The following is a 56,799-nucleotide window of genomic DNA, read 5'->3' as shown; positions in this document are numbered from 1 at the left end:
CCGTAATACCTTTTACATTGAGCCAGATTATGGGCGATCGCGCGTGGTGCGCCAAGATGGGGACTCGGAAGACGTGGTGCAAGAGGCGATCGATACTTGCCCGGTAGACTGCATTTATTGGTTGGACTATACCGAAGTGAAGCAGCGAGAAGAAGAGCGAAAATATCAGGTGATTCCGATCGCGGGGTTTCCGGTGGATGGGAGCAGAGTGCGGCGGCGGCGGAAGCGGTGAGTGATAGGTGATTAACGCGCTACGGTTAGGGTGCGATCGCTTTGAGATACCAAAATGATCAACCTAATAACTTGTGCCTACCTCAGACATAGGCTGCACATCTGCCCACGGAATCCATCTTAAAAAACATCGGTTGCCATGCTGCTCCGTAATTTCTGCACCCAACCGCTTGTAAAAGCGAATTCCAGAGGCATTTCGAGCATCAGCATTCCAAGCAAGGTAGGTACATTCATTTTCCTGCGCAATTTGAGCTAACCGAGCCATTAATGCGGCTCCTGCACCTTTACTTCTCATTTCGCTGTCCACGTATAGATCATCCAGCCAAATGCTGGGCTGCCCTACAAATGACGAGTATCGGAATCCATATAGCGCAAAGCCGATCTCATGCGCTGAAAACTCTGCAAACAAAACGAAAGAAAAAGGAATAGCTCCGAAAAGTGTTCTGCGTATTTTGTCTTCAGACACTTGTAGTACACCAGAAAATGCACCGATGTTTCGGTCAAATTCTGATTTTTTTTGGATAAATGAGAAAATCAGAGGCACATCACTAGGCGTGGCAGGTCGAACTTTCATTGATCAATTTGCGATCGCGTCAGCATTTTTCTCGATTAAACTACCAGACCTATGTGTGCAGCGACAATATGCAAAGCTCCGCTTGGAGAGACAGCCCAAACTCTTGTGAAACGAAAGTCTCCGTTTGCAGGACTGGCATTGTAACTACCAGACAATTGCATTCGGACTGAAACGATCGCCATTGCTCCATATATTTGAATCTGCTGCTCAGAAGGTTTTAACTCGTGTATCCTAATCAGTCCAAATTCATGGGCAGCTAGATCATCTTGTTTTTTTAATAATTCTCCAAGATGACTGGTGATGATAATTTCGGGGGCTAGTAATTCATCCAAGACGCTGACATTAGAAGCAAGCATTGCCTGCCTCAGTCGTTCTTCGATGCTTTCAATCTGAGTTTCAAGAATTTCAATCATGCCAAAAATTTTAGTCATGCTTAACGCGATCGCCTTCTCAACTCCTCCAAAACTTTGCTCATCTCAGTTGTGAGGAGATGCCTGCCTTGGGGAAAGCCCTCCTAGCTCTGAAAAAAGAGACCTATAGAAAATAGATTCTACAAGCCCCTTTATAAATATCTTAGCGCTTATTTGGATGCTGCCTTAATGCAGAGATCTACTAGGGCAGCAACTTGATCTACATCTTTCCAGCCTAGGATTTCAGTTACCTTCTTTTCTAAGTTTTTATAAGACCTAAAAAACTCAGCCACTTCCTCTAACCGATGCGGCGCAACGTCTTTGAGCGACTTGACGTGGGCGTAACGGGGATCTTTGTCGGGCACACACAGAATTTTTTCATCGCGATCGCCCCCATCTACCATTTCCAACATGCCAATGGGTCGAGCTGCAATAATGCAACCGGGGAAAGTTGGCTCATCCATCATCACCATGCCGTCTAGCGGATCGCCATCATCCCCTAACGTATTAGGAATGAATCCATAGTCGAGGGGATACTGTACAGATGAGGAGAGCACCCGATCGAGCGTGAAGGCATTTAACTCTTTATCAAATTCATATTTATTTTTGCTCCCCGCCGGAATTTCAATGATCACATTCAAAATTCCGGGCTTGGGCTGAGGGGGAATAAGCGATAAATCCACAGCGTTTCTCCAAATCAACAACTAGGTCACAGCAAAGACTGCTCCCCGGATCATTCTACGGGAAGAAGGGAGCAATAAAAATGGCGGCTTCAGTAAGGAAGCAGAAACTTTTCGTAGCCTTAAGCCGAAGCTTGCCTATTCTTGAGAAATGGGAGAAAGCTGAGCGGGTGCTTGCCAATTTCCTCTGCTGCCTGACGAATAGTGAACGATCGCCAGCAAGGGCACAGCCAAGGTTAATAGCGCAATCAGCGTGCCGATAACGTTTGCTAGCTTTTGGGAATTTTGCTTAGCAGCGATATCAGCGGATGTACTACCAGGTTCCATAAGACAATTTTTGACGAGTTAAGGATATAAAGCAATGTAATTCCAAATTTAGCTTATGCATTACAAGAACTGCAAAGCTTCTACACATTATGTTAACGGCTTTCATTAGGATTAATCATCATTCTGATAAACTCCAGCGGTAGTTCATCGGCATCGGCAACAAAGGTCACTTCGTAAATATGGGTTCCTATCTGCTGTTGGGTCGGGGGCAGTAGTACTTTTAAGGGCTGTACTTGACCTGCAACAGCAGCAACCTCAAATCTTTGCTGTAATTCTGCTAACCACTCCGAGAGGTCGGTTATGACAGGGGTCAGGTCAAAGGAAAGATGATAGTACCCTGTGTAGTGTTCGTCTGCAAAGGCATCGACGGCTGGGCGAGGCTGGGGCACCTGAACTAGCTCAATGCGTCCACCCATACCTTCCATCCAGCAGGCAAGAGTAATGCCTGCGGTAAATCGTTCTTGGATTTGAAATCCGAGTTGCTCGTAGAAAGCGATCGCCCGATGAATATCAGCAGTGCGAATAGAGGCGTGATGCATTTTTAAGCTTTACTCAAATAACCGAAAGTAAGGGTAACGAACAGGTGCGCCGGGTTCTTTTTCCAAATCAAAATTAATAACATCCCAGCAAGGCTCATCAATAGGATCAGGGCTGAAATCTACGGGCAATCCATAGAGACGCGGACGGCTAGCTTCAGGCTGACCTCGCCAGGGGGCACTGCGCTCTAAATAGGTGCTGATTAAATCTTTGTAGCGCTGGGCGATAATGACGCGGGTGGCACGATAGCCCTGGGTATAGAGGCGATCGAGGGCTTCATGAATTTCAAAGCGAATGCCATCTGCATGGGTATGTTGGCGATGCCACTCGTTGTTCCATAGCCGCCAGTGCCGCCCCGACTGAAGATGAACCAGTTCGGCGGTTTTAGGATCTGACTCAAATGCACCATGGCGTTGGCATAGATAGGTATCAGTCAAAGTCAGCGCCTGAATGGTTTGGCGACAGTGAGGACACTGAATTTCGGGCCCAAAAATAGGATATTGAAAAGCTGGATTCATCATGAAACTCTTATCGCCATGCGTGACCAATGTTTCGATCGCCCTGTGGACTTATTATAGCTGGAGGGATTTGCTCTCCACCGGGATCTTCAGGACATTTGTAGTTTTTGTGTGGTTAAAGTTTTATCTCTTTACCTGGTCTTACCGTTGTGAATTAGCCCATGAATCCTTCTGCAAAGTTATCAAGTTTACCGACCTACTGGTCGCCTCCCGATTTGTCCAAAGCTGCCTTCGTTGCTCCTAACGCGATCGTCATAGGACACGTAGAGATTATGGCAGGCGCAAGTATTTGGTATGGGGCAGTGGTTCGGGGCGATGTAGAAAAAATTGTCGTTGGGCAATGCACAAATGTTCAAGATGGGGCAATTTTGCATGGCGATCCCGGTCAGCCCACAGTTTTAGAAGATTATGTGACGATCGGGCATCGAGCCGTAATCCACAGCGCCCAAATTGGACGGGGCAGCCTAGTGGGGATTGGGGCGATAGTATTAGATGGGGTCAAAGTGGGCGCAGGTTGCATAGTGGGCGCAGGGTCGGTAGTGACCAAAGATGTGCCAGAGCGATCGCTTGTAGTTGGGGTGCCAGCGAAGGTATTACGCCAGCTTTCAGAGGATGAGGCAGCAGAGTTAATTGAACACGCTCGTCGATATGAGCAACTGGCAAGGGTTCATGCTGGAACCGGAACAGATATTGGATTTAAGAAAGACTAGAAAATTGTCTCAACTCATCGCAAAATAGAAATTAAAGATGAGAGTTTTTCAAAAATCTTTATTGGGAGGATGGACACTATGGACTGGCGAATTTTGGTGGTGCTTCTGCCTGTTATTTTGGCGGGAAGCTGGGCTTTTTATAACATTGGTAAGGTCGCAATCAAGCAAATTCAAGGCTTTCTGAACAAAGAAGCGTAGAAGTTGTCAGAGGATGTCTGAGAAGTATCAAAGATTCTTACACTTGCCCCCCAACCCCCCATTTTGGGGCGACTTCCGAGCCACTCCTTCTTCAAAGTCCCCCAAAATGGGGGACTTTGGGGGCGGGTTGGATAGCAACCTAGACTTCTCAGACAACCTCTCAGAAGCGATCGTGATGAGGCTATTACAAGAATGGCAAGAGACGACCCACTGAGTCATCTCTTGCTTTTTACTTTGGGCAAAAGATACTAAAAATCTGACAATATCAAGCAGACTGGCTGAATCTCGGTTCATAAATCACGGTGGCAGTACCCAGAATTCGCTGACAGAGAATCCAATTATGACTGTTCTCAATCGATCGCTTTTCAATCAGATCGACGATCGTCCAAACGTGGTGGAGAGATGATCTTGCATATCTATATAAATTGAGCAAACTAACGTGAGCTTCCAGGGCAAGAGTGAGATTGATAGCAATCTACTGATCCAAGGAGAGAAGCAACAGCAAAGAGGTTTTGCTAGAGTTGAGATATTACTGTTACTGGCAGTTGCTTAATACTGGCAATTGTCTGAGTTTAACGACTCACTATACAGAAACCTATTGCGTTTTTTGGAAGGAAGCAAGTTCATTTTGCTATCACATCCTTGGCATCATCTCTCCATAGAAAAGGCATCTCAACTTCTTGAAAGTGACTCTAATCGGGGTTTAACGCTTGATGAGATCCCAAAACGGCAGACTCAATACGGCTACAATCGCCTTGCTAGTCAGTCACGGGAAAGTCGCTGGCGGCGGTTCCTTCAGCAATTTCAACAGCCTGTTCAATATATTCTCCTGGTGGCTGCGACCGTTACAGCCCTGTTCAAAGAACCTGTAGATGCAAGCGTTATTTTTACTGTTGCGATCGGCAATGCTTTAATTGGCTTTATCCAAGAGTCAAAGGCTGAGAATGCAATCGCGGCTCTCGCAGAAGTCGTAACGATGAGCGCAACGGTGTTTCGGGATGAAGAGAAGGTACAAATTTCTTCCAGTGAACTGACCTTGGGAGACTTGGTTGTGCTGACGGCAGGCGATAAAGTTCCCGCAGACTTACGCTTAACCGATGCTTTTGATTTGCAGATTGATGAGTCTGGCATCACTGGCGAGTCGGTTCCAATCATCAAAGTTACAGAGCAGTTGCCTCAAGATATTTCGCTTGCCGATCGCATCAACATGGCGTACACGGGCAGTTTGGTTACGGCGGGGCAAGGGATGGGGCTAGTGACTGCGATCGCAGATCAGACTGAAGCCGGACGGGTAGCGCAACTGATGCAGCAGTCTGGTCACCTCAAAACGCCGCTAACCCGCAAGATTGAGAAGTTTAGCCGTACCTTGCTCTATGCCGTTTTGGTATTAGCAGCGATGGCGTTAGCGATTGGAATTGGACGGGGTGGAGACTTTTTTGAAACGTTCAAAGCAGCCGTAGCACTGGCAGTTAGTGCTGTTCCTGAGGGGTTGCCTGCAATTGTCACCATTACCCTGGCGATCGGGGTGTCCCGGATGGCAAAGCGTCACGTGATCATCCGGGAACTGCCAGCGGTTGAAACGTTGGGTAGCACGACAGTCATCTGTTCTGACAAAACGGGCACCCTGACCAAAAACCAGATGACCGTTCAGGAAATCGCTGCGGGTGGACAACAATACTCGGTAACCGGAGTCGGTTATGAACCTCAGGGGGAGATTTTATATAACCAGCAGCGGGTTAACCTAACTACCAATGCGGCACTACGCGACTGTTTGTTAGCTGGGTTGCTTTGTAACGATTCGCATCTTCAGCTTGGGGATGACCAATGGGAGATTGTAGGCGACCCCACTGAAGGCGCATTGCTGATTGCTGCCGAGAAAGCCGGATTGGATCGAGGGGCTTTGGATACTGAACTGCCGCGCTTGGATGTACTTCCTTTTAGCTCGAAAGCTCAATATATGGCAACGTTGCATCAGCAGGGAACCGATCGCGGTGTTTATGTCAAAGGTTCGATCGAAGCCATTCTGCCGCGCTGTCGAAGTTTGATGAATTCCCAGGCAGAACAAACTGCGCTGGATGTTGCGTTAACTCAGCAGCAAGCGGAGGCAATGGCTCAAAAAGGGTTGCGGGTGCTGGCATTCGCCAAAAAAACGATCGCCCCAGATGCCGAAACTATTGAGCCAGATGAGCTTGAGCAAGATCTAGTCTTTCTGGGCTTGCAGGGCATGATCGACCCACCCCGTCCAGAAGCGATCGCTGCTGTCCGGGACTGTCATACTGCCGGAATTAAAGTCAAGATGATCACGGGAGACCATCCGACGACCGCAACCGCGATCGCTCAGATGATTGGCTTGCAACAATCTCAGACTGCATTTACTGGTCGCGAGCTTGTCCAGATGAATTCCGACGGCTTGGGAAATGCTGTGGAAGCCACCGATGTCTTTGCGCGAGTCGCCCCTGAACAAAAACTGCGTCTAGTTGAAGCGTTGAAAGCGAAAGGCGAAATTGTAGCGATGACAGGTGATGGCGTTAACGATGCTCCTGCCCTAAAACAGGCGGATATTGGTGTGGCAATGGGCATGGGCACGGAAGTCGCCAAAGAAGCGGCGCACATGATTTTAACTGATAATAATTTTGCCTCAATCGGGGCAGCTGTTGAAGAAGGACGTACCGTTTATCGCAATTTACGGCGGGCGATCGGGTTTATCTTACCAATAAGCGGGGGTGAGTCTCTGACCGTTTTACTGGGCGTGTTGCTTGGAACCATACTGCCGATTGTTCCTGTGCAAATTCTGTGGGTCAATTTAGTTAGTGCGATCGCGCTTTCCTTGCCGCTAGCGTTTGAGCCGAAATCCCAGCGTGCTATGCAACAACCGCCTCGCAACCCCAGTGAAGCATTGCTTTCTAAGAGTTTAATCTTCCGAGTTTTAATCATCTCGATTTGGAACTGTATCGTCACCTTCGGCATGTTTGAGTGGGCATTAAAAATGACAAACGATGCTGACATTGCTCGGACGGTTGCTATCAATGCACTGGTTGCCTCCGAGACTTTCTACCTCCTGACCATCAGTAGTTTTGTTCCCTCTGTTATGGCAAACCTCTTTGGTCACCGCCGACCTATCAGCTATGCTCCAGTTATTGGAGCGGGGGCTTTGGGGATACTACAAGTTTTGTTTAGTCAATGGAGTGTGATGAATGGGCTCTTTGACACTCAACCCCTGACTCTTACTCAAGCCCTTCTCAGCATTGCTGCCGGACTGCCTATCATTTTGTGGGCGCTCCTAGTGAAAAGGTTTGACCCGATTGATTAAACGGCACTGTATCCTGGTTCTATCAGCCTTGAGAATGTAATTTGTTTTCTATGCGATCTAATCGGAAGGAACAACCAGCGCGATCGCCCCTTCCCTCAACAATATTTCTACTAAGTCAATAGATTGTCATCTTCCAGAGTACCTTTTCTGCTACCGCCGGGGAATTATGCTTACTGAGAAAACTGAGCTAACAGATTTGTTTTACTGCACTGCTAATCACAATTTGTCAGAGCTTCAACATCTGCCGCTACAATTTTCTCCAAATTGCGCGTAATTTTCTCACTGTCCCAATTCCACCAAGCGACTTCAAGTAATGCTTGGATCACGTCATCATCAAAGCGCTGTCGGATCCGTTTGGCTGGATTGCCGCCAACAATTGTATAGGGCAAAACATTGCTTACAACGACTGACTTTGCTGCAATGATAGCTCCATCTCCCACCTGTACTCCTGGCATTATTACTGCTTCGTAGCCAATCCACACATCGTTGCCGATAACCGTATCGCCTTTGTAGGGCAGTTCTTCAGTTTGAGGAGCTACTTTCTCCCAGCCGTTACTAAAAATCTGAAATGGATAGGTCGAAAATCCATCCAACTTGTGATTGGCACCATTCATGATGAACTTGATGCCTCTTGCCAAAGCACAAAACTTGCCGATGATTAAGCGATCGCCGATGAATGGAAAATGGTATAAAACATTACGCTCAAAATCTTCTGAATCTTCTGGATCGTCGTAGTACGTGTAATCTCCAATAATAATATCGGGATTTGACACGGTGTTTTGAATGAAGCAGACTTGTGGAAATCCCCTCATTGGATGCTTATCCTTCGGATCTGCGCCGTACAAGATCAATCGCTCCAAAGCCGTACAAGATCAATCGCTCCAAATTAGTAGCATATCTTAAGCCATCGCCTATTCAACCACCTCTTTATTGCAACAACAAACTAATAGATTGAAACGCACCAATCACTACTCCCAAAACTCCACCCAAATTAACGATCGCCTGCAATTCGCTTTTAACAATTCCTTGAATCGCCAGTTCCAACTCCTTCGCCGAAGTCGCTTTAACCCGGTTAATAATTACCTGATCGATATTGAGAATAGGAATAGCTTGTGCCACGATCGCCTCTAAATCCCGCTCCAAGTAACGCTCTATGACTAGGGCTAATTCTTGGCTAACTGGAACTAGCGAACTGGTCACTACTTCAGAGGTGCGGAGGCGGTTGAGTAGAACAGAAGCGATGTTTTCCCACTCGATCGACGCGCTCAGCCCTTGGATCATTTCTGTGCCAGAGTTTTGTAGATAATCGCGGATGCTGTCTCGCAGGGTTTTACGAAGCTGCCTTACGGTAGACACGGGTAGATTCTGCATTGAAAGATTTTGCAACCACTCTTGCACCCGTTCTCGAATGCTGAGGGATTTAATTAATTCTTCGATGCGGGCATTGCTGGCTTCTCTTTCGTCTAGACAGTAAGTGCGGAGGCGAGTGAGCGCATTGCGTACGCCAAACAAATTAGCAACAACCCAATAAGTACCACTGGTCTTTTCCCGAAAGCCTTCGTCGATAATTTTAATGTTGCGATCGGTCAAAAAATCGACGATCGCTTGTCTCAAAACATCTGGGGGCAACACTGCTTTAAGAAACCAGGCTGAAAGCTGATTGGCTTGTACTTCTGTCAATTGAAGCTCTAGTAGCACTTGGTCAAAAAGCTGGTTCAACTGTGGTTCTAAAAAGTCTTCGCGCCGTGCCAATACCTTTAACATTCGGGGTAGCGATTGCCCTAACAAATCTCGCAGAATATTAGCGACAATCTTGGCAGTCTTCTGTTGGTTCAGCCCTTGGACTTGCTCCAAAGCAAGCTTTAGTAGCCAAGCGATCGCCATTTCTAATCGCTCTGTTTGCAAAAGTTTACGCGCCAAATTCTGCAATTCTTCTGGCGTTAGCAGCGAACCCATAATAGTATCGGAAATCCGCTTAGCCAACTTTTCCTGATTGCTAGGAATTAAACCTGGCGTAAAAGGTAACTTACGCCCGCCCACGTAAATTGCTTTGTAGGGACGAAACAGCATCTTAATGGCAATATCATTGGTGAAATAGCCAATAATGCCACCCACAATAGGAGGCGATAGAAGTAGCCAAAGGTGTGCAAGATCCAAGGCAGGAAACCGGGGTAAACGGTAAAAAATTCAGAGAAATCAGGTTTGGGCAACCAAAACGCCCATCATTCCTCCAGCGATCGCATAATGCACAGCCTTCTCAAATCCTACTTGTAAAGCAAGATCGACCTGTTCAGAACCCGTAGGAAAGCGATCGAGGCTAGGACTGATGTAAGCATACTCTTCTCGCAGTCCTAAGCGTTGGGCGGTTGGCACGACAAAATGGTCGAGATACCACTGTTGGAAAGCTCGAAGCTGAGAACTTTGGGGACGATTAAAATCTAGAATCGCTGCCTTCGCCCCTGGTTTAAGCACTCGGTGGATTTCTTCGAGGCTGGCAGAAATATCTACTACATTCCGCAAGCCATAGCTCATGGTTGCTGCATCAAAGTGCTGGTCAGCAAACGGAAGATGGAGTGCATCTCCCTCGATCCAGGTAATCGGTAGATGGGGCGCACGGGCTTGGGCGATCGCTAACTGCTGACTAGAAAAGTCAACGCCATAGACTTTGCCAGTGGTGCCTACTTGCCTTGCCAAGAGTTGTGCTACATCACCACTGCCGCAGCAAACATCTAGACAAATGGAGCCAGCGCGCGCCTGGCTCCATTTGACTGCCATTTGCTTCCAAATCCAATGTAATCCCAGGCTCAGCCCATTGTTAAGCTGATCATACTGGGGGGCAATCCGGTCAAAAATGGCTTGAATCTCTTGAGCTTGAGGGGGAGAACTCACGTTTAGCGATTTGAACGACCCCTTAATCCTAGCGCTCTCCGCCATTGCTTAAGGGCAGCGAACGCTATTGAGCGCCATGCCTATCTGTTGAGCGGCTTGATGGAGCATGGTCAACTCAGGCTCTGATAGGGAGCGAGGCGACTTCCATTGCAGAGAAAGCACGGCTAGAACTTTGTTGTGGAAAGTCGTAGGAACAATTAGGTGAGATGATAAGCCTGCCTCAGCGTAAAGCGGATTGACAATGCCTGGGGTATCGCTAATGGCGGATTGAAACTGCTGGGTGGCGATCGCTGCTTGCGTCAAAGGCTCTAGCTCTAGCCAGTTCTTTAACTCTCCGTTAGTGCTATGGCCACCGTGTGCGGTTAAAGACGTTCCCTCTACCAATTGCAAAATGCAGCCATCGGTGCCAAAGCTGGTGCCAAGGGTAGTGGCGATCGGCGCTAAACAAGCTTCCACAGTGGCACCCTGCCGTACCGTTTGCAAAATGCTGTTGAACAATGCCGTGTGCGCTTGCGCTTGCAGTAATTCCTCAGTGCGCTGTTTTAGCAGCTCGTAGGTTTCGGCAGCCCGCTGCACTACAGATTTAAGCTCATTGGGATCCCAGGGCTTGGTAATGTACTTGTAAACTTGCCCAGAATTGATGGCATCGACCAAATCTTCGACATCGGTAAACCCAGTCAAAATAATCCGCATTGTATCGGGAAACTGAGGTACCGTCTTGCTCAGAAACTCCGTTCCCTTCATTTCGGGCATTCGCTGGTCAGAAATAATAACTGCCACTTCCCCTGCTGTCGCCAAAACCTCTAGAGCCGCAATGCCACTATCTGCTTTGAATACATTGAAGTCACGGCGAAAGGTGCGATAGAGCAAGTCCAGGTTGTCGGGTTCGTCATCGACAACGAGCATTTTTGGCTTTTTGGGACGATCTAAGTTCATAAACTGGCGACTAATATAGAGAGTTCGGGGAAGGCGTTGTCCATATCAGATTCTTTTAGTGAATCGAATGGGCTGAGATTCTGTCTTTGTGCTGGCAACAGACTTGGCGCTAGCAACAGAAATCAGGGCATAGAACTACAGTTTCAATTTGAGATGTCAAGTGAGATTGAGCGGAAAAGCAGCTTGAACGCGCAGCGCTCTATAATCTGTTCGATGCTATTTAGCTTCTCCCATAGTCTTGACAAGTTTTTTCTAGTTCTAACGCCCAAACCCATAAATTTATTAGAAAGTTTCTAACTGTTTTAGCCTTCCCCGTTCTCTGGCTGTCGCCTACTGACCGCCATAGTAAAATGCAACTTCTTTTTCTTTAAGGGGCGCAAAGTCTGCATTGATGAGCATTTGGTTGAGTTCGGCTTGAGCTATGTGTTTAGCGCCGATTCTAACAATCCGCGATCGCATCGTATTACTGACACCGCTGCGCTGCCGACCTGCCTCTAGTCCCATGACCTGAGTATAAAGATCAAGCTTGGCGGGGGGAATGGCAGAGCCATCAAAGTCTATGCCCTGAGCGATCGCCACATCAATGGCATCGGCTCCGGTGGTGCTGGATGAGAGATTAGGTTCAGTAGACATCAAATTTCCTTCAGAATTTACAGAAGCATTTTACTGCCTTGCGTGATCCTACTTTCTTCAAAAAGCCAGGAACATCAGCGGTGCTGTTTCTAGCTGGGTCAAGGAGTAGAATTTGTAGCCTAGATAGCATTTACCAATCAGAATGCGATCCACAACACCTATCAGATAAAGAAAACCTTTCAGCTAGCCCGCTATTCCACAACCATTGACTACTCTGTAGGGGATAACGCCAAAGTTTAATTGCTTTACTGGAATTAAATTGACCCTCATAAGCAGAGAGATAAGCCCTATGTCACAAAGTTTTGGTCTAATTGGTCTAGCTGTAATGGGTGAAAACCTCGTACTCAACATTGAGCGCAACGGCTTCCCGTTATCCGTTTTTAACCGCACGTCGGCAAAAACTGACGAGTTTATGGCGCAGCGCGGACAAGGCAAGCAGATTAACCCGACTTATTCCATTGAAGAATTTGTCAAGTCTCTCGATCGCCCTCGCAAAATCATGATCATGGTCAAGGCAGGTGCCCCTGTTGATGCCACCATTGGACAGCTCACGCCTTTTTTGGAAGAAGGTGACATGATTATTGATGGCGGTAACTCGTTGTACACAGACACCGATCGCCGCGTTGCAGCACTTGAATCTTCAGGCTTGCGCTTTATTGGTATGGGCGTTAGCGGCGGCGAAGAAGGCGCACTGAATGGGCCCAGCATGATGCCTGGTGGCACCCAAGCGGCGTACACAGAGATTGAGCCAATTGTTACCAAAATTGCGGCACAAGTGGATGACGGCCCTTGCGTGACCTACATTGGACCCAGCGGTGCCGGACACTACGTCAAAATGGTTCACAATGGCATCGAATACGGCGACATGCAGTTGATTGCCGAAGCTTATGACCTACTTAAAAACACGCTAGGTTTAAACGGCGAACAACTCCACGAAGTTTTCTCTGAATGGAACCTGACCGACGAGCTAAATTCCTTCCTCATTGAAATTACTGCCAATATCTTCACCAAAATGGACGAAGAGACTGGTCAGCCCTTGGTCGAGTCGATTATGGATGCTGCCGGACAAAAAGGCACCGGACGCTGGACGATCATGACGGCACTGGAATTAGGCGTGAGCATTCCGACCATCATTGCAGCAGTGAATGCCAGGATTATGTCTTCTATTAAGCAGGAGCGGGTAGCGGCATCTCAGCAGTTGACAGGCCCGACTGGCAAGTATGACGGCGATTCTAAGGCATTCATTACGATGATTCGAGATGCGCTGTACTGCTCTAAAATCTGTTCCTATGCCCAGGGGATGGCGTTGATGGGCACAGCATCTAAAGAGTTTGGCTATGGGCTGAACCTCAGCGAAATTGCGCGTATTTGGAAGGGGGGCTGCATCATTCGTGCAGGTTTCCTGAACAAAATTAAGGATGCCTACAAAGAAGATCCTAATCTTCCTAACTTGCTGCTAGCTCCAGAATTTAAACAGACGATTTTGGATCGGCAAGGGTCTTGGCGAGAAGTGTTGTCAGTATCGGCAAAGTTGGGCATACCTGTGCCTGCGTTCAGTGCCTCGCTCGACTACTTTGATAGCTATCGACGCGATCGCCTTCCCCAAAACCTCACCCAAGCTCAGCGCGACTACTTTGGTGCTCATACCTTTGAGCGCACCGATAAGCCTGGAACTTTCCACGCAGAATGGTTCTAGTCTTCTGTCGATAGCGCTTCAGACCATGAAAGATCCCTGGTTTTTCCAAAGAGCCGGGGATCTTTTATTGTCTGAAGAATGTCTCGATTGGGCTGGATGTCTCGATTGGACTAGACAATCCGCTATGCTGTCGAATGTTGAATAACGCTATGCTCTGTCCACGATGCATTCACACGATCGAAACAACTGGCAGTCTGTCCAGGCTGCATTTCAAAAAATCTGGGGCTATTCTAGTTTCCGCTATCCCCAAGGCGAAATTGTTCAATGTTTGCTGAACCCGCAAGATGCCTTAGTGGTGATGCCGACAGGCGGCGGGAAGTCGGTTTGTTTTCAACTGCCAGCCCTTTTGTCTGAAGGGTTAACTCTGGTGGTGTCGCCCTTAGTTGCCTTAATGGAAAACCAGGTGCAGGAGTTATGCGATCGCCATCTGCCAGCCGCCTTACTCCACAGTGAAATATCGAAAAACGATCGCTTCCGGACTCTTCAGAATTTAAGTCGTCTCCGCCTGCTGTATCTTTCGCCTGAAACCCTTCTCAGTCCTCCAGTTTGGGAAAAGCTTTGTCAGCCTGGGCTAGTCATCAACGGTCTAATTTTAGATGAAGCTCACTGCCTGGTACAGTGGGGAGAAACTTTTCGTCCAGCCTATCGCCGCCTCGGAGCGGTGCGTCCAGCGCTGCTAAAAACCAAGCCGCCCGGAACTAAGATGGCGATCGCTGCCTTCACCGCTACTGCCGATCCGGCTGCGCAACAAACCATTCAACAAGTTCTTCAGCTTGAAAACCCCCAACGGTTTCGCCAAAGCCCTTACCGCTCAAATCTTCACCTGGTAGTGAAAATTGCTTGGAGTTCGCGCGATCGTCGCCAAAAGTTGTTGAAATTCATTCAGGCAAGATCCCAACAGTCAGGACTCGTCTACGTTCGCACCCGCAAAGATGGTGAAGTGCTTGCTAGCTGGCTGCAAGCCCAAGGCTGCAAAACAGCGGCGTATCATGGCGGCTTGAGTCCTTCTGAACGCCGCCCCATGGAAACTGCATGGCTAGACGGCACCCTTCAGTTTGTGGTTTGTACCTCGGCATTTGGCATGGGCATCAACAAGCCCAACGTTAGATGGGTGGTTCATTTCCATGCGCCAATTCTGCTTTCGGAATATGTGCAGGAGGTGGGCAGAGCCGGGCGGGATGGGCGATCGGCGGAGGCACTGACGCTAGTGAGTGAGCCAACCGGATGGCTTGACCCTGAAGATCAGCAGCGTCAAAAGTTTTTTCTCGGTCAGGGTCGCAAGCAAATCCAGACGGCACAAGGGTTGCTGAAGAAAATTCCGGCTGAAGGCGATGCAACTGCGGTGGCGCGGCAGTTTAAAGATGGTGCAGTAGCGTTGGCGTTGCTGCATGGTGTTGGACAGTTAGAATGGCTGACTCCGTTTCAGTACAAACTGAGTGGCGCGATCGCTAAAATCACTTCTAATCCTCTAAAAGCGGCTCAGTCGATGGATTGGTATCTTAAAGCGCGGGATTGCCGCTGGAAGTTTTTACTAGAAGTATTTGGGTTTGCTCTGGAAGCCAAGGCGTTGGGCAACGGTAAAGGATGTGGACATTGCGATCGGTGTTTGGCTAGGAGATAGGGGGATTTGGAGGTTGGGATAGCTCGGCTATATTTTTGTTCAATCAGAAGAAGGTAAAGGTGATTAGAGAATTAGACATGGTGACGTTAACCCGCGATGTGCAGGAGCCTCAATTGCTCAAAGGGAGCAGAGGGGCTGTGGTTCATTGTTATGGTGATGGGCAGGGCTTTGAAGTGGAATTTGTGCAAGAAACAGGCGAAACGATCGCGGTTCTGACGCTGGAGCGATCGGATATTCAACCCGAACGAGAGATGATTCAAGCGCAGGTTTTAGCAATTCTCAACGTTTTACCTGACGAGTTGTTAGCAGAAGTTCGAGACTTTGCTGAATTTTTGCAGCAGCGGAAAGTGGGTTAATTGAGTTGTCTTAGGCGACTGGATAATTGAAGGAAGGAGATTGCGTGGCGATCGAAGAACATTTGGTGGAGTTGAGGAGAGGCGTTGATAGCTGGAATCGTTGGAGGGAGAGCAATCTGGATATCCTACCTGACCTGAGCGAAGCGAAGCTGGATAAGATTGACTTGAGTGAAATTAATTTGAGTAGAGCTAATCTCACTAGGACTAACTTTGCTGGGGCACATCTATTCAAAGCAGACTTAAGTCAAACTAATTCTTTCAACAGTAATTTTAATAGTGCAACTCTCTTTGGGGCTAACTTGACAGAGGCTGATTTTACTAAAGCAGACTTCGGTCGTGCTGTCCTTGTTCAAGCCAAACTCTTAAAAACCAATCTTTTTGGAGTAAATCTCAGGAGGGCTTATCTCACCCATGCTTACCTCCCCATGAGCTATCTTTCTGATGCTGATCTTAGCTATGCACAACTCTCGCAAGCAGTTCTTGACGGCACAAATCTCAGACGTTCCAATCTACGTGGAGCAAACCTAAAATCGGCAAAGTTGGTTGGTGTCATTCTTAACGACGCAATTCTCAATGAAGCCATTCTTTGGGGGGCGGATCTGAGTGGAGCTTTACTTAGAGGAACCTACCTTGTTGGATCTGACTGTACGAAAGCAAATCTTAGCGGTGCTAATCTTTCCGTTTGCCAAGCGTTATCTACTAATTTCACAGAGGCAGTTTTCTCTGGGAGTTGTCTACAAGATTGGAATATCAATGTGTCCACCCAATTAGACAATGCAATATGTGATTTTATTTTTTGCAAAGCTGAATGGTCTGAACAAAGTCAGAGGTTTCATTTTCACGATCGTCGTCCCCTATATGGAACCTATATTCCTGGTGAGTTTACCACTTTATACCGCAAAGCCCTCGAAACTGTTGATCTCATTTTTGCCGACGGTATTGACTGGAAAGCATTTTTTCAATCATTTCAAGAGTTACGATCGCGGTACGGCGATGAAAACATAGCTATCCAGGCGATCGAGAAGAAAAGCGGTGGAGCCTTTGTCATTCGCTTAGAGGTCGCACCTCAATTGGATAAGGCAGCGATCGAGAGTCAGGCGAAAGAGTTGTATGAGAAAGATCTTAAATTACTAGGAGAACGAGTCGCAGAGTACAAAGACGAAGTGAGATTTTTACGTCAAAGCAATACAAATTTAGAACGGATTGTAGAAACAATGGCAGACAAAGAAACTTCAAAAGTTACTCAACATTTCAATGCTCCCGTTACTGCTGTTGCTGGCAATGTTGAGGGCAACCAAGTTATCTATTCTCTAGAACAACGCCAAACTCTCGTAGAAGCCGCCGCTGAGATTCAAAAACTTCTAGACCAACTTTCCAAAACCTATCCAACCAATACCACAACAGGCAAAATGCAGTTGGCTGCTGAAGCGATCGCCCAAATCGAAAACAATCCTACTTTAATGCAGCGTGTTCTAAGCGCCATCCAAGCAGGTGGTACGGCTGCATTAGAGCAGTTTCTTAACCATCCAGCGGCAAGTTTCGTGATGGGGGCAATGGAAGATTGGAAACAAACAAAAGAGAATTAGTTTCCGCTGAAAGTTTTTACTAGAAGCTTTCACGGGGGCAAACACCACAAAAAATTACGGTACTGCAATCATGGCTTCGATCCAAAACCAAATCGTTCTCATCACTGGAGCCAGCAGCGGCATTGGAGCAGCCTGCGCCCAAGCATTTGCCCACGCAGGTGCCAAGCTGATTTTGGCAGCACGACGGCTCGATCGCTTAGAAAAACTGGCTGAGGATCTGGCAAAATCGGGCTGTCAAACCTACCTGCTGCAACTGGACGTGCGCGATCGCGCTCAAGTTGAATCAATCCTTGCTGCTCTCCCTGCTGCCTGGTCGGCGGTCGATATTTTGGTGAACAACGCAGGCTTGAGCCGAGGCTTAGACAAGCTTCACGAAGGCAGTGTGCAAGATTGGGAAGAAATGATTGATACGAACGTTAAAGGGTTGCTGTACATGACGCGATCGCTGGTTCCGGGTATGGTTAGCCGATCTCAAGGACACGTCATTAACATTGGCTCAATCGCCGGACACCAGACTTATCCTAATGGGAATGTTTACTGCGCTACAAAAGCTGCTGTTCGCGTCTTGTCCGAAGGTCTGAAGATGGATCTACTCGGTACGTCCGTGCGTGTTACTTCCGTCGATCCGGGCATGGTCGAAACTGAGTTTAGCCAGGTAAGATTTCAAGGCGACAGCGATCGCGCTAAACAGGTTTATCAGGGCGTTACGCCGCTAACGCCTGAGGATATCGCTGAAATTGTGGTGTTTTGTGCAACTCGTCCAGCCCATGTCAACTTAAGTGAGGTAGTGGTGCTAGCCACAGCGCAGGGAAGTGCAACGCTAGTCCATCGCCAGAATTAGCCTGAAAATCCTTAGACTTTTCTGGGTAAATCTTCCCAGACTCAGGTTATTCTGATTTATTGAGTTAGCCAAGACCCCAGACTCAAGACCTCAGACTCAAGACCCAAGGACTATCGTGATTGATCTTAAACAACTTCGGGAAAATCCAGAATCGTTCCAAGCTTGCCTGAAGCTGCGCGGTGAGTTTGACCTCTCTCCTGTGCTGAAGCTAGATCAACAACAGCGAGAACTAGAGGTCAAGCGATCGCAGCTTCAAGCTCGGAGTAATGAAGTGGGCAAGCTGGTGGGGCAAAAAATCCAGTCTGGCACCAGTCCCCAAGATCCACAAATTCAGTCTCTCCGCGATGAAGGCAACCAGGTTAAGGCGCAATTGGGCGAGTTAGAGCCCCAAGAGCGTGAGCTAAAGGCTCAGATTGAGGAGATTTTGCTAACTATTCCCAACTTGCCGAGCGAGACTACACCTGTTGGTAGAAACGAAGATGAAAACGTTGAGGTGAGCCGATGGGGCAACGAGTATTTGCCGACGAATCCCAACATTTTGCCCCATTGGGAAATTGGCGAAAAGTTAGGAATTTTGAACTTTGAGCGCTCTACAAAAGTTGCTCAAAGTCGCTTTGTATCCCTCATTGGAGCCGGAGCAGCGCTGGAGCGGGCGTTGATTCAGTTCATGCTAGACACTCAAATTGCAGCGGGCTATGTTGAAATATTGCCGCCAATTTTGGTAAATACGCAGTCGTTAACGGCATCAGGGCAGCTGCCTAAGTTTGCAGAAGAAAGCTTTAAGTGCGATCGCGATGACCTTTGGCTGACTCCTACTGCCGAAGTGCCCATTACCAATTTCTATCGCGATGAAATTATTGCCGCCGAAGATTTGCCCATTTATCACTGTGCCTACACCCCTTGTTTTCGCCGCGAAGCTGGGAGCTATGGGCGCGATACCCGTGGGTTAATTCGGTTGCACCAGTTTAACAAGGTCGAGCTATTCAAGTTTGTGCAGCCTGAGACTTCGTTTCAGGAGCTAGAAACCCTGAGAGCCGATGCCGAGGCAATTCTACAAGCCCTGAAGCTGCCTTACCGAGTTCTGGCTCTTTGCACAGGCGACTTAGGCTTTTCTTCTACTAAAACCTATGACCTGGAGGTCTGGTTGCCTTCTGCGGGCAAGTACCGTGAAATTTCGAGTTGCTCTAACTGCACCGATTTTCAGGGACGGCGGGGCAATATTCGCTTTAAGGAAGCTGGGAAGAAGGGCACGCAGTTTGTTCATACGCTCAACGGTTCAGGGCTGGCGGTGGGACGAACCATGGCGGCAATTTTGGAGAACTACCAGCAGCCAGATGGAACTGTGCAGGTTCCTGAAGTGCTGCAACCGTATCTCAGGCGCGAAGTTTTATAGGATGGGCATTGCTGTCTTAACTTGAGTTGTCTCTACGATCGCTCAATGGGCAACGTGACGCAAAATGCCGATCCTTCACCTAACTTACTTCTCACCGAGATTGATCCGCCACAGCGAACCAGCAACTGCTGCACGATCGCCAACCCTAATCCTACCCCGTTACCATCGTCTCCTCCTTGGCGGATGCGGTAGAAGCGATCGAAAACCTTCGGGACTTCTGTTGCCACAATGCCAATGCCTGTATCGCGGAACTCTAGTTGAATGGTGTCGCCCTGCTGTTTGGCTCTCACCCAAACTTGTCCTCCACTAGCCGTGAACTTAATGCTGTTGTGCAATAGGTTAATTGCAATTTGCTTGAGTCCTTGGCTAAAGCAAGAGATTGGCGGTAGATCTTCAGGGATCGTGTATGCCAGCATGATGCCCTTCTCTTGCGCAAGGGGTTGATAGGTGCTGACAACGCCAGGGATAATTTCGCTGAGGCGAAGAGACTCCATAGGCGCAGAGTCAGGAGAGCTTTCAATTTGTACCAGGTCTAAAACCCCGGCAATGAGAGAACCTTGGCGATCGCACTCTCTGCTCAACATTTCCATATACCGTTGTCGCTGTTGGGGCTTAAGGGTCGGCGAGTTCAATAAGGAAAGGGCAGTTTTCATCGTGGTCAGCGGCGTTCGTAACTCTTGACCTAAGTTTTTAATGAACTCATCTTTCTGTTGCAGCGTTTTAAGCAAGTCTTCGTTCGCTTGACGTAATACTAATGCTGAGTCTGCCTGTCTCCGTTGCGCTGCCCCGCTCCGCCAAATTTCTTCCTGTCGCTGCACTTGTTTAGCCAGCAGGTTGCTCACCATTTTGGGGTTGAGTGTGGGTTTAACGCCTCGGGCAAGAAGCTGCTCCCAACCGACTAAAAGGTCTTTGATTTCGGCATCAGATCGGCTTGCAGGTTGCCCATACCGAATGGCTTGATTAATGCCCTCGATCGCCATTTGCACAATTGCCGGGTCGAAGGAAAGCATTCCAAACAGAGGATGCTTTTGCTCTAGAGAGTCGTCTGTGCCTAGCTTCGGGTCAGGTAGATCCATCCCATTACCTTCTGCACGCGGACGAAGTGAACGGGGGCGATGCGCTAATATTGAACCGCAGAATTCGTTAGAGACAACTGTGATGAAATATTCGCGTTTAAGCTGACTTTCGGCTGCCAGAGGAAGATTGTAGACTTGAGAGGTTTCCTCTAAAATAGCAACTGGAGTGCCCGTGTTTAAGTCAAGAGTGTCTAAGCCATTCCAATCGGCAGATAGGCGGCTTGCAGCGGGTGGGACGTGGGTGTTGGTTTTGACTCGCTCTTGGTAGGTATGCAAGCTGTAGACCGTATGGGGAGCGATCGCTGATTGGCAAAATCGCTCTATTTCTGACTGCCAAACTTCTCCTTTAGGCAATTTCAGCCAAATTGTAGCTGCAATGTTGTGCTCCAGCAACAGATCTAAAACAATTCCCACTAAAGATTTAAAAGTTGTGGGGCTAATTTGTAAAGTCTGGGGAGTGGGTTCGAGGCTAGTTGCAAGTTCATAAAGAGCTACATCAGGCGAACGTGATGGATTCATTAGATTCAGATAAAGGGGATGAAGGGAACGGAGAGGTCATAACATGTACCCTGATAACGATATCGAATCTGTCTGAAGAGAGGTACAAAGTTTACAGATAAACGTACTTTTCATACCCGACTCACGAAGAAGTGTGAAGTCTGAAGCTGTCAAAACACGTTCGATTGTGCCCACAGTTTTCAACGATCTGTGCACCGTCGCTCAGAAAAGTTTCAGCAAATTCTTTGGGTTTCTCTGCTTATGTCTAGTCTTTTGTGGCTCTCTCAAGTCCAACAACAACGAGCGATCGCCGTCATTCGGGTGGCTCAGTACGACCTGGGCCTTCACCTAGCAAAAGCGGCGGCTGAGGGTGGCATGGAACTGATTGAGATTACGTGGAATAGCGATCGCCCAGCCCAACTGATTCAACATCTTCGTGCTCATCTGCCCCATTGTATGATTGGAGCGGGTACGCTGTTGACTCGGATAGACATGGAGAAGGCGATCGCGGCAGGAGCACAGTTTCTTTTTACGCCCCACGCCAATGTAGATTTAATTCGGGCTGCTGTCGATTTGCAAGTGCCGATTGTTCCAGGAGCGCTATCGCCAACTGAAATTGTCACGGCATGGCAAGCAGGTGCAACCTGTATCAAGATTTTTCCAATTCAGTCAGTGGGCGGTGCAGATTATATTCGCCACATCTGTGCACCATTGGCAAATATTCCCATGATTCCGACAGGCGGAGTGACGCTAGAAAATGCCAGGACATTTTTAGAGGCTGGGGCGATCGCTGTAGGGGTGTCGGGTCAATTGTTTCCTCAAGAAGCGATCGCACGGGGCGACTGGCAAGCCGTAACGCAACGGGCAAAGCGGCTCGTAGCGTTAGTCAGGGGCGAGGGTTAATAACGAGAGAACTCGTTCCAACCTGTTTGATCAATGGGGGCGTGAAGGGGAACGGTAATGTCTGATGAGATTGAGGGAGACACCTCCGAGGCAGGACGGCGATAACCTGGTGTTCTCGCAGCGGCGTAAACGGCTTGACGGCTGCTACGACTAACGCTTCCTTCTTGGGCTTGTTTAAGCGCTTGCTCAATTGCAGCAGGCAGATTATCCCAATTGATTGAGGGATTTCCGAGGAGCGATCGCACTTCCTCTAGTGTTTCGTGAAGGGCTTCAAAATTTTGGGGTGGGAGCGGCTCGGCGGTGCGGAGAGGATCATTTAAAACGGTGGCTAAAGCGCGATGGACAACGTCTTTGACCTGAGGGGCATATTGGGTTTTTCCCACCTGACGCTGGTATCGCAGCCCTTTCTTGCTGGTGGCATACAGAGACGGCAAATGATTCATGGCAAGCGCTAAGAGTTCAGCGGTGTTGACCTGACGCAAAGCCTGAGGCGCCCGAGCCTGGAGTGCTGTCAATTGTAGTTCAACCTCCTCTTTAACCAGCAACTCCATCACGTTGACGTAATTGCCTATTTTCCGACCATTTTGGTTAGCCATAATGATTTTCCTTATTGTTCTCTGACTGGCATTGGTATTGCACAGACCAGGCACCCTGAGGTGAAGAATTTAGCCTGTAGCAAAAAATACACACTAGAGTGTCTGTTGTTACCCGTATTCTATGTGAAATCACGGCTCTAATCTAGAGTACCAAGTTTATCTTTATACCAAGTTTATTTTTTCTGATTTATTTAAAGTAATGGGTGAATGGCTGTTGGATAGTGGTCAGGGCTAATTTCAACAACCCAATCGGCTTGAGTGTTATGCAGAAAGGGTGTAATGAAAAGTTCGGGGTGAAGCGATCGCCAAAAATATTCTACAAACTCGTCTACTTCGGTTGCTGACATCCCCGATCGACCTGTCCCTATCATTCCTTGTTCCGCTTGTCGTCGCCACTGTTGACTGAGGCGATAGTCATTAGGGATAAGCACAATTAGCCGATCAAGGAGATTCCACAGCGGCAAATAGTTTGCCAGACGAGTGTTCATGTCACGTGCAAATGCCCGATCGCTTTCCGTCTCAATAGGTGAGGGTGCATGATCAAATAGAGCCGGGTCAATGGGTCTAACTCCGACAAACCAGCCTTCAAACAAAATGATATCTACATTAGCGACGGTTTCAGAAGTGGTGCGATCGCCCTTGCCATTCCAAGCTGATTTGTCAAAGCGGGGAAGTTGAGCCGAATGCGTTTGTTTAAGCTGCTGAAGTACTTCTAGTCCCAGTTCTACATCATGCGTTCCGGGTGGGCCTCGCCAGCGTATGCGGGGATCGATCTGTTCTAGTTGGCGGCGATCGGCGTAGGTTTTGTATAGGTCATCAAGTGAGAGCCGACAGACCCGTAAGCCCAAGTGAGTGAGAACCTGGGTCAAAATGGCGGCTAAGGTCGTCTTGCCTGTGCCTTGTCCGCCCAAAATTCCTTGAATCAGTACGCCCTCTACCTGCTCATGCCAAGTGATCAATTGCTTGGCTAGGGGGAGCCAAAAATTTTGTAGTAATTTTGGCGGACAAGATTCCCAGCCCAACTGATCTCGGCAAAACGGCTCAAGGACGGCAGGAAGCGATGTTTCTAACTCCTTCCAGTTGGGTTGGGGCATCACTCAACTTCCTAAGGTAAATGCCTGAACAAATAAACCGTAGAGTAGCCCCAACTTTAGCCCGTTCAATGCCTCGATCAGTAGAGAACGCTGGTATGTTCTAGGCTGATTGATTAGCTGACTAGCTGACTGGTTAACTGGCTGGCTGGCTGGGCTGACTGGCTGACTGGCTCTTGGCGATCGAGGACTGTTGGCATAAGTCATCCAACTAATCACTTCTGCTATTGCTACCACGATCGCAGCCCCAAGAATGTCAGGTTCTGCCCGTTGTCCGGCGATCGTCGAGACAGCAGACGCTAAAAAATTACCAAACAACAAACTAATAATTAGCATCGAAATTCGTCGCCACGGATTGCGCAACCATTGGGTAAGTCGCTGCAACGAACCTTCTACTAACGTATTGAGGCGTGTGTTCTGCATCGCCAAGCCCTCTATTAAAATGGTGATTCCGCAGCCTAACTCAAATAATAATCTTTACCTGTCTCATCCTAAAGGCTCAGATCTCTACACTAGATGCTGATCTCTGCACTAGATTTAGAGAAGAGCAGACTTAGGTAGGCGGGATAGATATGACAAAAGACGTAAAACAAAAGCTGCATCCCGCATTGATTGCTGTTTTGGCAGCACTAGGCATTCTTTTACTAGTGCGCTTTCTGCCTGTCAGTATCAGCTTTGAGCCGACTTCGGTGGATAAAACTTCTCCTGGTGAAGTGGTGCCGTTGCCGCCGCCAACTGCCACACCAACTGCTCCCCCCTTGGCGATTGCCTCTGACCCTATCACGGAAGGCGCGATCGGCAGTCTTAGGGTCAGTAATCAAACGAAGCATCCTATCCGAGTTGCGCTCTTAGCTAAGTCAGCACCAGGCGAATCAACTCCTTACGCCCAGCCTGCCCACTGGGATTTTTCGCCCGAAGAGGGAAGAGAAAAGGGGCTGGTGCTTTCTCTTCCAGAGAAGGAACTACAGCTATATCTGGGAGATATTTTGGTGGCATTTGCTCAGGATGGCTCTCAGCGGTACTGGGGCCCCTACGTTGTGGGTCAGACGAAGGCTCCAGGCTGGAACGCAAAGGTTGCAGAGTGGCAATTAGTGCTACGCCCATAAGGGTTTGTGCCGAGGTTAGCTGTGCCAAAGTTGCCTGTACCAGGCAGGATTGCCTGTAAAGTAGGGTCTAGAGAACTCTCTGTCTTGTTTACCCATGTCATTGAATCACGATCGCCTCTCTCAGCCCTCTTTTCATTGGGAAGACCAACCTATAATTGCCTGGATGCTAGCCACTTTCTGGGTCGCCACAATTTGCTTTATAGCGTTTTGGTGGCAGTTAGATGGGACTGGATTGGTAGATGAAACTGAGCCGCTGTTTGCTGAAGCTTCTCGGCAAATGGTGGTGACGGGTGATTGGGTCACGCCTTATTTCAATGGGATCACGCGATTTGATAAGCCGCCCTTGGTGTACTGGCTGATGGCGATCGCCTTCAAAGTTGGTGGGGTCAATACCTGGACAGTCCGGTTTCCTTCAGCCTTGGCGGCAACGGGTTTGACAGGTTTAGGATTCTACACGCTCAAGCAATTTGGTTCGCTTAGTTTAGCTCACAAGAGTTTGGCTCACGAGAAAGGAGATTTATCGCGATCGTCCTGGTTCACCGCTTGGCTCGGCGCAGCGCTTATTGCTCTCAACGTGCAGACCATTGCCTGGGCGAGAACTGGCGTTTCTGACATGCTACTCAGCGGTTGCATAGGCGCTGCGCTGTTTTCCTTCTTCATTGGCTACGCGCTGTTGGGGCAGGCTAAAGCCCAAGCCCGTTGGTATTTAGCTTTTTACATTTTGATGGCTTTGGCAGTCCTGACCAAAGGCCCAGTTGGGCTAGTATTGCCGGGGTTGATTATTGGCTTTTTTTTGCTGTATATGGGCAATGGAAGAGCAGTGTTGCAGGAGATGCAGTTGCTCCGAGGCATTCTCGTGTTTTTGGCGCTAACGGTGCCTTGGTATGTGTTGGTCATTCAGGCAAACGGTGAGGCATACATCAACGCGTTCTTTGGCTATCACAATCTGGAGCGCTTTTCCCGGGTCGTCAATAATCACAGTGCGCCTTGGTGGTTTTTCTTTGCAGTAGTGCCCATGAGCTTTGCGCCATGGTCGGCTTATTTGCCCGTGGCGATCGCCCGTTTACAGTTCTGGCGCATTAACCATTGGCGCAAACAGCCTCGTTCTCAACATCTGGGTATTTTTGCCCTAATCTGGTTCATCGTTATTTTCGGCTTTTTTACGATCGCGGCTACCAAGCTTCCCAGCTACACCATCCCGCTCCTTCCTGCTGCTGCTGTTTTAGTCGCGCTGTTCTGGCGAGACTCTATGTATAGTTTCAAATACCGTCTCCAAAGCAGCCGGGGCATTTTGTTCAGTCATATTGGCAGCATCCTATTTGCCTTGCTGTTGGCGGCGGCTTCTTTGCTAAGTCCGCGATGGCTTAAAAGCGATAAAGACTTGCCTCAGTTGCAGGCGGCAGTGCAGCAGTTGGGCATTCCTACTTTGGCAGCCAGCCTCTGGCTAGGATTGGCGATCGCTAGTCTCATCCTACTCTTACGCCGCCAGGGTCGCTGGATTTGGAGGGTTCAACTAGTCAGCTTCTTTGCCCTTTTACTAATCATTCTGTTGCCCAGCGTTGCTTTAGTCGATGCCCAACGCCAACTTCCCCTACGCACCATTGCTAATACTATTCTTCAAGTTCGCCAACCGGGGGAACGATTGATGATGGTGGGCTACAGCAAGCCCAGCCTTGTGTTCTATACCCGAAGTCCCTTCACCTTTATTACCGAACACGACAAAGTGCTCCCCGCTATTCAAAAACTCAAGCGCAACCGTAAACGTCGTTCCGTTCTGCTCGTTGTTCGTGCTCGAAAACTTAGAGATACCCAACTTAGTCCCAACCAATACCAGTTTCTCTCTCAATCTGGTGTCTTTCAACTCATCCGCATTCCACTTCAATAGCCTCTAGAACCACCCCAACAGGTCGCTTCTCATCTCTGCTACAATAGCCAAGCCGAACCTCGCCAACCCCATTATGAAAGCTCGTCGAATCGCCCGTGAACTGGCTCTCCTCAGCATCAGTCAGCTTCCAACCAAGCCAGAACGCATTGCGACGCAGCAACTTCAAGATGTCGTTGTGGCAGCAATCCGTACCCTCACAGCGGAAGCCCAGGAAACTTTAGAAACCGCTGTTGCGGAGCTAGAGCGGGGGAGCGATCGCCTCTTGTCTAGTCAAACCAGAGCGGTTGATTTGCAAAGTTCTCGGGCAATGGTGCAAGATGCAATGGACTTGGCTCAAGCTGCCATTAACCGCATTGGTCATGCTGTAGAAATCCCTGAGTTTGTCCAGCTTTCTAACCAGCAAGATGTGCGAGATTATGTCCTTGAAATTTTGACCCAAGTGCAAAAAAGCCGGACTGAAATCGACCAGCTTTTGGAAACTTCTATGGTCGATTGGCAGGTGCATCGGTTGGTGCGCATCGACCAAGATATTTTGCGAATTGCGATCGCCGAAATGTGGTTTCTCGGCATTCCTGAGCAAGTGGCAATCAACGAAGCGGTAGAATTGGCAAAGCGTTACAGCGGCGAAGACGGGCATCGCTTCATCAATGGAGTCCTGCGACGCGTCAGCCAAGCCATTGCGTCTCGCGTTTAAGTACCCATCTCAATAAAAATACTCAGTTAAGTAAGTTTTATGACTCCTTTCAATTGGTTCAATCGCCAATTTAATCAGCCCCAACCTGGACAATCGGCAGAATCTCCAAGTCAGGCAGAGGTAAATTCTGAAGCTGCCACTGAGGAAACGGGTGAGGAAGCTAAGGAAACCGCGATTGACCAAGATGCTCTGAGTTGGGCAAAAGCTGCCTATGCTAACATTCAAAAACAGAAAGCAGTTGAAGAACCTGCTGAACCTACGCTTCCTCTAGAAGGCGCTGTACGACAGGTTGAGTCCGTTGCAGAAGAAACTTCTGTTGTAGAAGCAGGCGTGAAAGTAATCGTAGAGAATATCACAGCAGAGACGGCTGAGGCGATCGCAGAACCCGCAGAACCGACAGAACCCATAGAATCGATCGACGAAACCACTGCTCCCGAAGTCGCCCCCTTACCCTTTTGGGCACAAGCTGAAGCCGAACGGCTCGAACGCTTAGAACGCCTCAAAGCCGAATCGATCGCTGAACCCGAGCCAGTTGTGCCTGCTGTTATAGCTGCCTCATTAGACACTTCTTCCACTATTCCTGATTTTGTTCTGGATGAAGCTTTTCTGTGGTCTGCCGAAGTCTTAGCATCTCAAGGTCGTCGCCCTGACCAAGTTTCTATTGAAGAAATCACTTGGTTGAAGCAACTTCGCCAAGGGCTAGATAAGACTCGTCGCAATCTCGTTAATCAACTTAAGTCGATCGTAGGGCAGGGTCCTCTCAATCAAGATGCTGTCATGGAGATTGAATCTCTTTTGCTGCAAGCAGATGTGGGCGTTGAAGCGACTGATTTTATTGTGGAATCGTTGCAAAATAGGCTCCGCGAAGAAGTTTTGCCTCCAGCCGAAGCGATCGCCTATCTCAAGCAACTCCTCCGCGAAATGTTGGACAAGCCTTTGGGTAATGCCCATGCCCTCACTTTTGTACCTGAAAAAGACACCTTGAACATTTGGCTAATTACTGGAGTGAACGGCGCAGGCAAAACCACTACTATTGGCAAAATTGTTCACATTGCCCAGAAATCGGGTTATCGCTGTTTAATTGCTGCTGCTGATACTTTCCGGGCTGCTGCTGTGCAGCAAGTTCAGGTCTGGGGCGATCGCAGCAACGTAGAAGTAATTGCCAATCCTGGTAAGAATACTGACCCAGCAGCCGTAGTGTTCGATGCGATCGCCGCTGCCCAATCTCGTGGCACCGAGCTTTTAATTGTCGATACCGCAGGTAGGCTTCAGAACAAGAAAAACTTGATGGACGAACTCAGCAAGATTCGTCGCATCATCGACAAAAAAGCTCCGGGTGCCCATGTCGAATCCCTTCTCGTCCTAGATTCCACCCTGGGGCAAAATGGGCTACGCCAAGCTGAGGTCTTTTCTGAAGCTGCTCAACTCAGCGGTGTTGTTCTAACTAAACTAGATGGAACTGCCAAAGGTGGCATTGCTTTGGCTGTAGTCCAGCAACTCAATCTGCCAATCCGCTTCATTGGCGCGGGCGAGGGCATCGAAGACCTCCGTCCTTTTTCTAGCTACGAATTTGTTGAGGCGTTGCTCAACGGATAGATTGAGCGATCGAACTACATTCGTTGCTTGCAGCAAGTAATTTGCTGCAACAAATCAATTCATGTCACGCCCCTTTTTTAGTATGGAAAAAGGGGCTTTTTATGGCAACTCAGTAGTTCAATCTTTGTTTATTAAATTTAATACATTAAATAAAAAATCAGTACTGATACTGATTAGAGAATACTGAGATTCGATTAACTTGTAAGTTACAAGGGCTATACGTAGCTCAAGAAATAATAGACTCTATTGAAATGCTAATAACTTAATTAACCCTTAGTTCATTTTTCTATTCTTAAAAAATCATTCTTTATGATTTCATTCATCTCTCAAGAACAACTCTAAAGACACCTTTTCAAAAATTAAAAATACTTATAGAGATTTCTAGAAGACTAATTTTAGATTTCTAAAATTCCTATGAGTTTAGATATTAATCCTATTTATAAAAACCTAAAAGCCTTACTGGAAAAGGAGTTTGGTAATTATACAGTGGTTTTTATTTATGATAAACCCCCAAATAAAAGTTAATACATTGAAAAGAATGAACTACTAGGCGTTAAAGATGCTTATTTTCTTCAACTAATCAATGTACAAAACTTCACTGTCAAATCTTTAAAAGAAAGCGCGATCGCCCTTTCTTTTAAGCCTAATTCTATTCATAAGTTACTCGCCAAACTGTCTTAGTCGAGCCAAAATTCATGCGAATTCTAATTTACTCCTACAATTACTATCCTGAACCTATTGGTATCGCTCCACTCATGACGGAGCTAGCTGAAGGACTCGTAGCAAGAGGGCACGAGGTAAGAGTTGTTACAGGAATGCCCAATTATCCTCAGCGTCAAGTTTATCCCGAATATAAGGGCAAGCTTTACTGCACCGAAGAACGCAATGGCGTTATCATCCAGCGGAGTTGTGTCTGGACGCGCCCTCAACCCGGATTGCTTAACCGCATGTTACTAGATGGTAGCTTTGTGATCAGCAGCCTCACTCAAGCGCTCCGAGGCTGGCGACCCAACGCGATTTTGCTGACGGTTCCTCCCCTGCCTGTGTCAGTGCCTGCTGCCTTGCTAGGCTGGTTGTACTCCTGCCCCGTCGTGCTAAACCTGCAAGACATCTTGCCCGATGCAGCCGTTCATGTCGGTCTGTTAACCAATAAGCAAGCTATTCGAGTCTTTGAGGTATTAGAAAAGTTCGCCTATCACACGGCACACACTATTAGCGTGATTACTGATGGCTTTACCGACAACCTCACGGCTAAAGGCGTTCCTGCTAAAAAAATTCGCTGCATCCCAAACTGGGTTGATGTGAAATTTATTCGCCCTTTGCCCAAAATCGATAATGCTTTTAGAAGAGCCCATGACCTTGAAGACAAGTTTGTCGTTATGTACTCTGGCAACATTGCCCTGACCCAAGGACTGAAAACCGTTATTCGAGCCGCGGCTCACTTGAGCCATGTTCCCGAAATTGTTTTTGTAATTGTGGGCGAACCTCAAGCGTTGGCAGTTCTCAAAGAAACCTGCATTGAGTACCAGCTAGAAAATGTGCGGTTGCTACCTTTTCAGCCGAGGGAGCAGTTACCAGAAATGTTGGCAGCAGCAGATGTAGGGTTAGTCATGCAAAAGAACAACGTGATATCGTTTAACATGCCCTCTAAAATTCAAGTGCTGCTTGCCAGTGGTCGCCCCATCATTGCTTCGGTGCCATCTAATGGAACTGCTGCAAGGGCAATTCTTCAGAGCGGCGGCGGTATGGTTGTGGAACCTGAGCAGCCAGATAAGCTGGCAGAAGCAATCTTACATCTTCAAGAAAACCCGGCTGAGGCTGAGGCATTAGGACTACAAGGACGGCGGTATGCGGTTTTGAACTATTCCTTTGAACAAGCACTGAGTCGCTATGAAGAGTTGTTTTACCAAATTACGGCAACTCGGCGCACCTCTTTGCCAGAGCTAACAACTGAAGATGTTTTGCTGGAAGCAGTGCCCATTGAATTGGAAAAGACTCAGGTTTAGTGGGTTGAGAATTTATGAGCTTAAGGGGTTGGATGATATTGTTCTCCAGCCCCTTAAGTTTTTATAGACTTAATTACTTCAGAGCCCAAGCCAAAAATCGCTCGGTGTAATAAAGTGCTACCTGACTACTTACGCCTTGAAAAATGGCATCAAAGGCATGTTCTGCCCAAGGAATTTCTAAAAAAATTGCTTGATTTCCAGTTTTCTCTAATCTATCGTATAGCTTTCGCCCAAATTTAGATTGTACTACATGGTCTCTGTGCCCATAGATTAAGAGAGAAGACGGCACCATGTTGTTGACATAATTCCAGGGAGAGGCTTGCTGATATAACTCAGGTAGGTCTGCGGGTGTGCCGCCTAAAAAGTCTCTGAGTAAGCCCCGACTGCCAATGGGATCGGGATTGGGCGGGTCTTGGTAACCTGTCGTTAGGTTAACGGGACCGTAGTAGTTGACGACTGCACGAATGGGAGGAGCATCGGGTTCGTAAGCCGCGAGCATGGCTAAATGTGCTCCTGCCGATCGCCCCATCAATGCCATCCGATTAACATCCACTTCTAGTTCATCGGCGTGTTCTCGGATGTAGGCGATCGCTGTTCTCACATCTTCTAACTGTGCCGGGAATCGATGCTGGGGTGCCCGCCGATAGTCGATTGACACTACGCTATAGCCCTGAGCCGCCATATATTGACTAAACTGAGCGTTATCATTTGGGCTGCCATTCTGCCAACCGCCCCCATGAATCACGACGATCGCCGGGTATTTTCCGACTTGCGTTGGGCGATAAAGGTTGAGGCTAAGCGGTATGCCATCAGACTGGGTGAACTGAATGGTTTGGACGCGGCGCGTAGGGGGGATGGGAATGCCCCGAAAAACATCAAGCAAGACGAAGGGCTGTGATCGTAGGCGAGTTAATGGAGAATCTTTTATGCCTATTTGCTCCAAGGCACCATTGGCTTGCTGCACCATAGAGGGAAGTTGAACTAGGGGTAAAGCGCTGAAGGCGAGTCCGGCAGTGGCGCAGACTAAGGCAATGGATTTGAGCGGGGAGGTGCTGTAGGTGGCTAGCAATAGGAGGAGGGCGATCGCGTTAATAACAATTAGGACTGGACTGATCTCTGGCGCACCGACTGCCAAGCGCAGCAGAAAAAAGTTGGGCGGCGGCAAAATAATCCAGGCACTGAGGAACAGTCCAATTCCTGCCAATACTATCGCTAACCCAATCCTCATTCGCGTTCCTCAAGCTTTCCTCAACCATTGGAGCATAGGAAGTAAACTATTAGCTAATAGATAGGAATTGTGCGATTAGACAGGAGCAAAACATGACCGTTATTGCTGTAGTGGATTATGACATGGGCAACTTGCACTCGGCTTGCAAAGGGCTGGAGAGGGCGGGTGCACTGCCTCAAGTCACCGATTCTGTGAGGGTAATGGAACAGGCAGATGCTGTAGTACTACCTGGAGTCGGTTCGTTTGATCCTGCCATTCAGCATTTGCGATCGCGCGATTTGATTCACCCGATTCAAGACATCATTGCTAGTGGTAAGCCGTTCTTGGGTATTTGCCTGGGGCTACAGATTCTATTGGATGGCAGCGAAGAAGGATATGAACCTGGTTTAGGCGTTATCCCTGGCATGGTGCGGCTTTTTCGCCCAGAACCTCGACTGACTATTCCCCACATGGGTTGGAACCAACTTCAACTGACTCAGCCCGATTTGGCGCTTTGGCAACAGCTTCCGGCTGAGCCTTGGATGTATTTTGTTCACTCGTTTTACGCCGATCCGCTTGACCCAGCGATGAATGCGGCGACCATTACCCACGGTAGCCAAACGGTGACAGCGGCGATCGCCCGTCAAAACTTAATGGCGACCCAATTCCACCCCGAAAAATCGTCAGCCGCTGGATTACAAGTCCTCTCAAATTTCGTAGCTTTCGTCAACAGCAAACATCCTGAAAGCAAACAGCTTGTGGGTGCAGGTTAAGTGAAATGGCGCTGCGAATTCATGGCAACCGCCTTCTCAAAACCCTCCCAGGTTCTGCCACTCGCCCGACTCCAGGTCGGGTACGGGAAGCCTTGTTCAATATTTGGCAAGGCAAAATTGCGGGCTGTCGCTGGCTTGATCTTTGTACGGGTAGCGGCGCGATGGGAGCAGAGGCGCTATGTCGTGGGGCGGCGCTAGTCATTGGCATTGAGCAATCGAGTCAGGCTTGTGAAATCATTCAGCAGAACTGGCGGCAGGTGGCGAAACCTCATCAAACGTTTCAGGTGATTCGGGGAGACGTGGTAAAGCGGTTGGTAGAATTATCAGATCAAGCGCCTTTTGACCGCATTTATTTTGATCCGCCCTATGCCAGTGATTTGTATGAGCCTGTGTTAGAGGCGATCGCCCACCACCAACTCCTTGCCCCACAAGGTGAAATGGCGGTGGAACATTCACCTGGGAAGATTTTGCCGGAGGCAATCCATTCCCTTAGTCTCAATCGACAGAAAACCTATGGCAATACGGCGATCGCATTTTATTTAAGATAGAACTAGCCCAGAACTCTTCAGGTTTAAGCCATGACGACTTCTTTACTACAACCCCAGCCAACCGAAATTTTTTACCCCTGTTCAGATGGTGAACCCGTGGCAGAATCATACGTCCATCTCTATGCCTTGATGGTCACCTTAGAGGTGCTACGGCAATACTTGCTCGCTCAGCAAGCGACGGTCTTAGGAAATCAATTTCTATACTATGCTCAAGGCTTCCCTCGATTGCGCGTTGCACCGGATGTCATGGTAATTTTTAATGTCGCTCCAGGCGGACGAGATAACTATAAAACTTGGGAGGAAGGGGAGGTTCCGGCTGTTGTGTTTGAGATGACTTCTAAAAGCACGAAGAATCAAGATCTGGGTGCAAAGAAGACGCTCTATGAAGGGCTGGGGGTTCAAGAATATTGGTTGTTTGATCCGCGAGGAGAATGGATTGAAGAACAGTTGCGAGGATATCGGCTGCTTAATGAAGAATATCAATTAATTACTGATAGTCGCAGCGAACCGTTGCGACTGCGGTTACAAGTGGAAGGACAACTCATTGGGTTTTATCGGGAAGACACTGGCGAAAAACTGTTGATTCCTCAAGAGTTGGCAGATGCACTGGGTCAGGAAAAAGCGGCAAGGCGGCAAGCAGAAGATGCGAGGCAGCAGGCAGAAGATGCGAGGCAGCAGACAGAAGTGGAGAATGAAAGGCTTAAGGCGCAGCTAAGAGCATTAGGTGCTGATCCAGAGTCCGCCCCTTAGCAATACATTGATAAAGGGTCAGAAGTCTCTGGAAGACCCATAAGTCAGTCATGATAAGGAGATGACGGCTTTATTGATGGAGATTGAGCGGATGGCATTAGCAGGTTCACGGTTGGCGATCGCCTGGGATTCATTAGCAGCAGCATTAGAAGGGATTGAAGTGATTCGAGATTTAGATCAAATCACCAAACTTTCCCAGGATTACTACACGTTTAGTCCTATTCTGACCCCGCAACTTACTGGTAAAGTGGGTGATATAGTCGTACGTCCTGCCCATGAAGCAGAAGTTCTAAGAGTTGCGGAAGTGTGCGTCAAGTTTAAGTCACCTCTGACCGTGCGTGGCGCAGGAACTGGAAACTATGGGCAATGTGTGCCTTTGCAGGGCGGCGTAATTCTAGACTTGAGCAAAATGCAGACAGTGAAGTGGGTCAAGCCTGGATTAGCGTGTGTTGAACCCGGCGTTAAACTAGCCGCGCTAGATAAGCAAACGCGGGAGACAGGCTGGGAAATTCGCATGGCTCCCTCGACCTATCGCACGGCAACGATCGGTGGATTTATTAGTGGTGGCAGTGGTGGCATTGGCTCGATCACTTATGGGCAACTGCGCGATCGCGGCAATCTTCATGCAGTTCGCGTTGTAACCATGGAAGACAAACCCCGCGTCCTTGAGCTACGCGGCGACGAAGTGCAAAAAGTGAATCATGCCTACGGCACTAATGGCATTATCACCGAATTAGAAATCCCTCTCAGCCCGGCATATCCTTGGACAGAGTTAATCGTTACATTTTCTGACTTTATGACGGCAGCACGCTTTGGGCAAGCGTTAGCGGATTCTGATGGCATTATAAAAAAGCTGATTTGCATTTGCGCCGATCCTATCCCTACCTACTTTGCAGCTTTCCGTAACTACATCTCTACAGACAGCCATTGTGCATTATTAATGATTGCTGAATCCTGCCTAGAGCCGTTTGGCGAATTGGTGAAAGAGTTTGGAGGGCGCATTTGTTATGAAAAAAGAGCAGAGGATGCAGGGAAGGGCGTGGCGATCGCTGAATATACTTGGAACCACACCACCCTCCACGCACGCAGCGTTGATCCGTCCCTCACCTATCTCCAAACTCTGTTCCCACCCGACAAAGATCTAAAGCTTCTAGGGCAACTGTATCAACACTTTGGGGATGAAGTGATGATGCATTTAGAATTTATTCGGGTAGGTGGTGTTGCCCTGCCTGCGGCATTGCAAATCGTACGGTATAGCACTGCCGAACGACTTCAAGAAATTATCAAATACCATGAAGACCAGGGCGCATTTATAGCCAATCCCCACACCTACATTTTGGAAGATGGCGGTATGAAAACCATTAACCCTGTGCAACTCGCGTTTAAGAAGCAGGTTGACCCGTACGGGTTGTTGAATCTAGGAAAGATGCGGGCGTGGGAGGAGCAAGTGTAGGATCATCAAGCCTTTTAGAATACCACCATTCTTGAACGGTCTTGGGAAGTTTGACCGAGTAAAAAGTCAGGATAAAAGTTCGGTTAGATTGTTCTTGCCCAATGACTTCAACGCAATAAGATGGGCTTTTAATAGTAGAAATATCAGGGGTAAAGCGTTTGCCAATGCGTCGCCAGCTTGGTTCCTTGCCGCGCCATTGCAGCCGACAGCATGGCCAAGGCAATTCTTCACGATCAAATAAGCGGCAGCAAGAGCCAACAACCCGGTAACAGAAGTGTCCACCCGGACTATAAAATACCTGTCCATGTTGAAGTGGATGCTGCGTTGGGTTCAACCGGACTCTCGCTCCTCATTGGGTAACGCCTAATAGCATATCATTGGAGCTAGAAACCGAAGCGTCAGAATTTTGTTGGCTTTAACGGGAACTAGAGCATTATACTTATTCCCAGCTTCAGACAGTAGAAACCCACTAGAGTTATGCTCGGAAGTATCAGAATTTTCTCTCCTTAAATAAACTTACACGCACATCACAATTTGGGCATAAGCAAGTCAAGCAGTACCCTAACAGGTATTATTTATTTCAAAATTTTGCACTGAATTTTAACTCATCGTGAATGCAAAAAAGAACTTGTGTGAACGATCGCTTCTCATTGTCAGAACCACTGCCTCAATAGAAAATTAACGTTCGAGAACACGATCGCCTTACTCTTGCGATCGTCCATCCTGACGACCTAGCTCATACACGCCACAACTCATGCAAGCCAAAATTCCTATACTAATTGACCAGCCCTCACCCAAACTGATCTCAACACCCCAATTACACAATCCGCCCACTAGTAAGAACGGCACAATGCTCAACAATGAAGCGTAAAAAGAATTTTGTGACTCGCGCGCAGACTTTGTTCGCTCGAATTCTTCAGCCGAAGTGTAGAGATGCTCGGCAAAGTTCATCCAGCGATTTAATTGTTCCATCACCCAATCGCTCACAGGGGAAAACCCTAAATAAATTGCTAAAGCCCAAAGACTCACTCCGGCTAAGGCTGTGGGGTTGATTGCCAAGCTAAAGGGTAGGATTGCAGTAAGCATGTATGAGGTAAAGAAGGATTAAGTTTATTGATTGTAAGGGTTCTGAGAAAAAATTGTAGGGTGCAGAAACCACTGCTAAATCTACCTTGTATTTCCAGGCAAACTTGTATTTCCAGGCAAATAGGTTGCCCAAGCCTTCACAACTTCTGGCGTACCATACCAGAGCTTCTGTGGACGGGGAGAGTGCCAAACATTTTCTAACGTAATATTTTCTGCCCCTGCTAAATGCGCCGACTCAACGGGCGTAATGCCATCGCCCCAACAATTGCCCTGACCGCAGGTGAGCTCGTAGCTGCTGTAGGTAAACCAGCTTTGCCAGGTGCGATCGCCATAGCTCGCTTTTCCAGCCACACAGACATAGCGCACACTGTCATAAAATGCGCCTGGATAATTATTTTTGACAAAATCAAGGTTGCGTTTCGTCCAGCGCTCTTGGCTGACGTGGGGCGTTCCTAGGGTGATCAGCGTATTGACAAACGCCCAAGCTTTCCAAAGACAAACTTGTCCAGCATTGGCAGCATGAACGTCGTAAGGAAGTTCTCCTAAATAAATTCGAGCTACCCACCCTCCGGCAGAATGACCGACCAAGTTAACGCGATCGCTCCCTGATTCTGCCATCACTTGCTGCACGGTTTGATCCAGCTTTTGCAAAATGGGTAACATCGATCGCCCGCCCACCGTAGGCAACCAGTCACGTCGCTGCAACGGCACAATAACCGCAGGAATACCCATACTTTGCAAGCTGGATGCCATTTCTTGATAAGGCTTAGCCCCTGCTAAATAACCCGGCAAAATGATTGTAGGAGTTATCATGAGTTTAACCCGTAGCAAGCCAATTTAAGATGGCAGCATTAACGATTTCTGGACGCTCATCGTGAGGACAGTGCCCTGTGTCAGGAATGGCGACAAACTGAACTTGTTCAGGAGATTTTTCAGCAAGTGTTTGATAAAGCTTAGAACCTGCGATCGGAGTCCAAGGGTCGGCTTCACCCCAAATTACTAACAAAGGCTGAGTGACTTGAGGCAAAAGTTCTTCAGGACGGGGCCCAGGAGGGGCAGTCAGAATAGAGGCAAAAACCTTTTGGGCGCCCGGATCACAGGAAGGTTGGTAGAGAATTTCTACTAGTTCATCGGTGATGGCAGTGCGATCGAAATAGACCTGCCCTAGAGTTTTCTTGAGTCGAGATTTTTGACGAATGCGATCGAACAAAAAGCCACCAATAAGTTCTGAACTCACCAATTTGGTGAAAGCGCCCATCACCAATCTCAGGGGCGCTTTCAGTTCCTCAGGACGATGGTTCAAGCCGCCCGCCGCGTTCAAAAGTACGCCACCTGCCGCCATTTCAGGATGATGGGTCAACATCATTAAACTCAGCAGTGCCCCAATCGAGTTACCCACGAACACAGCAGGTTCCTGAACTTTTGCCGTCCAAAAGTCGGTAAGCATTTCTTCCCAGAGTTCAACCGAGTAGCGAATCAGCGCCTTATCCGATCGCCCGAACCCCAGGAGATCGATCGCAAAAACCCTATAGCCTGCTTCAGCAAGCACAGGAATATTTTTTCGCCAGTGCCCCATTGAGGCTCCAAAGCCATGAATCAGAATTAAAGGTCGTCCTTCACCCAAAACGGTGTAGCGAATCTGATGATCTTGCCAAATCCAGGTCTGAACATCGAAGGGAGTAGAAAACTCAACAGGAGAAACTGATGTTTGGGTAACCACGCTATCAATATTACATTTCTTAACGATATTCCCACTATAACGCGAACTGAGTTTGCCTATCACCAGAGAATTTTTAAAAGAACTGAAAAATTTGAGTGCTAATCAATTCAGCACCGCGTCATCTAACGCTTGGATTACCTGTTTATAGAGAGCTTCTGCTTCTGTGGGTGAATTGCCAATGCTGGTCACGCCAACCTTGCCAAATTCTGAAAGACAGCCTGCCAGGTGAAAAATGCTACCCGTCTCCGTAGTGCTATTGAAGTGGAGATGCTGCTGGGCAATAATATCGATTAAGTCATGGGGAAGAAGCCCTTTGTACGCGTCGTTTTGTAAATTATCGGTCGCCACATAATACTTAGGTTTGCCATGCTGGTTGCAAAACAAGCCCGTTTCATTATCATATTGCCCTTGAGTTACTAGCTTGAGCGTCATAAATGGATGAGTTGTGCCGCCCTTGCGAATGTTGATCTCGATCGCCTGTAACTCCCATTGTGTGTGAGATGAATAACGCTGAGATGAATCTTGAGGATGATGCACTGCCACAAAATCTACACTGAATCGCTCTAGCACGCCCTTTGCTGCCAAAACTTTGCCAACTTTAGTGCCGTACTCTTGCAGAGCTAGGCGATAGGTCGCATCGGCAGGAAAGCTGCATCCTAAAAATATTTGTCCGTCGGGGCCGCCGAGTATTTGATCGTGGGTCGATAAGATTTCAACCTCGCCATTGGGATTAATGCAGCCTTGAACGCTGGGCGATCGCTTCTCGTCTCCTTCGATGAAAGCTTCAGCGATCGCGCCTAGTTCTGGAATGCGGCTGCTAAAGTTTGTCCAGGTTTCGGTGTCGCATTGGAAGCTAAGAGACTGGAAGCGATCGCCAATTACCGCCACTCGTTCAGCCGTCGAAGCCTGCCCAGGGGCAATTTTTGACAGCGATCGCAAATCCAACAGCGCATTGCCCTCTCCCGAAAAGCCCTCATTGAGCTTAATGACAATTCGCTTGAGAGTAGGCTGTCGCTCCCATAAATCGACCGTGACTTGCGCTAGTTCCTCCACCGTCCACACGAGGGCACTGCCATCAGGATGAGGAATTGTTGCTTCGGCAAAGGCTTCGCGGCTGCCGCTTTTAGTTCCCCAATACAGCAAATTGGGGTCGAGCGCCAACAGCGGAATATTGAGTTGTAGCGCCAACTCTTGTTCTAATGGCGTGGAATTGTAGCAGGTGAGATAGGCTTTATCATGCCGAATCAGTTGCCGTAATTGCGCGAGTAGACGAGGGCGTTCTAGAATTTTCTGGGTTAGTGGCTTCAGCGCGGCATCGTGGGTAGACAGCAAGAGGAGGCGATCGCGGGCATGGGGGAAAGGCACGCCAGGTAACAATTGCAGGTAATAATCAACGACATTAGGATGAATCGGTTGCGAGGTAATATAAATGACGCGGGTACGCGGATTGCGAAGACGAATAATAGAAAACAACAGCCTTTCTTCGTAATAATGAACGCCTTTTACTTTCAGGAGTTCGCGTTGATCTAAGCTGAGAGAAGGAATGACTAACACATCATTTTCTTCCGTATCAAATTCATCAACCGACAGCCAGCGATCGCGTAATTGCATCTGCAACTGCTGAATTTTTGTAACTTTTTCTAACGATTCATTTGAAGAAAAAGTAAGACCTTGCATAGCTTCAATCCTGCTCAGAGTCAATGATAGAGGGGCTGCTGAACTAATAGGGTGTATCCCTAATCCCTATGTTAGAACCTATGACTAGTCTTGTTCTCTAAAAGAGTTCTAGTGTTCTTCCATTCTTTCATGGCTGTGTTACATTGGTAAGCCTGAAGAGATTTTCGGACGCGATTCGTTTTCATTGACTTGTAGGCGTTCTCCCGAATTTATAACCTTCGCTACACGCCCTACACCATTATTGGAGACGCGCAATATGTCTATTTATGTTGGAAACCTCGCTTATGGGGTCACTCAGGACGAACTATCGAAAGTTTTTGCAGAGCATGGAACGGTCAAAAGCTTGTCTTTGCCCACCGATCGGGAAACGGGTAAAGTCCGAGGCTTTGCCTTTGTAGAAATGGAAGCTGAAACCGAGGAAACAGCAGCCATTGAAGCCCTAGATGGCGCTGAGTGGATGGGTCGTGATATGCGAGTCAGCAAAGCCAGACCCCGTGAAGACAATAAGCGTTCTTTCTCTGGCGATCGCGGAGGTGACAACCGGGATGGCTTCAGTCGTTCGGGTGGTGGGAATCGCTGGTAACTGTCAAGCCTAATTCTGGCTTAAAGTTTCTGGAAAGCAGGCATTACGCCTGCTTTTTTTGGGTTAATTTTCTGGAACTATTAAAGGTGGACGCAGTGTGACATAGGCGATCGCTCCCAGTAACGGCACGAGCGCAACCGCCCAAAAAATTCGTCGATCTTTTAAGCCTCTTCGGGTCATGTCGTCTCCTAGCAAAACGGGAAACAGCAAGCACACTAAACAAAAATCCAAGCTTGTCACATTAACGAATCGGCTGGTTTGCCACTGTTGCACAAAATCATTCCAATCCCCGTTCATTAGTCCGTAAAATAACAGAGTGAGAGTCGCGATCGCGACTATTCCTCCTGTCCATCGCGAATCCATGATCTTCAACCACGCATTCTTCTGCCCTACAAACGTATCATTCGGTTCGCGTAGTGCCAGGTAAGGAATTAGGGCAAAAGCCCCCACCACAAATGAACCGACTGAGAAAGGCCAAGCTGGAACCTTTTGCACTCTGCCGTCAATGTAGATTAAACAGCTATACAGTAACGGTATAACACCCAGAAGATTGAATACAGAAATCACTAGAGGGTTGATACCTTGGAATTTGCCTGTAGAAAGATTTTGAATCACTGTCCAGGTTTCAGGACTTTCAGGAGGGGCTAGGAAAAAGGCGTAAATGATAAATCCCAGCCAAAGTGCCCAGAGCGCAATTTTTTTCTGCATGATATGAATCTTTCCTTAACTTTTCAACATCAAAATTGTTTTAACTTCTTGCATCAGTTCTTCTTGCTCTTGCTGCAATGCCTCTAGACGATTTAATGTTTCTAGCAATCGTTGTTCACGTTGTTCCAGAGCCGTCGGTTCCTCAGCCAATACTCTTTTGGGAATGGCTTTGAACAAACCTCTGAAGAGCCATTGCAACAGTTTTAGGGGCGCTTGCAGAATGAGCAACCAGGCTTGTTGAACCAGTCGGGCGATCGCTCCTAATAAGCCCCAACTCAGCAGCAGAGCAATGAACAAGAGCGCGATCGCCCATAGGGGATGGCTCATCGCCCAGGCAATGACTGGGTGCGTTGCTAGCCATGCCTGAACGGATTTAAACACTGGTTCCAGTAAAGTTTGAGAGATACTATCCATGTCAACTCTCTAAGGCTTGATAATATGATGCAAGATTTAGAACAGGCTAATTTAAAACAGAACAGCTTAAAACAATACGGTTTAGTGTTAGTGACCGCATCTTCCCAAAGCGAGGGAGAAGCGATCGCCCAGGCTCTCCTTCAGTTTAAGCTGGCTGCGTGTGTTAGTTTAATGCCCATTCACTCGCTCTATACCTGGAACGGCAAAGTCCATAACGAAGCCGAATGGCAACTGATGATCAAAACCGATCTACGCAACTTTTCACAGCTTGAAGCCAAAGTGCGAGAACTCCACTCCTACGAAGTTCCTGAGATTATTGCATTACCTATTGATCTCGGGTCATCGCCCTATCTAAGCTGGATTTCTGAGCAGATGATCCAGGGTTAAGACCAGTTTGTTAATAGTTAAGTTACTAAGTAAGTTACTGCTCCCCTGCCTCAATCTGGCGGACAACAGTTAATGCTGAATAGCTGACCCCAGCGGTTCCTTCGCCGGGGTGGGTAGAGTCGCCCACTAGCCAAAGATTCTGAATGGGTGTGCGATTGGCAAAACCGAAGGGCCCAAATGTTCCGACTCGCTGCCCAATGCCGCCGACTACGCCGCGATCGCGCCCTGTATATTGCGCAAAGGTTCTGGGCGTGGCGGCTTCAGTGTAGACCACTGTATCGGAGGTGAGGTCAAAAAACTGCGATAAACGGGCGATTGCCGTTTCGGTGTACTGCTGCTTTAACCCTTCGTAATCCTGGCACTGTGCCCAGGCAGTTGGATCAGTAAACGAAGAAGCAATCACCGTAGCACACCCTTCTGGAGCGCGCCCATCTCCTGCATGGCTTACAGAAACAAAGAGAGAGTTATTTTCAGCAATGGGACCCTCATAGTCATACAAAAATTGCAGATGGGGCGGGCAGTTTGGAGGAATCGCGGCTTGCTTAACACCCAGGTACACGACAAAGGCACCCGAAGCAGAGGGCAGTTTTTCGACTCGGTGCTGATATCCGGGGGAAACTTGGTCGCCCAGAAGCTGCACCAGGTTTTGAACGGTGACGTTTGCCACCACATGATCAGCGGGTTCTGTCCAAACTTCGCCCGTTTTTTGGTCGCGAATCTCGACGCTGCGAGCGGTTGCCGATGCCCGCAAGGGGTCGCCGTTAATTTTCTGCACAGAATGGCGCATTAACAGCTTACCGCCATCCCGCTCTAGGGAAGTCACGAGGCGATCGCTCAATGCCTGCATGCTGCCCTGCAAGTGATATAGCCCCAAGGGCGCTTGCGAAACGCCCAGAGCAGTTGCTGCATACAGTAAAGCGGTCTCGTCAGAATTTACTTGAGAGTAAAGCTTTAGCTGCAAATCCAGAAAAGTTTTGAGGCGGCGATCGTTCCCTAAGCGATACAAGCGCAACATTTGCCCCACCGTGGAAAAAGTATAGGGCAACGTCATCAGCGTATCGGGGCGAACGGCTTGCACCAGTTGCAGAAAATCCCAGACATTACGCGGCGGTAAAATTGGATCGCGGGATTGAAACGCCCAGCTATAGCGAAATAGATCGGACAATAACTGCCAGAAGGGTTCACTGCCCGGAAACTGACGTTGGCGCTCGGCTTTCCAGCGATCGGGGTCACGCCAAACGCTAATGGGTTCAGTTTCACCCGGCAGATACACGGCGCAAGCCGGATCACAGAAGGTAGCGGCAGGCGACTCAATGTCTAGTTCTGAAAAAATTCGGTGGTGAATACCGCCGGGTTCCAGTCCAGCTACTTGGGTCGCGCCCACATCAAATGTAAAGCCGCGCCGCTGAAATGTAGAAGCGCAGCCACCTGGAACGATCGCTTGGTCTAGCACCAATACCTGATAGCCCCGATGTGCTAGAAGCGCCGCTGCCGTCAATCCCCCAATTCCGGCTCCCACAACGACCACTCGACGCTTTGCGTTTGTGCGAAGACTTTCCATGAGATTTTGTTTGTATTTCTTAATACCTTTATTTTAGCGAGGTTTTAGAGAGCCAAGCCTTAAGACAAAGCTCTAAGGTTCTTTGGGGCGAAAAATATGTGCGTGGTCAGGATTATAAAGACGCGATCGCCCCCCATCGTTCTTAAATCTGTTTCCTTTAAACCCGCTGCCATCCACATTTCCCGCCAGTTCCAACGCCGGACTGATCACATATAGGGTTGTCCTCACCAAGTTTTCTCGCTCTGTAATTGCTGTCATTTCGCTCAGCGGCACCACCCAAAGCTTTTCATCTTGCCAGCCTAAACGAAAGCAAACTGCCACCGGGCAATCGCTGGGATAGTGCTGCATCAGCTTATTTTGCGCGGCTTGGACATGGCGGGCACTAAGGTAAAGGCAAAGGGTCGCTTGATGGGCTGCGAGGGCACTAAGGTCTTCTGTTTCAGGAACACGGGTATGTCCGCTGATGCGTGTCAGAATAATAGTCTGCACCAGCTCGGGAACCGTCAACTCTACCTTAAGACGAGCAGCCGCAAGTTGAAAGGCACTAATGCCAGGAATCACTTCAAAAGGAATTTCGGCAGCCGCGAGTGCCTGCATTTGCTCGGAGGCAGCACTATAGAGACTAGGATCGCCTGAATGAAGCCGCACGACCGAAAGACGCGATCGCACTCGGTCAATCATTAAAGGCAAAATTTCCTCTAAAGTCTTATTGGCAGTCCGAATGACTTCTGCATCCGGCTGCACCCACTGCAAAATTTGGCGGGGCACAAGGGAGTCGGCAAACAGAATTACGTCGGCATTTTGCAAAAGCGTTTGAGCCTTTACGGTCAATAAATCGGGGTCACCGGGCCCTGCACCCACAATGTACACTTTTGGCTCTAAACGAATAGTACTCATGGGGTAATGTCAGAGAATAAACTTGAGCAATGGCAACTTTTTTGGTTACCCTAAAACTTATCCACCTTCGATAAGCCCTTAAAAAAAGATGCCCTCTTTTAAAGAATGTGTAAACTACCAATGTGAATACCGGACATTCTGTTTACTGTGAGTAAAAGTAGCTGGTAGATGCACCCTGATTCAAGCCCCAGAGGATTTCCTCTGGGGTCTTTCTTTGGATAGAGCAAAAGTTTTTAGAAGAATCCTTATAACTTCTGCGTTCGCGTAAAGACTGTATGAACTCTGTAAACAATCACCGGACATCTCCTACCTACTGCGTAAAGGTGACTGGTAGATGCACCCTGATTCAAATCCTGGAGGTTTCCTCTGGGATTTTTTTTGCCTGTTAAACTTTAGTTCTGCCTGAAGAGGAGTTTCCTAAAGATGCATCTGGTGAAATCACATCGGGGAGCGATCGTCGCATTTTGTACAGCCAAAACAATCCTCCACTCCCCAAAACAATGCCTAACAAGCTAACAAATTGAGCAATCCGCAAAGATCCTAGCATTAAACTATCCATCCGCAGTCCTTCAATCCAAAACCGTCCCAAGCTATACGCTAACAAGTAGGTAAGAATTAAGGTGCCATTCTTGAGCTTACTGTGGGGCTTCAACCCCCGAAAAAACAGCGTTAGCAAAATAGCAAATACACCCAAGTTCCACAGCGATTCGTAAAGAAACGTAGGGTGGAAGTACTCAAACTGAGCATAATCATTGGGTCGTTGGGCTGGAGGAATGTACAACTTCCAAGGCAAATCGGTCGGACGACCAAATGCCTCAGAGTTGAAAAAATTACCCCATCGCCCGATCGCCTGACCCAAAATTACAGACGGTGCAACTAAATCGGCTAGCACCCAAAACGAAATTTTGTTCAGCTTGGCAAAAATTAAGCTGGCAAGCGCACCACCAATCAGCGCTCCATGAATGGCAATGCCTCCATGCCAAATTGCCAAGATCTCTGCCGGACGAGAAGCATAACTTTCCCACTCAAACGCAACATAGTAAAGCCGCGCACAGGGAATAGCAGCAACGACCAACCAAATTGCCAAGTCACTGATCAAATCTGGGTTTACGCCGCGCCGTTTTGCCAAATAGGTCGATAAACTAACCCCAATTAAAACCGCAGAGGCGATCAGCAACCCATACCAGCGAATCGGCAAAGAACCAATCATGGGCCCTGGAGAAGCGAGTTGAGCCATCTCCGATTGAGTCATCAGGCTTGCAATATCGAGTAACATGGCTGCCCTTGGATAAAGTGGGGTAGAACACAGCCGTTCTCCTCACAATCTACAGATATTGATTGTATCCGCAACGCTGTCGTCTCAGCAGTAAACCGGTGCAATGCCTCGCTCAGGAAAACTACATCTGTAAGCTTTTTCGATCGCAAAGATGTTTTCTAAAGTGGTAGCGTGTAATTCATACTCTCTTTTAATTTTCGTTTGTAATTTTCTGTTTGTAATTATAAAAGTGTCCCAGCAAACCCCTCCCACTCCTAGCACCGAGACACTCACGCGCATTCAAATTTTGATTGCGATGGGAGTGACTGCCGTTGTGTTGCTCATTGTTTCTCGCCTATGGCTACTTTTTGACCCAACTGAAATGCTGCCGATGAGGTGGGCGGGAGGACGATCGCTCCTTATAGGCATTGCTCTGGGGCTAGGAATTACGGCAGCTAGCGCGATCGCCTATCGGGTTTGGGCTGCCTATCGCCAAAGTGCAGACTTTTACCTGGCAATGGTGCTCAAACCGCTCAACTGGATAGACTTGATTTGGCTAGGCTTACTCCCTGGCATGAGCGAAGAGCTACTGTTTCGAGGGGTGATGCTGCCTGCAATTGGCTTGACCTGGTTCGGCGTTCTCATTTCCAGCGCTTGCTTTGGTGTGATGCACTTTAGCGGTAGTCAACACCTTCCCTACGTCATTTGGGCAACGATCATGGGTGGAGTTTTGGGCTACAGTGCGGTGGCTACCGGAAGTTTACTAGTTCCCATTGCCGCTCATGTCACAACAAATTTAGTCTCCGCCTGTCTGTGGAAACTCGATAGAAGCCGTTGAAGAAAAATTATTTTGTGCTTGTTGGCAGAGGTAAGAGGCGCTGTTGCCAAAGTTCATCGATCGTCACAAATTGATACCCTTGTTGTAGAAGAAGCGGAATGACCTGAGCCGCGATCGCCGCCACATCATCGCCGCCACAACAGCCATCGTGCAGCACAATCAATGAGCCATTTTGCACCTGACTTAAGATTCGTCTAGCCGCCACCTCTATTCCTGGACGCACCCAGTCTTCAGGAACGACACTCCACATCACAGGGCGATAGTTCCACCGCTCTAGATCAACAAGAGTCTGTGGCAGAAACAATCCATTAGGCGGACGCACATCTCGGATACGCTGTTGAACCTCAATAAAATCGAGTTGGCAAGATTGGGCGATCGCCTGTTGGGTTTCAACTAAACTTTGTTGTAACGCCACTGATGAAAGCTGCGGAAAAGAGCGATGATCATAGCCATGGAGTCCAATCCAGTGACCCTGCTGCCAAACGGCTCTCGCAATTTCTGGAAAGCGTTGTACACAAACCCCCAACCAGAAAAAGTTAGCTTGTATCTGGTAGTGCTCAAGGACTTTCAGAAGCCGCAGAGTATGAGCAGGGTGCGGCCCATCATCAATAGTGAGGGCGATCGCTTTGATGTCCGATCGCCCTGACCATAGGCAACCTGGGAACACAGGTTTAAGAACCTTATATAACAGAGGATAAACAGGAGCTAGCTGCACGTTGCAATGAATCGGGTTTCCGAAATCGATTTTGTGGCTTCATCAATTTTCTGAACTATAGCTCTTTCGCGCCAGTGCCGACTGAAGCAAAGACACCAACACATCGCCATGCAAGGGCTTTACCAAAAAGCCATCAAAGCCTGGGTTATCTTCTTGCCGCTGCCAGCTAGGCGCATGGGAATCAGTTAACGCCAAAATGGTGCCGTCGCAAGCATCGGCAATGTGACGAAATTGATGAATCAATTCTTCAGACCAAGCACTTTGACTGCCCGACAAAATGATGAGGTATGGTGGAACCTGACTAGCCCTAGCAACTGCTTGAGCAGGAGAATCTGTGACTACCATTGAGCAACTCAACCGATGGAACAATGACTCCAAGGGCTGTAAGTCCTTAGAGTTTTGCTCTAAGACCAAAACATAGTTCTGAGAATTGTGAGGCGATTTCATACAAGGCTCATACGGCTACCTGTTAATGTAGCTTGCCAATTCAGCGTCACTTTTTGAAAATATCTCTTGGAAGCCTTGCACCTGAACTGATTTAACATAATTCTTTGATTTTGAAGCTTCCATTTTTCTTAGCATTAGCTTCTAGTTCAAGTGTTAGAGGGGACACAGCGATTTTGTAAAGATAGTAGTAACGAATGAACGGGTTCTAGTCAAAAATTCCAGTTCAAACGCTGGTCATACTCTGCTCAAGGTCATAGGGTGAGACGAGGAGTACCGTTCCTACAATTCATTCAGGTTCACTAACCTGAATTTTCAACCCAGGTAATGTTTGAAACCAGGAGTCAGTACAGCCCAATTTTCTAGAGCCCAATACCTCAGCAGATAAAAATATCAGCAGATAAAAATTGAGGCTGTAATAGTGAATATTATAGGTACAAGTACGAGTATCGGAAAGCACCTAAAAAATAGACGTACAAGCGCTCTAAACTTTATAAGCTCTTGAAGAATCTACGACTTGTCTTCATAGCAAGTCTTTAAACTGAGGATTTTTCTGGAGTTGCTTGAGGATTTGCTTGATGTCTTGAGTGCGATCTTTTTTGACAACGAGAGTCACTTTCCCATCTCGCACAATCACGGTATCGTCCATGCCGATCGTGACGATTAATTCATCGTCGCCTGTAGCGTAAAGCAAGGCTCCCGAGGTATCTAGCCCGACATGGTTCGCTAGCTCAACGTTAGGCTGCTCTGCCTTGAGTAGGCGATCGAGGGCGTTCCAATCGCCGAGGTCATCCCAGGCAAAGGTTACAGGTAGGACATACGCCTTTTCAGTTTTTTCCATTAGGGCGTAGTCAATGCTCTTTTTAGGCAAGCTAGGGTAAACCGAAGGGCCCTGCTGTTGCAGCGGCTCTAAAATCTCAGGAGCATGGGTTTGCAGTTCCGCCAACATGACTCCGGCAGAAAAAATGAACATGCCGCCATTCCAGCTAAAGCGCCCAGTAGCCAGAAAAGATTCGGCAGTGGGCAGGTCGGGTTTTTCGGTAAATCGCTGAACTTTGTAGGCGGGATAGTTGCCGAAAAATCCTGCCTTCTCGCCCTGTTCAATGTAGCCATAGCCCGTGGACGGATAGGCGGGAGTAATGCCGAGAGTGGCGATCGCCCCCAGACTTTTTGCCAATTCTTCTGCCGCCCGCAGTGTATGACAGAATACTTCTTGATCGCCAATCCAATGATCTGCTGGGAAAAAGCCAATCATGGCATCTTGACCGTGACGCTTAGCAATCTCTAAGGTTGCCCAAGCCACGGCGGGTGCCGTGTCTCGCCCTTCAACTTCGACCAGCAAATTCTCTAGAGGCAAGTCGGGCAATTGCTGCTGCACGCCCTCTGCCAAGTGTGCCGCCGTAATCACCCACAATCCTTGCCAGCCGCCAGCCAGGTCTAAAAGGCGATCGGCGGTCGCTTGAAGCAGACTTCTGCCGCTGCCATCCAAACTTAAAAATTGCTTAGGACGCTGTTTGCGGCTGAGGGGCCAAAACCGTTCGCCTTTACCACCAGCTAAAATTACAGGAATCATGAGGCTTTGTTTTGAGATATCGCTAAGGTTTTCAGGACTAGAGCACCCAATCAGGATAGGAAAATTAGTGTTGGGCTTTCCGGAATAGGCTTTAGAGAAGTTGGTTCTCTAGAGATATGGCTAATGTTCCCAGGCAAAAGATATTTGCCTACGGTTGCCTTTGATCTAGCACCCAACATGAGCCAAGCTAGCAGGTTTCGCTTTTATCTAACAGGGTGAGGGTGGGCTGCGTCATAATACCATTTGTGCTTAAATTGACCTGTTTAGGGTAGCGCTTGTACGGAGTGAACAGTTTGAAGGTGTGAGCAAACAGTATGATTTTTGAGAGTTACCCCAAAAGACAATAGTTGCTTTTGGTTGCTTCTGATATAAACATCAGTGTATTTAGTTTGAGCGATGCAAAGAGGGCTAAATGGAGTGGGACAGTTGAAATCTAAGTTAGAGCGACAGCAACCCCAACATCAATCAGTGGAGGAGCAGGACTCGGCGGTCAAGGTACCCCTAGAGGCTTCATCGAAAAAGGTAGGTTCCTCCCCCTCTCCGTTTCATCCTGCAAAATGGCTGGGGCGGGGGGTAGCAGTGGGGCTGACGGCTGCTGTTTCAATTGCAGTAGGCATGACGGCGGCGCTAATGATGCCTTTGCCCCCGGCGATCGTTCCTCAAGACAAAGGTCAAGCTTTTTCTATTGGCGATGTCCTCAGTAAAGGGCTCAACTACCCCATTACTCGCCCTGTCAACATCCTCGTCATGGGTATTGATCTTCCCCTAGATCTACCGCCAGGGACAAGCCCCCATGTATTTTCGGGGCGCAGTGATACGATGCTACTGGTTCATCTTGACCCCGGTGACCAGTCGATTAATGTCCTTTCTGTCCCACGCGATACGCAAGTTACATTGCCTCAAGAGGGTTTGCTTAAGGTTAATCAAGCAAACGTGATTGGGGGTGCCAAAACTGCTGCCCAGGTCATCAGCCAAAACCTGAACGGCATCACCATCGATCGCTATGTGCGGATCAGCACAGGTGCCTTTCGAGAAATGGTCGATTTAATGGGCGGTGTGGATGTGTTTGTGCCCATTGACATGAAATATGTAGACGAGACTCAGAAGCTCAATATTGACCTTAAAGCGGGTCGGCAAAACCTAGATGGCGCAAAAGCAGAACAATTTGCCCGGTTTCGGAATGACCAACATGGCGACATTGGGAGAGTCCAGCGACAACAGCAAATGATTCGAGCCTTACGAGAAAAGCTAATGAATCCAACTATGCTGACTCGTCTCCCTCAGGCCATTGAAATTTTTCAACGTTACATTGATACCAATCTTTCCTCAGAAGAACTGTTAGCGTTGGCTAGCTTTACCTTGAGCCTTAAGCAAGATAACTTTCGGATGGTGATGCTTCCGGGGCGGTTTAGTGGACCCGAAGAGTTTCAAGCAAGTTATTGGATCATGGATACCGATGCAATGGATCAGGTCATGCATGAATATTTTGACCTGAGTTCTGTGGCAGTCCTCAGCCATCAAAACAGCAGCACCGACTTGCGAATTGCTATCCAGAATGCCTCTAATGACCCAGAATTAGGCAGCCAGATGGCGACCTATTTGCAAAGTATGGGCTTCAGTAATGTCTATATCGTAGAAGATTGGACTGACCAGCAAGCCGAGACCCAAATTATTGTGCAGCGAGGCGATTTGCAGAGCGCCTCAGCGCTAGAATCAATGATAGGAACGGGGAAAGTAATTTCTGCTTCTACAGGTGATCTGGAATCTGATTTAACCATTCGAGTGGGGACAGATTGGAAACCACAGCCTGGTACGTAAACTAAGGGCTAAGCGAGGATCGATCGATGAGAGGGCAAACACAAGGGCAAACTGAATCTCTCGCCGATTCACTGAGTAGATCTTTAGGAAACGGCTTAGGGAGAGTTTGGGTAAGGCTGTTCATGACGATCGCTCTAGCCTGCCTATGGTTAATGTTGATGATTAAACCCGCGATCGCCATCATCGACACGGTTAATTACAACAGCGCCAATCTCACCGACCAAGATTTTTCTAATCAAGACCTCAAGGGCAAAGCCTTTGTCTCTGCCGAAATGCGCGGCATCAATTTCCAGAACTCTGACCTCACCAATGCTTTGATGACCAAGGCAGTAATGCTCAACGGCAACCTGCGCGGAGCCAACCTCACGGGCGCATTGGTAGACCGAGTGTTTTGGGTGGGGGCAGATCTACGAGACGCAATTTTGCAGGAGGCAACGCTGTCCCGCACGAGCTTTAAAGATGTGGCGATCGCTGGAGCCGACTTTACCGATGCTCTGCTCGATCGCTATGAAATTGTTGAGCTTTGCAAACGCGCTGAGGGCGTAAATCCTATCACTGGCGTAGAAACCCGTGAAAGCTTAGGCTGTCGTTAGCTTTATTCATTCCCTCATCCAAGCCATCGACAAATGGGTTCCCAGGCTAGAAAATCTTCGAGTAAGGACTGATAACCTGTGCTGTTGGGATGGAGCCCATCGGCATGTAAGCGCGATCGCCACCAGTCTTCGCTCCGAGTGAGCCACATCTCAAAAATATCTAAGTAAGGGATTTGCCGCCCCACACAAACCGTGCGAATCACCTCTTTATAGCGATATTGGTCGGCGTGGTTGTAATACAGACAATTGGAGAAAGGCATGTGCGCCTCATCCACTGGAGTCATGCCGACAAAATAGACCGGACAAAGCTCTGCGGCTTGGTCGAGTAAATCAACAACATCTTCCTGAAAAGTCTCAAACTCAGTAAAGTTTTTGCCGTTCCATCGCCCTAACCGAGCCGAGTCATTCAGCCCCACAGACAAGATGATGTCATCCGGGACACGATGGCGTAGCTCACCTCGGTGACTAAACTCAGCTTGCAGCCGTTGAGACACTTGCCGAACCCGATCGCCCCTCACGCCCAAGTTGTACAGCGCGTGATCCTCACCCTGCGGCGACATCCACCGCCGCCGTAATCGCTCAATCCAACCGCCACCATCAGGATCGCCAAAGCCATAAATCAAACTGTCTCCCAGCGCGACTAACCTAAGAGTGCGTGCCGGAACTGAGGTTGATAAAAATTGAGAAGAAGGGCGATTGGCGCTAGTCAGAATTTGCATGTTAAGGCAGTGGCTTAAGCGGTAATACAGAAAATAATGTCACAAAAACCCTATTGCCCCAGAGGTTGCCCACGCAACAGCAATAGATTAACGGACTCTATCACCCCAGTGTAAACTTTTCAATTCTTCGCATTAGGTCTAGAAACTTGACGAAGCAGTGGTAGAAACCGCAGCCTTTCCTTTAAATTCACTGCTTAAATCGCTTTTCCTGATAAAGGCTGATAATCCTTACTGTAACTTCCTCAATGTCCATATCATCTGTTTGAATCTCGATCGCATCTACCGCTTTCCGCAAGGGCGCAAAGTCGCGTGAACTATCGTGATGATCCCGCTGAGCGATCGCCCGCTCTAGCTCTGCCAGCGAGATTTCCTGTCCCTGTAAAATTAAATCCTGCTGTCGTCTTCGTGCCCGCTCTGCGACAGAAGCCGTTAGGAAAATCTTTAGCTCGGCATCTGGAAAAACGTGGGTGCCAATGTCGCGCCCATCCATCACAATGCCACCTTTGCGTCCGTAAGCCTGCTGCCGTCGCACCAACTCTTGCCGCACAAATAGCTGAGCCGCGATCGCTGAAACCTGTGAGGTTACCTCCAAGCTACGAATTGCCTGCGTCACATCCTGCCCATTGATCCGTACGCTCACCGCCGCCGGATCACCACTAATTTCAATCTCGCAGCGGCTTACTAGTTCTGCGATCGCGGCTTCATCATCAATGGCAATGCCCGATTGTAGCGTCAACCATGTCACCGCCCGATACATTGCTCCCGTGTCTAAATACAGCAAACCCAAAGCTTGCGCCACTCGCCGTACCACCGTAGACTTACCTGCTCCAGCCGGCCCATCGATCGCCAAAATGGGTTGGCGAGTTTGCAGCAACACATTATCAATTAACCGAGTTTTGCCCAGGTGGGCAGCGATCGCTAGTAACCCCGATTCTTCAACTTGCTCTAGGGGCGCTAAGGTTTCGGGATTAACCAATTCAATATATTCGGGTTTCATGTCTGGAAATTGCTCTAACTCGGTTTTTACGATGCCAATGATCTGGGATTGGAGGACTGTGCCATTGCGGACAGCTTGTGCTGCCGTTTGTAGGCTCCGATACAGGATAGCAGCTTGCGATCGCTGTTCCACAGTCAGGTATTGATTTCGAGAACTTAGCGCTAACCCACTGGATTCTCGCACAATCGGACAGCCTATCATTTCTACGGCAAAGTTTAAATCGGCAATCACTCTGCGCAAAATGGCAAACTGCTGTGCGTCTTTCAACCCAAAGTAAGCCCGATCGGGCTGAATAATGTTCAGGAACTTGGTAACTACGGTAGCGACTCCTTGAAAGTGGGTTGGACGCGATCGACCACACAATCCCGCCATCATTGCCGCTGGAGGAATAACCTGAACGATCGCCTCTTTGCCCAGGGGATAAACTTCTGCTGAATCAGGCGCAAAAATAGCATCTACCCCAGCAGCCTCGCATAACGCACCGTCTGCTTCTAAATCACGGGGATACTGCTGAAAATCTTCATTAGGGGCAAATTGCAAGGGGTTGACAAAGATCGAGACGATCAGGCGATCGTTCTCGTTCCTAGCGCGATGAATCAGGCTCAAATGCCCTGCGTGGAGCGCTCCCATTGTAGGAACCAGACCCGTAGACTCTTTGCCTCTAGAGCGGTTTGTTTCTAGATAACAGCGCAGTCCGGCAATAGTGGTAAATAAACGCACCCGGTTTCCCCATCGGTTGTTCAAGGTTCCGTTTGTAGTGTACAAATTCCTCACAAAATCCGCTCCCACGAAGGAAAGTTAGTGGGTGGGATAAACTTTAGACACTACTGTTCAATCAAAACAGGAAAGAATGTATGGTCGCTACCCCAATTAATCCCTCGCCCATTCAGTCATCCTCAATTCAGTCATTAGAAGACTGGATGCAACAGGCTCCTAATGGGACTGAATGGGTCAATGAGGAACTAGTTGAGAAGAAGAATATGACGTTAAAGCATAGTAAGGTACAGGCTAGAATTGTCCGGTTATGGGGAAGTTTTAAGGATAATCAAAGGCTAGATGGGGAAGTTTATACAGAAGTTCCTTGTCGTACACTTAGGCAAGGGCGATCGCCAGATGTTGCTTACCTAACGCCTGAGTTGGTTGCGCAGTATGGCGATGCCAAGGCGCTGCCCCAGAGCTTTCCGCTCAGTGCTGAGATTGTTTCTCCAACTGACCTTGCCGAAGATGTCATTGCTAAAGCCCAGGAGTATCTCCAGTCTGGTGGAGACGAAGTATGGCTAGTGTTTCCTGATAGCCGCTGGGTGATTGTGGCGACCCTGGAGGCGCGGCTGATTTTTGTGTCTGGTGAGGTTGCAAGGACGCAGAAGGTGCTACTGGGATTCGAGATAGCAGTGGATGAGCTTTTAGCCTGATGTGTCCTCCTCTGACTCTTGGTTCCAAGCTCCAGATGATTCCGCCGCCTGAGGCAGCTTCCGCTCAAACTCTTCGTAGGGCGACCTTATCAACTCTAACTGCTGTGGCTGCCGCGATCGCTGAGGCTCTCTCCTTCGTCTCGAAACTCCTTCCTCTGTCGTTTCTTCTGCCACCACCTCATACAGCACTGCTCGTTTGTGCGCCTGACCTTTTCGCAACACTCGCCCTAAGCGCTGAATATACTCGCGGGCAGAACCCGTCCCTGAAAGCAAAATCGCTACGCTCGCTTCGGGCACGTCTACACCTTCGTTCAAAACGTGGGAAGCCGCCAAAGTCTTGTACTTGCCCTCTCGAAAGTTTTGCAGAATTTCGTGGCGTTCTTTGACGGGAGTTTGGTGGGTAATGGCAGGAATGAGGAAAGCTTGGGAAATGCGGTAAACCGTGGCGTTGTCGTTAGTGAAAATTAAGGTTTGTTCAGGATGGTGCTGGGCTAAGAGTTCGGCAAGAATGCGAAGCTTACCTTCAGTTCCCAGGGCGATCGCCCGTGCCTCTTGATGCGCTAGCATTGCCCGTCTGCCTGCCTGAGATTGGGCACTAGCTTGAACAAATCGCTGCCAGCCCTCTATGGAACCCAACCACAGGTTCGATCGCTTCAAAAAATTATCTCGAATCTCCATTAATTCGTCGTACCGTTCGCGCTCGTGTTCTGAGAGAGCCACTTTAAGTTGAATAATTTCATGACTGGCGAGGGCATCTCCAGCTAAATCTTTGGCGGTGCGATGGTAAACCACAGAGCCAAGCAGAAAATCTAAATCGACGTGTCTGCCGTCTGTCCGGTCAGGAGTAGCGGTTAATCCTAGCCGATAGGGGGCGATCGCAAACTCGGCAATCACTCGATTAAAGTCGCTGGGCAAATGGTGACACTCATCGCAAATCAGCAGCTTATAGCGATTGCCTAAAGATTCAGCATGGATAGCGGCACTGTCATAAGTGGCAACCAGAATGGGAGTGCGATCGCGGGAGCCACCACCCAGTAGACCGATCTCGGCACCGGGAAATGCTGCTAATAAATTGGCGTACCATTGGTGCATCAAATCTAGAGTTGGAACTGTAATTAACGTGCTGCAAGGCATGGCTTGCATTGCCATTTGCGCCAAGTATGTTTTTCCCGATGCAGTCGGTAGCACCACAACGCCCCGATGCCCTGCCCCAATCCAGTTTTCTAAGGCTTCTTGCTGGTGAAGATAAGGCTGTCGTTCTAAATGAGAGGTCAGTTCGACAGTTCCAAAGTTTTTGGCTTGATCGTCATAGGCAATTTCTTCTCGGCGAAGCGTAGTTACCAAGCCGCGATATTGAATAGCTGGAATTCGGAAACGCTCAATGCGATCGTCCCAAGTAGCATAGTCCACCCAAGCTTTACCTTTGGGCGGAGGATGCAGAATGAGGGTGCCGCGATCGAATTTTAAGGTTGGGGTACGACCCATAGTGGCTTGCTAACTCTCACGCCAAGTTTTGACTTTGTTAAATCTATTATTATCTGTCACAGACTTTAGGAGCGCTAGCCTCATGTGAAGACCTGATTGGGTTGCGATCGTTCTGAAAGCGCGATCGTCCTCTGGCTTAACTCGTCGGTAGTGCGCTAAATTGTAGTGCGCTAAATTGTTGTGGGAAAAGTTGCTAAGTCCTGCCAGGTCCAAGGGCGAGTTGCTAAATCTGCCCGTTGCGCAGCAGTGGTTTTGAATCGACTGTGCTGCCAAATCCAATTGAAATAAC

60 protein-coding genes (1 of these 60 only partly in view) are annotated in these 56,799 nt (G+C 48.4%); 27 read left to right on the top strand and 33 right to left on the bottom strand.

The window, feature by feature from the left end:
* Positions 1-232, top strand: the 3' portion of a protein-coding gene (locus KME11_21910; protein ID MBW4517870.1) for a ferredoxin. Its footprint begins 164 nt before the window's first position; the window shows 232 of its 396 coding nt (coding positions 165-396); its start codon lies beyond the left edge, outside the window; the stop codon is at positions 230-232.
* Positions 233-295: 63 nt separating this feature from the next.
* Here the strand turns inward: KME11_21910 and KME11_21905 are convergent, their stop codons facing one another.
* From KME11_21905 to KME11_21880, 6 genes are all read right to left on the bottom strand, one after another.
* Positions 296-805: a GNAT family N-acetyltransferase gene (locus KME11_21905; GenBank protein ID MBW4517869.1), complete on the bottom strand. Its 510-nt coding sequence runs from the start codon at positions 803-805 to the stop codon at positions 296-298.
* Positions 806-840: 35 nt separating this feature from the next.
* Complete coding sequence (locus tag KME11_21900; protein MBW4517868.1) at positions 841-1,218, bottom strand: nuclear transport factor 2 family protein; 378 nt, start codon at positions 1,216-1,218, stop codon at positions 841-843.
* 167 nt (positions 1,219-1,385) lie between these two features.
* Positions 1,386-1,898 carry an inorganic diphosphatase gene (locus tag KME11_21895; GenBank protein MBW4517867.1) on the bottom strand — a complete coding sequence of 171 codons (513 nt, stop codon included), beginning with the start codon at positions 1,896-1,898 and terminating at the stop codon, positions 1,386-1,388.
* A 135-nt stretch (positions 1,899-2,033) separates the two neighbouring features.
* Positions 2,034-2,222 (bottom strand): hypothetical protein, encoded by a 189-nt coding sequence (locus KME11_21890; GenBank protein ID MBW4517866.1) that lies wholly within the window; start codon positions 2,220-2,222, stop codon positions 2,034-2,036.
* 92 nt (positions 2,223-2,314) lie between these two features.
* Positions 2,315-2,761 carry a VOC family protein gene (locus KME11_21885; protein MBW4517865.1) on the bottom strand — a complete coding sequence of 149 codons (447 nt, stop codon included), beginning with the start codon at positions 2,759-2,761 and terminating at the stop codon, positions 2,315-2,317.
* Between the two features lie 9 nt (positions 2,762-2,770).
* Positions 2,771-3,280: a TIGR02652 family protein gene (locus KME11_21880; GenBank protein MBW4517864.1), complete on the bottom strand. Its 510-nt coding sequence runs from the start codon at positions 3,278-3,280 to the stop codon at positions 2,771-2,773.
* Between the two features lie 158 nt (positions 3,281-3,438).
* Between KME11_21880 and KME11_21875 the strand changes: the two genes are divergently transcribed.
* The 4 genes from KME11_21875 (at position 3,439) to KME11_21860 (ending at position 7,495) form a co-directional block, all read left to right on the top strand.
* Entirely contained in the window at positions 3,439-3,987 is a 549-nt protein-coding gene (locus KME11_21875; GenBank protein MBW4517863.1) for a gamma carbonic anhydrase family protein, read from the top strand.
* A gap of 78 nt (positions 3,988-4,065) precedes the next feature.
* Positions 4,066-4,185 carry a photosystem II protein Y gene (locus tag KME11_21870; protein ID MBW4517862.1) on the top strand — a complete coding sequence of 40 codons (120 nt, stop codon included), beginning with the start codon at positions 4,066-4,068 and terminating at the stop codon, positions 4,183-4,185.
* Between the two features lie 43 nt (positions 4,186-4,228).
* On the top strand, positions 4,229-4,399 hold the full coding sequence (locus KME11_21865; GenBank protein ID MBW4517861.1) for a hypothetical protein: 171 nt from the start codon (positions 4,229-4,231) through the stop codon (positions 4,397-4,399).
* A gap of 411 nt (positions 4,400-4,810) precedes the next feature.
* Positions 4,811-7,495 carry an HAD-IC family P-type ATPase gene (locus KME11_21860; protein MBW4517860.1) on the top strand — a complete coding sequence of 895 codons (2,685 nt, stop codon included), beginning with the start codon at positions 4,811-4,813 and terminating at the stop codon, positions 7,493-7,495.
* A 212-nt stretch (positions 7,496-7,707) separates the two neighbouring features.
* On the opposite strand, the gene KME11_21855 is transcribed toward KME11_21860, so the two are convergent.
* From KME11_21855 to KME11_21835, 5 genes are all read right to left on the bottom strand, one after another.
* Positions 7,708-8,340, bottom strand: coding sequence for a Vat family streptogramin A O-acetyltransferase (locus KME11_21855; GenBank protein ID MBW4517859.1), 633 nt, complete (start codon positions 8,338-8,340; stop codon positions 7,708-7,710).
* A gap of 82 nt (positions 8,341-8,422) precedes the next feature.
* Entirely contained in the window at positions 8,423-9,652 is a 1,230-nt protein-coding gene (locus KME11_21850; protein MBW4517858.1) for a DUF445 family protein, read from the bottom strand.
* Positions 9,653-9,691: 39 nt separating this feature from the next.
* Positions 9,692-10,429, bottom strand: a complete 738-nt coding sequence (gene ubiE / locus KME11_21845) for a bifunctional demethylmenaquinone methyltransferase/2-methoxy-6-polyprenyl-1,4-benzoquinol methylase UbiE (protein MBW4517857.1) — start codon at positions 10,427-10,429, stop codon at positions 9,692-9,694.
* A gap of 3 nt (positions 10,430-10,432) precedes the next feature.
* Complete coding sequence (locus KME11_21840) at positions 10,433-11,320, bottom strand: response regulator (protein MBW4517856.1); 888 nt, start codon at positions 11,318-11,320, stop codon at positions 10,433-10,435.
* Between the two features lie 330 nt (positions 11,321-11,650).
* Positions 11,651-11,953 (bottom strand): DUF4090 family protein, encoded by a 303-nt coding sequence (locus tag KME11_21835; protein ID MBW4517855.1) that lies wholly within the window; start codon positions 11,951-11,953, stop codon positions 11,651-11,653.
* Positions 11,954-12,242: 289 nt separating this feature from the next.
* Here KME11_21835 and gnd point away from each other — a divergent pair, with 289 nt between their 5' ends.
* From gnd to serS, 6 genes are all read left to right on the top strand, one after another.
* A complete protein-coding gene (gene gnd, locus KME11_21830) occupies positions 12,243-13,649 on the top strand; it encodes a decarboxylating NADP(+)-dependent phosphogluconate dehydrogenase (protein MBW4517854.1) in 1,407 nt (468 codons plus the stop codon).
* Between the two features lie 163 nt (positions 13,650-13,812).
* Positions 13,813-15,270 carry a RecQ family ATP-dependent DNA helicase gene (locus KME11_21825; protein ID MBW4517853.1) on the top strand — a complete coding sequence of 486 codons (1,458 nt, stop codon included), beginning with the start codon at positions 13,813-13,815 and terminating at the stop codon, positions 15,268-15,270.
* A 59-nt stretch (positions 15,271-15,329) separates the two neighbouring features.
* Positions 15,330-15,626 (top strand): DUF4926 domain-containing protein, encoded by a 297-nt coding sequence (locus tag KME11_21820; protein MBW4517852.1) that lies wholly within the window; start codon positions 15,330-15,332, stop codon positions 15,624-15,626.
* A gap of 26 nt (positions 15,627-15,652) precedes the next feature.
* On the top strand, positions 15,653-17,212 hold the full coding sequence (locus tag KME11_21815) for a pentapeptide repeat-containing protein (protein MBW4517851.1): 1,560 nt from the start codon (positions 15,653-15,655) through the stop codon (positions 17,210-17,212).
* Positions 17,213-17,282: 70 nt separating this feature from the next.
* Positions 17,283-18,053 (top strand): SDR family oxidoreductase, encoded by a 771-nt coding sequence (locus KME11_21810; GenBank protein MBW4517850.1) that lies wholly within the window; start codon positions 17,283-17,285, stop codon positions 18,051-18,053.
* 115 nt (positions 18,054-18,168) lie between these two features.
* Positions 18,169-19,446, top strand: coding sequence for a serine--tRNA ligase (serS, locus tag KME11_21805; protein MBW4517849.1), 1,278 nt, complete (start codon positions 18,169-18,171; stop codon positions 19,444-19,446).
* A gap of 32 nt (positions 19,447-19,478) precedes the next feature.
* Here serS and KME11_21800 read toward each other — a convergent pair whose 3' ends face one another.
* Positions 19,479-21,041: a histidine kinase gene (locus tag KME11_21800; GenBank protein MBW4517848.1), complete on the bottom strand. Its 1,563-nt coding sequence runs from the start codon at positions 21,039-21,041 to the stop codon at positions 19,479-19,481.
* Between the two features lie 240 nt (positions 21,042-21,281).
* On the opposite strand from KME11_21800, the gene KME11_21795 reads away from it, so the two are divergent.
* Positions 21,282-21,923: a bifunctional 4-hydroxy-2-oxoglutarate aldolase/2-dehydro-3-deoxy-phosphogluconate aldolase gene (locus KME11_21795; GenBank protein ID MBW4517847.1), complete on the top strand. Its 642-nt coding sequence runs from the start codon at positions 21,282-21,284 to the stop codon at positions 21,921-21,923.
* On the opposite strand, the gene KME11_21790 is transcribed toward KME11_21795, so the two are convergent.
* The 3 genes from KME11_21790 to KME11_21780 form a co-directional block, all read right to left on the bottom strand.
* Positions 21,920-22,519: a late competence development ComFB family protein gene (locus KME11_21790; GenBank protein MBW4517846.1), complete on the bottom strand. Its 600-nt coding sequence runs from the start codon at positions 22,517-22,519 to the stop codon at positions 21,920-21,922. The two genes, KME11_21795 and KME11_21790, sit on opposite strands and share 4 nt — an antisense overlap.
* Positions 22,520-22,710: 191 nt before the next feature.
* Complete coding sequence (locus tag KME11_21785; protein MBW4517845.1) at positions 22,711-23,613, bottom strand: glycerate kinase; 903 nt, start codon at positions 23,611-23,613, stop codon at positions 22,711-22,713.
* Between the two features lie 3 nt (positions 23,614-23,616).
* The gene (locus tag KME11_21780; GenBank protein ID MBW4517844.1) at positions 23,617-24,033 is read right to left on the bottom strand and encodes a DUF565 domain-containing protein; all 417 of its coding nucleotides are present in this window, start codon (positions 24,031-24,033) and stop codon (positions 23,617-23,619) included.
* A gap of 149 nt (positions 24,034-24,182) precedes the next feature.
* On the opposite strand from KME11_21780, the gene KME11_21775 reads away from it, so the two are divergent.
* From KME11_21775 to KME11_21755, 5 genes are all read left to right on the top strand, one after another.
* Entirely contained in the window at positions 24,183-24,716 is a 534-nt protein-coding gene (locus tag KME11_21775; protein MBW4517843.1) for a hypothetical protein, read from the top strand.
* A gap of 94 nt (positions 24,717-24,810) precedes the next feature.
* A complete protein-coding gene (locus KME11_21770) occupies positions 24,811-26,601 on the top strand; it encodes a glycosyltransferase family 39 protein (protein ID MBW4517842.1) in 1,791 nt (596 codons plus the stop codon).
* A 73-nt stretch (positions 26,602-26,674) separates the two neighbouring features.
* Positions 26,675-27,295: a transcription antitermination factor NusB gene (gene nusB, locus KME11_21765; protein MBW4517841.1), complete on the top strand. Its 621-nt coding sequence runs from the start codon at positions 26,675-26,677 to the stop codon at positions 27,293-27,295.
* Between the two features lie 39 nt (positions 27,296-27,334).
* A complete protein-coding gene (ftsY, locus tag KME11_21760; GenBank protein ID MBW4517840.1) occupies positions 27,335-28,891 on the top strand; it encodes a signal recognition particle-docking protein FtsY in 1,557 nt (518 codons plus the stop codon).
* 695 nt (positions 28,892-29,586) lie between these two features.
* Positions 29,587-30,897, top strand: coding sequence for a glycosyltransferase family 4 protein (locus KME11_21755; protein MBW4517839.1), 1,311 nt, complete (start codon positions 29,587-29,589; stop codon positions 30,895-30,897).
* A 73-nt stretch (positions 30,898-30,970) separates the two neighbouring features.
* Here KME11_21755 and KME11_21750 read toward each other — a convergent pair whose 3' ends face one another.
* Positions 30,971-32,125, bottom strand: a complete 1,155-nt coding sequence (locus KME11_21750) for an alpha/beta hydrolase (GenBank protein ID MBW4517838.1) — start codon at positions 32,123-32,125, stop codon at positions 30,971-30,973.
* 92 nt (positions 32,126-32,217) lie between these two features.
* On the opposite strand from KME11_21750, the gene hisH reads away from it, so the two are divergent.
* The 4 genes from hisH to KME11_21730 all read left to right on the top strand — a co-directional run bounded on the left by hisH (position 32,218) and on the right by KME11_21730 (position 35,628).
* Positions 32,218-32,877, top strand: coding sequence for an imidazole glycerol phosphate synthase subunit HisH (gene hisH / locus KME11_21745; GenBank protein ID MBW4517837.1), 660 nt, complete (start codon positions 32,218-32,220; stop codon positions 32,875-32,877).
* A gap of 5 nt (positions 32,878-32,882) precedes the next feature.
* Positions 32,883-33,425: a 16S rRNA (guanine(966)-N(2))-methyltransferase RsmD gene (gene rsmD / locus KME11_21740; protein ID MBW4517836.1), complete on the top strand. Its 543-nt coding sequence runs from the start codon at positions 32,883-32,885 to the stop codon at positions 33,423-33,425.
* A 30-nt stretch (positions 33,426-33,455) separates the two neighbouring features.
* A complete protein-coding gene (locus tag KME11_21735) occupies positions 33,456-34,175 on the top strand; it encodes a Uma2 family endonuclease (protein MBW4517835.1) in 720 nt (239 codons plus the stop codon).
* A gap of 91 nt (positions 34,176-34,266) precedes the next feature.
* Positions 34,267-35,628, top strand: a complete 1,362-nt coding sequence (locus KME11_21730; GenBank protein MBW4517834.1) for an FAD-binding oxidoreductase — start codon at positions 34,267-34,269, stop codon at positions 35,626-35,628.
* Here the strand turns inward: KME11_21730 and KME11_21725 are convergent.
* The 5 genes from KME11_21725 to KME11_21705 all read right to left on the bottom strand — a co-directional run bounded on the left by KME11_21725 (position 35,558) and on the right by KME11_21705 (position 40,111).
* The gene (locus KME11_21725) at positions 35,558-35,962 is read right to left on the bottom strand and encodes a hypothetical protein (protein ID MBW4517833.1); all 405 of its coding nucleotides are present in this window, start codon (positions 35,960-35,962) and stop codon (positions 35,558-35,560) included. The two genes, KME11_21730 and KME11_21725, sit on opposite strands and share 71 nt — an antisense overlap.
* A 368-nt stretch (positions 35,963-36,330) precedes the next feature.
* Complete coding sequence (locus tag KME11_21720; GenBank protein MBW4517832.1) at positions 36,331-36,714, bottom strand: hypothetical protein; 384 nt, start codon at positions 36,712-36,714, stop codon at positions 36,331-36,333.
* Positions 36,715-36,795: 81 nt separating this feature from the next.
* Entirely contained in the window at positions 36,796-37,527 is a 732-nt protein-coding gene (locus tag KME11_21715; GenBank protein ID MBW4517831.1) for a lipase, read from the bottom strand.
* Between the two features lie 4 nt (positions 37,528-37,531).
* Positions 37,532-38,434, bottom strand: coding sequence for an alpha/beta fold hydrolase (locus KME11_21710; protein MBW4517830.1), 903 nt, complete (start codon positions 38,432-38,434; stop codon positions 37,532-37,534).
* A 102-nt stretch (positions 38,435-38,536) separates the two neighbouring features.
* Positions 38,537-40,111: a carboxylate-amine ligase gene (locus tag KME11_21705; protein MBW4517829.1), complete on the bottom strand. Its 1,575-nt coding sequence runs from the start codon at positions 40,109-40,111 to the stop codon at positions 38,537-38,539.
* Positions 40,112-40,367: 256 nt separating this feature from the next.
* Between KME11_21705 and KME11_21700 the strand changes: the two genes are divergently transcribed.
* Positions 40,368-40,694: an RNA-binding protein gene (locus KME11_21700; GenBank protein MBW4517828.1), complete on the top strand. Its 327-nt coding sequence runs from the start codon at positions 40,368-40,370 to the stop codon at positions 40,692-40,694.
* A gap of 63 nt (positions 40,695-40,757) precedes the next feature.
* On the opposite strand, the gene KME11_21695 is transcribed toward KME11_21700, so the two are convergent.
* Together KME11_21695 and KME11_21690 are read right to left on the bottom strand one after the other, a co-directional pair.
* Complete coding sequence (locus KME11_21695; GenBank protein MBW4517827.1) at positions 40,758-41,402, bottom strand: DUF2834 domain-containing protein; 645 nt, start codon at positions 41,400-41,402, stop codon at positions 40,758-40,760.
* A gap of 15 nt (positions 41,403-41,417) precedes the next feature.
* The gene (locus KME11_21690; protein ID MBW4517826.1) at positions 41,418-41,816 is read right to left on the bottom strand and encodes a hypothetical protein; all 399 of its coding nucleotides are present in this window, start codon (positions 41,814-41,816) and stop codon (positions 41,418-41,420) included.
* Between the two features lie 27 nt (positions 41,817-41,843).
* On the opposite strand from KME11_21690, the gene KME11_21685 reads away from it, so the two are divergent.
* Positions 41,844-42,203, top strand: coding sequence for a divalent-cation tolerance protein CutA (locus KME11_21685; GenBank protein MBW4517825.1), 360 nt, complete (start codon positions 41,844-41,846; stop codon positions 42,201-42,203).
* A 34-nt stretch (positions 42,204-42,237) separates the two neighbouring features.
* Here KME11_21685 and crtD read toward each other — a convergent pair whose 3' ends face one another.
* The 3 genes from crtD to lgt all read right to left on the bottom strand — a co-directional run bounded on the left by crtD (position 42,238) and on the right by lgt (position 45,913).
* Positions 42,238-43,764, bottom strand: coding sequence for a C-3',4' desaturase CrtD (crtD, locus tag KME11_21680; protein ID MBW4517824.1), 1,527 nt, complete (start codon positions 43,762-43,764; stop codon positions 42,238-42,240).
* Between the two features lie 72 nt (positions 43,765-43,836).
* A complete protein-coding gene (cobM, locus tag KME11_21675; protein ID MBW4517823.1) occupies positions 43,837-44,661 on the bottom strand; it encodes a precorrin-4 C(11)-methyltransferase in 825 nt (274 codons plus the stop codon).
* A gap of 385 nt (positions 44,662-45,046) precedes the next feature.
* On the bottom strand, positions 45,047-45,913 hold the full coding sequence (gene lgt, locus KME11_21670; protein ID MBW4517822.1) for a prolipoprotein diacylglyceryl transferase: 867 nt from the start codon (positions 45,911-45,913) through the stop codon (positions 45,047-45,049).
* Positions 45,914-46,088: 175 nt separating this feature from the next.
* Here lgt and KME11_21665 point away from each other — a divergent pair, with 175 nt between their 5' ends.
* Complete coding sequence (locus KME11_21665; GenBank protein ID MBW4517821.1) at positions 46,089-46,754, top strand: CPBP family intramembrane metalloprotease; 666 nt, start codon at positions 46,089-46,091, stop codon at positions 46,752-46,754.
* A 7-nt stretch (positions 46,755-46,761) separates the two neighbouring features.
* On the opposite strand, the gene KME11_21660 is transcribed toward KME11_21665, so the two are convergent.
* The 3 genes from KME11_21660 to KME11_21650 all read right to left on the bottom strand — a co-directional run bounded on the left by KME11_21660 (position 46,762) and on the right by KME11_21650 (position 49,486).
* Entirely contained in the window at positions 46,762-47,469 is a 708-nt protein-coding gene (locus tag KME11_21660; protein MBW4517820.1) for a polysaccharide deacetylase family protein, read from the bottom strand.
* 42 nt (positions 47,470-47,511) lie between these two features.
* The gene (locus KME11_21655) at positions 47,512-47,916 is read right to left on the bottom strand and encodes a hypothetical protein (GenBank protein ID MBW4517819.1); all 405 of its coding nucleotides are present in this window, start codon (positions 47,914-47,916) and stop codon (positions 47,512-47,514) included.
* 520 nt (positions 47,917-48,436) lie between these two features.
* Complete coding sequence (locus KME11_21650; GenBank protein ID MBW4517818.1) at positions 48,437-49,486, bottom strand: mannose-1-phosphate guanylyltransferase; 1,050 nt, start codon at positions 49,484-49,486, stop codon at positions 48,437-48,439.
* Positions 49,487-49,882: 396 nt separating this feature from the next.
* Between KME11_21650 and KME11_21645 the strand changes: the two genes are divergently transcribed.
* Both KME11_21645 and KME11_21640 read left to right on the top strand, forming a co-directional pair.
* Positions 49,883-51,304 (top strand): LCP family protein, encoded by a 1,422-nt coding sequence (locus KME11_21645; GenBank protein ID MBW4517817.1) that lies wholly within the window; start codon positions 49,883-49,885, stop codon positions 51,302-51,304.
* A 122-nt stretch (positions 51,305-51,426) separates the two neighbouring features.
* Entirely contained in the window at positions 51,427-51,897 is a 471-nt protein-coding gene (locus KME11_21640; protein MBW4517816.1) for a pentapeptide repeat-containing protein, read from the top strand.
* Between the two features lie 14 nt (positions 51,898-51,911).
* Here the strand turns inward: KME11_21640 and KME11_21635 are convergent, their stop codons facing one another.
* Positions 51,912-52,616 carry a G-D-S-L family lipolytic protein gene (locus KME11_21635; protein ID MBW4517815.1) on the bottom strand — a complete coding sequence of 235 codons (705 nt, stop codon included), beginning with the start codon at positions 52,614-52,616 and terminating at the stop codon, positions 51,912-51,914.
* Between the two features lie 187 nt (positions 52,617-52,803).
* Positions 52,804-54,333, bottom strand: coding sequence for a bifunctional pantoate--beta-alanine ligase/(d)CMP kinase (locus KME11_21630; GenBank protein MBW4517814.1), 1,530 nt, complete (start codon positions 54,331-54,333; stop codon positions 52,804-52,806).
* 134 nt (positions 54,334-54,467) lie between these two features.
* Between KME11_21630 and KME11_21625 the strand changes: the two genes are divergently transcribed.
* Positions 54,468-55,025: a Uma2 family endonuclease gene (locus KME11_21625; GenBank protein MBW4517813.1), complete on the top strand. Its 558-nt coding sequence runs from the start codon at positions 54,468-54,470 to the stop codon at positions 55,023-55,025.
* On the opposite strand, the gene KME11_21620 is transcribed toward KME11_21625, so the two are convergent.
* Positions 55,017-56,510, bottom strand: coding sequence for a DEAD/DEAH box helicase family protein (locus KME11_21620; protein ID MBW4517812.1), 1,494 nt, complete (start codon positions 56,508-56,510; stop codon positions 55,017-55,019). The genes KME11_21625 and KME11_21620 overlap by 9 nt on opposite strands.
* A 170-nt stretch (positions 56,511-56,680) precedes the next feature.
* Positions 56,681-56,799, bottom strand: a 119-nt coding sequence (locus tag KME11_21615) for an IS1 family transposase (GenBank protein MBW4517811.1), incomplete at its 5' end; no start/stop codon positions are given.

This window comes from Timaviella obliquedivisa GSE-PSE-MK23-08B (assembly GCA_019358855.1).
GTDB lineage: Bacteria > Cyanobacteriota > Cyanobacteriia > Elainellales > Elainellaceae > Timaviella > Timaviella obliquedivisa.
This window is presented reverse-complemented; position numbering and strand designations above follow the sequence as displayed.

Excerpts from the sequence above, each read along its gene's own strand:
- KME11_21620 (MBW4517812.1), bottom strand. The coding sequence starts at position 56,510 with ATGGGTCGTACCCCAACCTTAAAATTCGATCGCGGCACCCTCATTCTG.
- KME11_21905 (MBW4517869.1), bottom strand. The coding sequence starts at position 805 with ATGAAAGTTCGACCTGCCACGCCTAGTGATGTGCCTCTGATTTTCTCA.
- hisH (MBW4517837.1), top strand. The coding sequence starts at position 32,218 with ATGACCGTTATTGCTGTAGTGGATTATGACATGGGCAACTTGCACTCG.
- KME11_21870 (MBW4517862.1), top strand. The coding sequence starts at position 4,066 with ATGGACTGGCGAATTTTGGTGGTGCTTCTGCCTGTTATTTTGGCGGGA.
- rsmD (MBW4517836.1), top strand. The coding sequence starts at position 32,883 with ATGGCGCTGCGAATTCATGGCAACCGCCTTCTCAAAACCCTCCCAGGT.
- KME11_21875 (MBW4517863.1), top strand. The coding sequence starts at position 3,439 with ATGAATCCTTCTGCAAAGTTATCAAGTTTACCGACCTACTGGTCGCCT.
- KME11_21800 (MBW4517848.1), bottom strand. The coding sequence starts at position 21,041 with ATGAATCCATCACGTTCGCCTGATGTAGCTCTTTATGAACTTGCAACT.
- KME11_21750 (MBW4517838.1), bottom strand. The coding sequence starts at position 32,125 with ATGAGGATTGGGTTAGCGATAGTATTGGCAGGAATTGGACTGTTCCTC.
- KME11_21640 (MBW4517816.1), top strand. The coding sequence starts at position 51,427 with ATGACGATCGCTCTAGCCTGCCTATGGTTAATGTTGATGATTAAACCC.
- KME11_21625 (MBW4517813.1), top strand. The coding sequence starts at position 54,468 with ATGGTCGCTACCCCAATTAATCCCTCGCCCATTCAGTCATCCTCAATT.
- KME11_21900 (MBW4517868.1), bottom strand. The coding sequence starts at position 1,218 with ATGATTGAAATTCTTGAAACTCAGATTGAAAGCATCGAAGAACGACTG.
- lgt (MBW4517822.1), bottom strand. The coding sequence starts at position 45,913 with ATGACTCAATCGGAGATGGCTCAACTCGCTTCTCCAGGGCCCATGATT.
- KME11_21880 (MBW4517864.1), bottom strand. The coding sequence starts at position 3,280 with ATGATGAATCCAGCTTTTCAATATCCTATTTTTGGGCCCGAAATTCAG.
- KME11_21735 (MBW4517835.1), top strand. The coding sequence starts at position 33,456 with ATGACGACTTCTTTACTACAACCCCAGCCAACCGAAATTTTTTACCCC.
- KME11_21730 (MBW4517834.1), top strand. The coding sequence starts at position 34,267 with ATGGCATTAGCAGGTTCACGGTTGGCGATCGCCTGGGATTCATTAGCA.
- KME11_21785 (MBW4517845.1), bottom strand. The coding sequence starts at position 23,613 with ATGCCCCAACCCAACTGGAAGGAGTTAGAAACATCGCTTCCTGCCGTC.
- KME11_21655 (MBW4517819.1), bottom strand. The coding sequence starts at position 47,916 with ATGAAATCGCCTCACAATTCTCAGAACTATGTTTTGGTCTTAGAGCAA.
- ubiE (MBW4517857.1), bottom strand. The coding sequence starts at position 10,429 with ATGGCGGAGAGCGCTAGGATTAAGGGGTCGTTCAAATCGCTAAACGTG.
- KME11_21780 (MBW4517844.1), bottom strand. The coding sequence starts at position 24,033 with ATGCAGAACACACGCCTCAATACGTTAGTAGAAGGTTCGTTGCAGCGA.
- KME11_21665 (MBW4517821.1), top strand. The coding sequence starts at position 46,089 with ATGTTTTCTAAAGTGGTAGCGTGTAATTCATACTCTCTTTTAATTTTC.
- KME11_21705 (MBW4517829.1), bottom strand. The coding sequence starts at position 40,111 with ATGCAAGGTCTTACTTTTTCTTCAAATGAATCGTTAGAAAAAGTTACA.
- KME11_21775 (MBW4517843.1), top strand. The coding sequence starts at position 24,183 with ATGACAAAAGACGTAAAACAAAAGCTGCATCCCGCATTGATTGCTGTT.
- KME11_21790 (MBW4517846.1), bottom strand. The coding sequence starts at position 22,519 with ATGGCTAACCAAAATGGTCGGAAAATAGGCAATTACGTCAACGTGATG.
- nusB (MBW4517841.1), top strand. The coding sequence starts at position 26,675 with ATGAAAGCTCGTCGAATCGCCCGTGAACTGGCTCTCCTCAGCATCAGT.
- KME11_21795 (MBW4517847.1), top strand. The coding sequence starts at position 21,282 with ATGTCTAGTCTTTTGTGGCTCTCTCAAGTCCAACAACAACGAGCGATC.
- crtD (MBW4517824.1), bottom strand. The coding sequence starts at position 43,764 with ATGGAAAGTCTTCGCACAAACGCAAAGCGTCGAGTGGTCGTTGTGGGA.
- KME11_21685 (MBW4517825.1), top strand. The coding sequence starts at position 41,844 with ATGCAAGATTTAGAACAGGCTAATTTAAAACAGAACAGCTTAAAACAA.
- KME11_21810 (MBW4517850.1), top strand. The coding sequence starts at position 17,283 with ATGGCTTCGATCCAAAACCAAATCGTTCTCATCACTGGAGCCAGCAGC.
- gnd (MBW4517854.1), top strand. The coding sequence starts at position 12,243 with ATGTCACAAAGTTTTGGTCTAATTGGTCTAGCTGTAATGGGTGAAAAC.
- KME11_21650 (MBW4517818.1), bottom strand. The coding sequence starts at position 49,486 with ATGATTCCTGTAATTTTAGCTGGTGGTAAAGGCGAACGGTTTTGGCCC.
- KME11_21770 (MBW4517842.1), top strand. The coding sequence starts at position 24,811 with ATGTCATTGAATCACGATCGCCTCTCTCAGCCCTCTTTTCATTGGGAA.
- KME11_21825 (MBW4517853.1), top strand. The coding sequence starts at position 13,813 with ATGCATTCACACGATCGAAACAACTGGCAGTCTGTCCAGGCTGCATTT.
- KME11_21695 (MBW4517827.1), bottom strand. The coding sequence starts at position 41,402 with ATGCAGAAAAAAATTGCGCTCTGGGCACTTTGGCTGGGATTTATCATT.
- KME11_21755 (MBW4517839.1), top strand. The coding sequence starts at position 29,587 with ATGCGAATTCTAATTTACTCCTACAATTACTATCCTGAACCTATTGGT.
- KME11_21720 (MBW4517832.1), bottom strand. The coding sequence starts at position 36,714 with ATGCTTACTGCAATCCTACCCTTTAGCTTGGCAATCAACCCCACAGCC.
- cobM (MBW4517823.1), bottom strand. The coding sequence starts at position 44,661 with ATGAGTACTATTCGTTTAGAGCCAAAAGTGTACATTGTGGGTGCAGGG.
- KME11_21885 (MBW4517865.1), bottom strand. The coding sequence starts at position 2,761 with ATGCATCACGCCTCTATTCGCACTGCTGATATTCATCGGGCGATCGCT.
- KME11_21690 (MBW4517826.1), bottom strand. The coding sequence starts at position 41,816 with ATGGATAGTATCTCTCAAACTTTACTGGAACCAGTGTTTAAATCCGTT.
- KME11_21840 (MBW4517856.1), bottom strand. The coding sequence starts at position 11,320 with ATGAACTTAGATCGTCCCAAAAAGCCAAAAATGCTCGTTGTCGATGAC.
- KME11_21715 (MBW4517831.1), bottom strand. The coding sequence starts at position 37,527 with ATGATAACTCCTACAATCATTTTGCCGGGTTATTTAGCAGGGGCTAAG.
- KME11_21635 (MBW4517815.1), bottom strand. The coding sequence starts at position 52,616 with ATGCAAATTCTGACTAGCGCCAATCGCCCTTCTTCTCAATTTTTATCA.
- KME11_21700 (MBW4517828.1), top strand. The coding sequence starts at position 40,368 with ATGTCTATTTATGTTGGAAACCTCGCTTATGGGGTCACTCAGGACGAA.
- ftsY (MBW4517840.1), top strand. The coding sequence starts at position 27,335 with ATGACTCCTTTCAATTGGTTCAATCGCCAATTTAATCAGCCCCAACCT.
- KME11_21890 (MBW4517866.1), bottom strand. The coding sequence starts at position 2,222 with ATGGAACCTGGTAGTACATCCGCTGATATCGCTGCTAAGCAAAATTCC.
- KME11_21645 (MBW4517817.1), top strand. The coding sequence starts at position 49,883 with ATGCAAAGAGGGCTAAATGGAGTGGGACAGTTGAAATCTAAGTTAGAG.
- KME11_21835 (MBW4517855.1), bottom strand. The coding sequence starts at position 11,953 with ATGTCTACTGAACCTAATCTCTCATCCAGCACCACCGGAGCCGATGCC.